The 51,068-nt window shown below is 46.6% G+C and carries 48 protein-coding genes, 2 tRNA genes and 1 pseudogene; 36 read left to right on the top strand and 15 right to left on the bottom strand.

Annotated features, from left to right (window positions below; all coding sequences use genetic code 11):
- The 5 genes and pseudogenes from ABDK92_04110 to ABDK92_04090 all read left to right on the top strand — a co-directional run.
- Window positions 1–784: sugar ABC transporter permease (locus tag ABDK92_04110; protein ID MEN3185806.1), on the top strand; the 784-nt coding region annotated here is incomplete at its 5' end.
- A gap of 5 nt (window positions 785–789) precedes the next feature.
- Entirely contained in the window at window positions 790–1,659 is an 870-nt protein-coding gene (locus ABDK92_04105; GenBank protein ID MEN3185805.1) for a carbohydrate ABC transporter permease, read from the top strand.
- Window positions 1,656–2,621, top strand: coding sequence for a phosphoglycerate dehydrogenase (locus ABDK92_04100; GenBank protein MEN3185804.1), 966 nt, complete (start codon window positions 1,656–1,658; stop codon window positions 2,619–2,621). The genes ABDK92_04105 and ABDK92_04100 overlap by 4 nt, the downstream gene beginning before the upstream one ends.
- Before the next feature lie 3 nt (window positions 2,622–2,624).
- Window positions 2,625–3,587: an NAD(P)-dependent oxidoreductase gene (locus tag ABDK92_04095; protein MEN3185803.1), complete on the top strand. Its 963-nt coding sequence runs from the start codon at window positions 2,625–2,627 to the stop codon at window positions 3,585–3,587.
- A 91-nt stretch (window positions 3,588–3,678) separates the two neighbouring features.
- A pseudogene (locus ABDK92_04090) lies at window positions 3,679–4,563 on the top strand (ribokinase).
- Window positions 4,564–4,566: 3 nt separating this feature from the next.
- Here ABDK92_04090 and ABDK92_04085 read toward each other — a convergent pair.
- The 6 genes from ABDK92_04085 to ABDK92_04060 form a co-directional block, all read right to left on the bottom strand.
- Window positions 4,567–4,929 (bottom strand): ABC transporter permease subunit, encoded by a 363-nt coding sequence (locus tag ABDK92_04085; protein MEN3185802.1) that lies wholly within the window; start codon window positions 4,927–4,929, stop codon window positions 4,567–4,569.
- A 270-nt stretch (window positions 4,930–5,199) separates the two neighbouring features.
- A complete protein-coding gene (locus ABDK92_04080) occupies window positions 5,200–5,376 on the bottom strand; it encodes a hypothetical protein (GenBank protein MEN3185801.1) in 177 nt (58 codons plus the stop codon).
- Window positions 5,373–5,837: a sugar ABC transporter permease gene (locus tag ABDK92_04075; GenBank protein MEN3185800.1), complete on the bottom strand. Its 465-nt coding sequence runs from the start codon at window positions 5,835–5,837 to the stop codon at window positions 5,373–5,375. The genes ABDK92_04080 and ABDK92_04075 overlap by 4 nt, the downstream gene beginning before the upstream one ends.
- Before the next feature lie 21 nt (window positions 5,838–5,858).
- Window positions 5,859–6,248: a hypothetical protein gene (locus tag ABDK92_04070; GenBank protein MEN3185799.1), complete on the bottom strand. Its 390-nt coding sequence runs from the start codon at window positions 6,246–6,248 to the stop codon at window positions 5,859–5,861.
- Window positions 6,249–6,672: 424 nt separating this feature from the next.
- Window positions 6,673–7,524 (bottom strand): extracellular solute-binding protein, encoded by an 852-nt coding sequence (locus tag ABDK92_04065; protein MEN3185798.1) that lies wholly within the window; start codon window positions 7,522–7,524, stop codon window positions 6,673–6,675.
- A 61-nt stretch (window positions 7,525–7,585) separates the two neighbouring features.
- Window positions 7,586–7,717, bottom strand: coding sequence for a hypothetical protein (locus ABDK92_04060; protein MEN3185797.1), 132 nt, complete (start codon window positions 7,715–7,717; stop codon window positions 7,586–7,588).
- A 144-nt stretch (window positions 7,718–7,861) separates the two neighbouring features.
- Between ABDK92_04060 and purC the strand changes: the two genes are divergently transcribed.
- The gene (purC, locus tag ABDK92_04055; protein MEN3185796.1) at window positions 7,862–8,884 is read left to right on the top strand and encodes a phosphoribosylaminoimidazolesuccinocarboxamide synthase; all 1,023 of its coding nucleotides are present in this window, start codon (window positions 7,862–7,864) and stop codon (window positions 8,882–8,884) included.
- 13 nt (window positions 8,885–8,897) lie between these two features.
- A tRNA-Arg gene (locus ABDK92_04050) sits at window positions 8,898–8,973 on the top strand.
- 84 nt (window positions 8,974–9,057) lie between these two features.
- On the opposite strand, the gene ABDK92_04045 is transcribed toward ABDK92_04050, so the two are convergent.
- From ABDK92_04045 to ABDK92_04030, 4 genes are all read right to left on the bottom strand, one after another.
- On the bottom strand, window positions 9,058–9,654 hold the full coding sequence (locus tag ABDK92_04045) for a hypothetical protein (GenBank protein MEN3185795.1): 597 nt from the start codon (window positions 9,652–9,654) through the stop codon (window positions 9,058–9,060).
- Between the two features lie 51 nt (window positions 9,655–9,705).
- Window positions 9,706–10,149, bottom strand: coding sequence for a hypothetical protein (locus ABDK92_04040; protein MEN3185794.1), 444 nt, complete (start codon window positions 10,147–10,149; stop codon window positions 9,706–9,708).
- Window positions 10,150–10,309: 160 nt separating this feature from the next.
- A tRNA-Lys gene (locus ABDK92_04035) sits at window positions 10,310–10,385 on the bottom strand.
- Between the two features lie 42 nt (window positions 10,386–10,427).
- On the bottom strand, window positions 10,428–11,225 hold the full coding sequence (locus tag ABDK92_04030; GenBank protein ID MEN3185793.1) for a dienelactone hydrolase family protein: 798 nt from the start codon (window positions 11,223–11,225) through the stop codon (window positions 10,428–10,430).
- A gap of 171 nt (window positions 11,226–11,396) precedes the next feature.
- On the opposite strand from ABDK92_04030, the gene ABDK92_04025 reads away from it, so the two are divergent.
- From ABDK92_04025 to pckA, 4 genes are read left to right on the top strand one after another with little or no spacing between them, the layout of a single operon-like run.
- A complete protein-coding gene (locus tag ABDK92_04025; GenBank protein ID MEN3185792.1) occupies window positions 11,397–12,359 on the top strand; it encodes a sugar ABC transporter substrate-binding protein in 963 nt (320 codons plus the stop codon).
- A gap of 56 nt (window positions 12,360–12,415) precedes the next feature.
- The gene (locus ABDK92_04020) at window positions 12,416–13,390 is read left to right on the top strand and encodes an ABC transporter permease (GenBank protein MEN3185791.1); all 975 of its coding nucleotides are present in this window, start codon (window positions 12,416–12,418) and stop codon (window positions 13,388–13,390) included.
- Window position 13,391: 1 nt separating this feature from the next.
- Window positions 13,392–14,132, top strand: coding sequence for an ATP-binding cassette domain-containing protein (locus ABDK92_04015; protein MEN3185790.1), 741 nt, complete (start codon window positions 13,392–13,394; stop codon window positions 14,130–14,132).
- 25 nt (window positions 14,133–14,157) lie between these two features.
- On the top strand, window positions 14,158–15,714 hold the full coding sequence (gene pckA, locus ABDK92_04010; GenBank protein MEN3185789.1) for a phosphoenolpyruvate carboxykinase (ATP): 1,557 nt from the start codon (window positions 14,158–14,160) through the stop codon (window positions 15,712–15,714).
- A 14-nt stretch (window positions 15,715–15,728) separates the two neighbouring features.
- Here the strand turns inward: pckA and ABDK92_04005 are convergent, their stop codons facing one another.
- Genes ABDK92_04005 through ABDK92_03995 form a run of 3 tightly spaced genes read right to left on the bottom strand, consistent with a single transcriptional unit; the run spans window position 15,729 to window position 17,938 of the window.
- Complete coding sequence (locus ABDK92_04005) at window positions 15,729–16,202, bottom strand: hypothetical protein (GenBank protein MEN3185788.1); 474 nt, start codon at window positions 16,200–16,202, stop codon at window positions 15,729–15,731.
- 23 nt (window positions 16,203–16,225) lie between these two features.
- Window positions 16,226–16,654: an ACT domain-containing protein gene (locus ABDK92_04000; protein ID MEN3185787.1), complete on the bottom strand. Its 429-nt coding sequence runs from the start codon at window positions 16,652–16,654 to the stop codon at window positions 16,226–16,228.
- 12 nt (window positions 16,655–16,666) lie between these two features.
- Window positions 16,667–17,938, bottom strand: a complete 1,272-nt coding sequence (locus ABDK92_03995; GenBank protein MEN3185786.1) for a phenylacetate--CoA ligase — start codon at window positions 17,936–17,938, stop codon at window positions 16,667–16,669.
- Between the two features lie 205 nt (window positions 17,939–18,143).
- Here ABDK92_03995 and ABDK92_03990 point away from each other — a divergent pair, with 205 nt between their 5' ends.
- From ABDK92_03990 to ABDK92_03895, 20 genes are all read left to right on the top strand, one after another.
- A complete protein-coding gene (locus tag ABDK92_03990) occupies window positions 18,144–19,355 on the top strand; it encodes a hypothetical protein (protein ID MEN3185785.1) in 1,212 nt (403 codons plus the stop codon).
- Window positions 19,352–21,028: a glycosyltransferase family 39 protein gene (locus ABDK92_03985; protein ID MEN3185784.1), complete on the top strand. Its 1,677-nt coding sequence runs from the start codon at window positions 19,352–19,354 to the stop codon at window positions 21,026–21,028. The genes ABDK92_03990 and ABDK92_03985 overlap by 4 nt, the downstream gene beginning before the upstream one ends.
- Before the next feature lie 4 nt (window positions 21,029–21,032).
- Window positions 21,033–21,989, top strand: a complete 957-nt coding sequence (locus ABDK92_03980; GenBank protein ID MEN3185783.1) for a glycosyltransferase family 2 protein — start codon at window positions 21,033–21,035, stop codon at window positions 21,987–21,989.
- Window positions 21,958–22,374: a GtrA family protein gene (locus tag ABDK92_03975; protein ID MEN3185782.1), complete on the top strand. Its 417-nt coding sequence runs from the start codon at window positions 21,958–21,960 to the stop codon at window positions 22,372–22,374. Before ABDK92_03980 ends, ABDK92_03975 begins: the two co-directional genes overlap by 32 nt.
- Window positions 22,375–22,650: 276 nt before the next feature.
- On the top strand, window positions 22,651–23,925 hold the full coding sequence (locus tag ABDK92_03970) for a DegT/DnrJ/EryC1/StrS family aminotransferase (GenBank protein MEN3185781.1): 1,275 nt from the start codon (window positions 22,651–22,653) through the stop codon (window positions 23,923–23,925).
- Window positions 23,926–24,106: 181 nt separating this feature from the next.
- Window positions 24,107–24,931 (top strand): Gfo/Idh/MocA family oxidoreductase, encoded by an 825-nt coding sequence (locus tag ABDK92_03965; protein ID MEN3185780.1) that lies wholly within the window; start codon window positions 24,107–24,109, stop codon window positions 24,929–24,931.
- Window positions 24,932–24,937: 6 nt separating this feature from the next.
- A complete protein-coding gene (pyk, locus tag ABDK92_03960) occupies window positions 24,938–26,368 on the top strand; it encodes a pyruvate kinase (GenBank protein MEN3185779.1) in 1,431 nt (476 codons plus the stop codon).
- Window positions 26,369–26,526: 158 nt separating this feature from the next.
- Window positions 26,527–27,852, top strand: a complete 1,326-nt coding sequence (gene lysA, locus ABDK92_03955) for a diaminopimelate decarboxylase (protein MEN3185778.1) — start codon at window positions 26,527–26,529, stop codon at window positions 27,850–27,852.
- 1 nt (window position 27,853) lies between these two features.
- Window positions 27,854–28,648, top strand: coding sequence for a 4-hydroxy-tetrahydrodipicolinate reductase (gene dapB, locus ABDK92_03950; GenBank protein MEN3185777.1), 795 nt, complete (start codon window positions 27,854–27,856; stop codon window positions 28,646–28,648).
- 12 nt (window positions 28,649–28,660) lie between these two features.
- Window positions 28,661–29,521: a diaminopimelate epimerase gene (gene dapF, locus ABDK92_03945; protein ID MEN3185776.1), complete on the top strand. Its 861-nt coding sequence runs from the start codon at window positions 28,661–28,663 to the stop codon at window positions 29,519–29,521.
- Window positions 29,500–30,663 (top strand): LL-diaminopimelate aminotransferase, encoded by a 1,164-nt coding sequence (locus ABDK92_03940; GenBank protein ID MEN3185775.1) that lies wholly within the window; start codon window positions 29,500–29,502, stop codon window positions 30,661–30,663. Before dapF ends, ABDK92_03940 begins: the two co-directional genes overlap by 22 nt.
- Window positions 30,664–30,668: 5 nt before the next feature.
- Window positions 30,669–31,892 carry an aspartate kinase gene (gene dapG / locus ABDK92_03935; protein ID MEN3185774.1) on the top strand — a complete coding sequence of 408 codons (1,224 nt, stop codon included), beginning with the start codon at window positions 30,669–30,671 and terminating at the stop codon, window positions 31,890–31,892.
- A 12-nt stretch (window positions 31,893–31,904) separates the two neighbouring features.
- Window positions 31,905–32,798, top strand: coding sequence for a 4-hydroxy-tetrahydrodipicolinate synthase (gene dapA / locus ABDK92_03930; protein MEN3185773.1), 894 nt, complete (start codon window positions 31,905–31,907; stop codon window positions 32,796–32,798).
- Window positions 32,799–33,155: 357 nt separating this feature from the next.
- Window positions 33,156–34,184, top strand: coding sequence for an N-acetyl-gamma-glutamyl-phosphate reductase (gene argC, locus ABDK92_03925; protein ID MEN3185772.1), 1,029 nt, complete (start codon window positions 33,156–33,158; stop codon window positions 34,182–34,184).
- A gap of 13 nt (window positions 34,185–34,197) precedes the next feature.
- Window positions 34,198–35,421, top strand: coding sequence for a bifunctional glutamate N-acetyltransferase/amino-acid acetyltransferase ArgJ (argJ, locus tag ABDK92_03920; GenBank protein ID MEN3185771.1), 1,224 nt, complete (start codon window positions 34,198–34,200; stop codon window positions 35,419–35,421).
- A gap of 11 nt (window positions 35,422–35,432) precedes the next feature.
- A complete protein-coding gene (gene argB / locus ABDK92_03915; protein MEN3185770.1) occupies window positions 35,433–36,215 on the top strand; it encodes an acetylglutamate kinase in 783 nt (260 codons plus the stop codon).
- Between the two features lie 15 nt (window positions 36,216–36,230).
- Entirely contained in the window at window positions 36,231–37,427 is a 1,197-nt protein-coding gene (locus ABDK92_03910) for an aspartate aminotransferase family protein (protein MEN3185769.1), read from the top strand.
- Window positions 37,428–37,444: 17 nt separating this feature from the next.
- Window positions 37,445–38,659, top strand: a complete 1,215-nt coding sequence (locus ABDK92_03905; GenBank protein MEN3185768.1) for an argininosuccinate synthase — start codon at window positions 37,445–37,447, stop codon at window positions 38,657–38,659.
- A gap of 5 nt (window positions 38,660–38,664) precedes the next feature.
- On the top strand, window positions 38,665–40,101 hold the full coding sequence (gene argH, locus ABDK92_03900; GenBank protein MEN3185767.1) for an argininosuccinate lyase: 1,437 nt from the start codon (window positions 38,665–38,667) through the stop codon (window positions 40,099–40,101).
- A gap of 16 nt (window positions 40,102–40,117) precedes the next feature.
- Window positions 40,118–41,431 carry a glutamine synthetase family protein gene (locus ABDK92_03895; protein MEN3185766.1) on the top strand — a complete coding sequence of 438 codons (1,314 nt, stop codon included), beginning with the start codon at window positions 40,118–40,120 and terminating at the stop codon, window positions 41,429–41,431.
- Between the two features lie 349 nt (window positions 41,432–41,780).
- On the opposite strand, the gene mnmG is transcribed toward ABDK92_03895, so the two are convergent.
- Both mnmG and malQ read right to left on the bottom strand, forming a co-directional pair.
- Entirely contained in the window at window positions 41,781–43,637 is a 1,857-nt protein-coding gene (gene mnmG / locus ABDK92_03890) for a tRNA uridine-5-carboxymethylaminomethyl(34) synthesis enzyme MnmG (protein MEN3185765.1), read from the bottom strand.
- 38 nt (window positions 43,638–43,675) lie between these two features.
- Window positions 43,676–45,619 (bottom strand): 4-alpha-glucanotransferase, encoded by a 1,944-nt coding sequence (gene malQ, locus ABDK92_03885; GenBank protein MEN3185764.1) that lies wholly within the window; start codon window positions 45,617–45,619, stop codon window positions 43,676–43,678.
- Window positions 45,620–45,803: 184 nt separating this feature from the next.
- Here malQ and ABDK92_03880 point away from each other — a divergent pair, with 184 nt between their 5' ends.
- The 5 genes from ABDK92_03880 (at window position 45,804) to ABDK92_03860 (ending at window position 50,955) form a co-directional block, all read left to right on the top strand.
- Window positions 45,804–46,829, top strand: coding sequence for a substrate-binding domain-containing protein (locus ABDK92_03880; protein ID MEN3185763.1), 1,026 nt, complete (start codon window positions 45,804–45,806; stop codon window positions 46,827–46,829).
- Window positions 46,830–46,939: 110 nt separating this feature from the next.
- Window positions 46,940–47,890, top strand: coding sequence for an ABC transporter substrate-binding protein (locus ABDK92_03875; protein ID MEN3185762.1), 951 nt, complete (start codon window positions 46,940–46,942; stop codon window positions 47,888–47,890).
- A gap of 62 nt (window positions 47,891–47,952) precedes the next feature.
- The gene (locus tag ABDK92_03870) at window positions 47,953–49,464 is read left to right on the top strand and encodes a sugar ABC transporter ATP-binding protein (GenBank protein MEN3185761.1); all 1,512 of its coding nucleotides are present in this window, start codon (window positions 47,953–47,955) and stop codon (window positions 49,462–49,464) included.
- A gap of 19 nt (window positions 49,465–49,483) precedes the next feature.
- Complete coding sequence (locus tag ABDK92_03865) at window positions 49,484–50,467, top strand: ABC transporter permease (protein MEN3185760.1); 984 nt, start codon at window positions 49,484–49,486, stop codon at window positions 50,465–50,467.
- A 23-nt stretch (window positions 50,468–50,490) separates the two neighbouring features.
- The gene (locus ABDK92_03860; GenBank protein ID MEN3185759.1) at window positions 50,491–50,955 is read left to right on the top strand and encodes a RidA family protein; all 465 of its coding nucleotides are present in this window, start codon (window positions 50,491–50,493) and stop codon (window positions 50,953–50,955) included.
- Window positions 50,956–51,068: the final 113 nt, after the last annotated feature.

Genomic DNA, 51,068 nt, shown 5'->3' with positions numbered 1-51,068 from the left:
GGTGCTCCTTGTTCCTCTTCTTTTTACTTTCTGGATGAGCTTTCAACATATGCCTATCGGCAGACCCCCGACTTTCGTGGGGGTGAAGAACTTTGCTCGTATTTTTCAGGATCCTCTTTTTTATCACAGTCTCCAGCGCACTATCCTTTATGCTTTTCCGGCCGTGGGCATCAAGGCAATAATCGGTCTTGCTGTGGCGCTTTTCCTCAATCAGAAGTTCTGGGGAAGAGGGATTTTGCGTGGGATTGCCATTATTCCCTATGCTCTACCGCTTTTTGTGGTCTGTGTGCTTTTCTGGTTTGTGTACGATTACCGAGGAGTTGGGAATTTTCTCCTGCGCCTTCTACGATTACAGCCAATTCACTGGTTGAGTTATCGGTATGCTATGCCCTCTATTATTCTCGTTAATGTCTGGCATGGTTGGCCCTTTTTCTATCTGGGATTTCTGGCTGGACTGCAATCTATCCCTCTGGAGCTCTATGAATCGGCTGAGATTGATGGGGCATCAGCATTGGATCAATTTATCACTATCACATTACCTCTTTTGGCTCCAGTATTCTGGATTGTATGTGGGTTATCCCTCATGTGGACTATGGGAGACTTCGTCACTCCCAAAATGATGACCGGAGGTGGCCCAGCTGATGTGACGCTCACCATTCCCATTGCCATTTATAAAATTGCCTTTCTTCTGGGTTTAAATTATCCCCTGGCCTCTGCGTATGCGGTGGCCATTCTTCCCATTTTTGTCGTTCTCATCTATCTTACGGTACGGAGGCTGGAGTGAAAACGATGAGAAAGAGAGGAAAGAAATTTTGGCGTATTGTTGCAGCTCTTCTTTTAATTTTTTGGGTGTTTTTCCCCGTATATTGGGTATTGAAAACGTCATTTGCTCCGGAGGGCGAAGTCTGGGGTATTGGAATACCTCGTAATCCCACGCTTCAGAACTTTCGTGATATTTTTACCATGAGGCGAGGCAGTATGGTGGAAGTCACTGGTACCATGCTGAGTATTTCGCCAACCATTGTGACACCCCTGCGGAATACCCTTTTTGTGGCCGTTCTGGCCGTATTCCTCACCATGGTGGTGAGTAGCGTTGCCGCTTTTAACCTTTCCCGTTTTGGGTACCGGGGCAAGCGTATTGTGTCCTCTTATATTCTTTTTGCCTACGTTTTTCCTCCCTTTATTCTCATGGTGCCTATTACCGTCGTGATGCGACGCCTGGGGTTGTACGATTCTTTGTGGGGTTTGACGCTCGCTCACCTTGCCTACACCATTCCCTTTGCCACCTATATGTTGCGAGGGTACTTCATGGGTATTCCCCAGGAACTCGAAGAAGCCGCGCAGGTGGATGGATGCTCCCGATTTCAATCCTTTGTACGCGTCACTTTGCCTCTCGCAGCCCCGGGGTTGGTGACGGTGGCCATTTTCTCATTTGTCCTTTCGTGGGGAGATGTGATCTTTGCCACTGTACTTTTGAATACCCAGGACCAGTATACGCTTCCCATCCACATTGGTTTCTTTCTTTGGGGAGGAGAAATCGTTGACCCGGGAAGACTTGCAGCCACAGCGCTTGTAGCTGGTCTTATTCCTGCTTTTCTTTATATCGCCATCCAGCGTTTCGTTCAGATGGGCCTTGTGGCGGGAGCGGTGAAGGGATGAAAGTGCTCATCACCCCTAGCCTTTTTGGTCAGTATTCGAGGGCGATAACAATACTTGAAGAGGCGGGCCTTAAACCCGTTTTTCCACCGTACCAGCATCCCTTAACCGAAGAACAGCTCATGGAGATTATTCCTGAGTTTTCCGGATTCATCGTGGGTCTTGACCCGGTCACTGAGCGGGTTCTTGAGCGAGCTTTGCATCTTCGGGTGGTGGCCAAGCACGGGGTTGGAGTGGATAATATCGATGTGCCTGCAGCAACAAGAAGAGGAGTCATGGTAGCCAACGCTCCAGGGAGTAACGACCAGGCAGTAGCAGAGTTCACCTGGGGGTTAATTTTGGCTTTGGCTCGTTCATTTCCTGTAGCTTTTAATATGATTCAAAAACGACAGTGGGGACGTGTCATAGGGATAGAACTTTTCGGAAAAACCCTGGGGATTCTTGGAACTGGGCGTATCGGAAAGAAAGTCGCTCGTTTTGGAGTGTGCTTTGGTATGCGAGTTCTCGCTTATGATGAAATGCAGAACCTGGAATTTGCGCAACAGTTTGGTATCACGTATACATCACTTGAAGTGGTTCTTCAAGAGAGCGATTTTCTCACCATCCATTTGCCGCTGACGGACAAAACCCGGGGTCTCTTGGGAATACGGGAACTGGCCCTGATGAAAGAGAACGCCTGTCTTGTGAACACCGCTCGTGGTGGAATCGTCGATGAAGAGGCTCTTTTCACCACCCTTAAAGAAGGGAAGATTAAAGGAGCTGCACTCGATGTGTATGCTGTGGAACCCCCATGGGGGAATCCGCTTTGTTCTTTGCCTAATGTTATCTGCACGCCTCATACGGCGTCAGACAGCGTCGAAGCTCTGTGTCGGATGGATGAGATTTCAGCGGAAAATGTTATTCGGGTTTTGCAGGGAAAAAAACCACTCTTTTCCGTGAATGCAAACTCTATGGAAGGGGGATAAACAGTGTCGATTCTTGTGACTGGTGGATATGGACTGCTTGGTTCCTGGGTGGGGTTTTATCTGGGGAAGGAAGGGGAGAAGGTTATTCTTTTTGACCTTCGAAAACGGGATCTTGACTATGTAGAGGAGGTCAAAGAAAACCTTATCTTTTTTCGAGGGGATGTGTTGAATTTTCCTCATCTTGTACAGGTTGTCCGGGACCATCCCGATGTGGAAGGAATTATCCATACTCCGGCAGCCATGGCTACTCCAGAGTACTGGGGTAATCCTTACCAGGGAACGATTTTGAATCTGGTGGGTACTCTGAATGTTCTGGAATTAGCCCGCTTGTATCGCATTCCTAAGGTACTCTATGTGAGCTCTGGAGCGGTATACGGGGAAACCAGGGATAATCCTCGGGAAGATACCCACCCAGTTTTCCCTTCCGACCTTTACGGAGCCAGCAAAGGTGGAGCAGAATTTCTCACCCTCCAGTATGGGAAACACTACGGACTCGATGCTAGGGTTGTGCGTCCCTATTTCTTTTTTGGTCCCGGGCTTTTACCCTCAGAGTCGACTTTTCTCTTTCGTAACCTGCTTGGGCCATTAGAAGGTCTGGAGGGTCTTTCCTTAGACAAGGGAAGTGATCAGAAATTAGGTTTCACCTACGTGAAAGATACCGCTTGGGGGACAGTGCTTGCGTATAAAAAGGAACATCCCCGCTTCCAGGTTTTCAACATTGCCAGTGAAGAGGCTACCAGTTTTGTGATTCTGGCCGAGTTGGCCCGTAAATATAGTGACCATCCCACCGAAGTTCGTATCGGTCCTGGGAAACTTTTCCCTCGAGGGGAAACCCTCGATATTTCCCGTGCCAAAGAAGAGCTCGGTTTTTCGCCCCGTTATCGGATCGAGGAAGCCGTGGTTGAGTACGCCCAGTGGGTTCGGGGAGAGTTGAATCGCCGAAAAGAGAAAATGGAGAAAGCGTAGTTCGACGTAACCTTCGAAAGGGGAAGCACCATGGAAACTCGACCCTGTATCGCCATGATAGGAAGCAACATGATGGACCTTGTCACGTATTATGGTGAACGATTTCTCCGGTTCGGTGAAACCGTCTTGGGAAGAGAATTTGAAAATCGGATTCGGTGGTAAAGGTGCCAACCAGGCAATGGCCGTAGCCCGCCTGGGTGGGGAGGTGATTCTTCTTACCGCAGTAGGCGATGATTTGTTTGGCCCCCTGGTGCGGAAAAATTTTGCCCGGCAGGGTATCGATACCCGTTATGTGAAGGTGTTGCCAGGAAAAACAAGTGGTGTTGCTCCCATTTTTGTGAATCTCAAAGGTGAAAACAGCATTTTTATTATTCCTGGGGCCAATTTCTTTCTTGAACCAGAAGATGTGGAAAGAGCAAAGCAAGACCTTGCTCGAGCTTCGTTTTTCCTCTTGCAACTTGAAATCAAGTTGGAAACAGTGTATCGTGCCATTACCTTGGCACGGGAGCTCAACTGCCGGGTGATTCTCAACCCTGCTCCGGCTCAAAAACTTGATTTCAGGCTTCTGGAGAGTATTTTTTTATTCCTTCCCAATGAAACTGAGCTTCAGAATCTTCTTGATTTACCTTCAACCGGGTACAACGAGGTGAAGAAAGGCATCAGAATTCTGCTTCAGAGGGACATTGAAAATGTTCTTTGAACCTTGAAGGAACGGGGATCGGTCTTGGGAAATTAGCAGGGTTTGTGGTGGTTTTCTCCCTATGAGGTCACTCCAGTAAATACGATTGGTGCAGGCGACGCCTTTTTGGGATCTTTAGCCTTCTTTCTTGCTAAGGATTATCCCTTGGAAGAAGCGATTGACCGTGTTTCAGCTTATGCTGCTCTGTCCGCTACCCGGCGGGGAACACAAAAATCTTTTCCCTCTCAGGAAGAGTTCGTAGAGTGGTTAAAAGGGGTGCGTAAGAGGAGGAATTAATTTTTACCCCTTCACGGCGCCCAGGGTTAACCCCCGCACCAGGTATCTCTGGAGGATGGTGGCAATGACGATGATGGGAACGCCCGCTACGATTGATACTGCTGAAATTGCTGCCCATAAAATTTCGCGCCCCCTGATAAGTCCGGCAATATTGATGGTGATGGGAACCGCTTTAGAGCACCCCAGAATCAAGGCAAAGAGGAACTCATTCCACGAAAACATGAAACAGAAAAGAGCTGTAACCACCAGTCCCGGTGTAACCAGGGGCATGGCAATCTGGATAAACGCTCCCAATCTCCTACAGCCATCCAACAGTGCGGTTTTTTCAAGTTCGGGAGTGAGCTCTTCAAAGAAACTCTTCATCATCCATACAGCTCAAGGGAGATTCATTAAAAGGTGTGTGAAGATGAGAGCCTGGTCGGTGTTGAGCCACCGCAAAGAACGAAAAAATGAAAAGGGGTAAGATTGAGGCAATGGAGGCATCATCGAACCGAAAGAATCTAAAAAGCGAGGTTTTCACCTCCGATATGGAATCGGGCTAAAGAGTAAGCCCCGAGAGCCCCAGGGTAATAGAAAGAAAAGTAGTGAAAGCAGCAATAATAAAGTTGTCTCGAATTCCTCTGGTTCCCCCTAATCTCATCCCTTGAAGATAGTGTTCAAGGTTAAAGAACTGAGGGATAAAGACGGGGGATAGGTAAAGTATTCTCCTTTATCTTTGAAAGAAGTCATCACATTCCAGACAAAAGGGCTGAGGACTATACCGAGGATAACAAAGATTCCTATGAAGATGGCATAACGAAGATTGTCTTTCATCCGGTTTCCCTCCCTTTCCAGGATTTGAGGAAAATATTGGCGATGATGACGATAATGGCTAGCTGAAAATACGCCATGGACGAAGCGTAACCCATGCTGAAGTATTTAAACCCTGTAAGGTAGTTGTAAAAGGTAATGGTTTCAGAACTCTGTCCGGGTCCGCCCATGGTGAGGAGGGCAACAAGGTCAAAGATTTTGAAAGCATCCATAACTCGGATAAGTATGGCAATAGTCATGACCTGACGTAGAAGAGGCAAAACTACCCATAAGAAGGTATTCCAGCGGGTAGCTCCATCGACTCTGGCTGCTTCATAGAGTTCGTCGGGAATGGCCTGCAATCCGGCAAGGAGGGTGATCATTACAAAAGGGGTCCACTCCCAGATATCAGCGAGAATAATGGAGTAAATCGATACCTGGTTACTACCTAACCAGTTAATCGTGCTCAGGTTCAGGCGTTCCAAAAGGAAATTTAACGGACCGTACTAGTAGTGATAGATGATTTTCCAGATACACCCGACCACCACTGGAGAAATCATCATGGGAAGGAGAAAAAGCGTCACCACCAGGTTTCTTACCCGGAAAGTGTGGTTGAGGAGGAGTGCCAGGATAAGCCCCAGAAGAAATTGTGAACCAACCTCAAGAAGAAGCTCAAGTCCAGTATTATTGAGAGCACTCCACAAACGAGCATCAGTAAAAAGGCGAAAGTAATTCCTCACCACGATAAAAGTACGAGGTGTGCCGCTACCAATATCCCACTGGCACAGACTGAGATAAAAAGAATAAATCAAGGGAAAAACGGAAATCGCCAGAAGAATTGCAATCACCGGAAGCGCAAAGAAAAGGGCAGTGAAATGTATCCTTCTTTTCTTCATCCTGGTCCCCTCCGAAAAAAACCAGGTGGGAGTATCCACCTGGTTTCAGGATCCATCTTATTCCCAGAGACCGGCAGCCCTCCATCCTTTGACTATCTCTTGATACATTTTTTGCTGGTTTTCCTTCCCTAAGCGATTGAGGATTTCAGTCCAGGCCTTGGCTGCATCATCCAGGGCTTGCTTTGGTGTTTTTTCACCAGCAAGAGCCTGCTGATTTCCACACCTAAGGTTTCTTCATATTCCACTGTTCTAGGAAGGACCATCTCAGGGTATCCTTTTTCCATATTCTGCTGTACGCCAACCAGGTAAATCTTGGAATCTTCTACATTGGTAAACATCTCGTAGGCTTCGGGATGCGCAAAGTGTAAGTAGCGATAAGGATCAAGACCCGTCTCAGCAGTGGAGACATCATCAAGACTTGTTTCTACCGAGAGTACTGGATAACCTGATAAGCTTTCCAGGGGTCCTTGCTTTCTACAGCTACAGCCAGGACTCTTCCACAGGGCATGAGAGGTCGGAAATAAATGGTTCCGTCGTCCTTTTTCATTCCGGGAAAGTAGGAAACACTGATTTTACCCACAATTTTTGATTGGGCTGGGTCGGCCTCTTTCTTCTCCACACAGGGCCACTGTACCACCATGAAACAATCGCCTTGGAGGAAGATATCTTTCAGTTCTTCGTATCCATACGCCAACACATCCGGTAGGTAGTACTGGTGCATGGTCTTCATAATTTCCAGGGCTTTGACTCCAAATTCAGAATTGATGCCTGGCTCCATGGTGTCTTGGTTAAAATACACCCCTCCTAAGCTGGAGAAAATGTTTCCCCACCAGGCAAAGATCTGGTCTTTTTGTCCATAGTAGGCTGTTCCGTAGAAATCTCTTTCCAAAACTTGTCCTGCCAACTTATGGTCCTTCTTACGAGTGAAGAATTCGGCCACGTTGCGGAATTTATCCCAGGTTTCGGGGACTTTCAAATCATACCCATATTTGGCTTTAAATTTGGCTTTTTCTTCCTCGTTCTTCAGAAGGTCTTTACGATAATAGAGATTTAAGATATCTCCGTCATAGGGCAGAACATATATTTTTCCGCCATATTTGCAGTAGAAGTCCCGGTATCCGGGTGTGACATCGTTCATCTTGGGATTAAGCTTGGTGATAAATTCATCCAGCGGATAGAGCCATCCATTGGCAGCAAATTCAGCCAGGAATTTGGGGAATACAATCATAATGTCGTAAGCTCCGTTCTGTCCGATGAGTTCCATTTTTTTTCTCATACACTTCTCCAAAGGGAAGACCAATTACCTCGAATTCTACGTCAAATTTTTTCTTAAGACTCTATGCGTACCACTCGAATGGTTTCAAATTGTGGCCTGCGTCTCCGATCACAACCAGTTTCACAGCCTGAGCACCAGAAACCGCGCCAAGAAGGAAAAAAGACACCAGAAACAGTACAAACCAGCGTTTCATTGTGAACCCTCCCTATAAAATTTGTAATCTGATCATGTTTTGTAGCAAAAATTGTGAAAATGAAAAATTTTTATAACCCTGGCAGGAATTCCTGTGCACAAATTTGTTTGTTCAACTACAATAGTGGAGAAGGGAGGTTGACAGATGGGCAGTGTAAAAGACCTTATCGTTCTTGCCTCACCCCTGGAGGACACAGCAGGAAAGGGTAAATTCCTCTTTTCAGACCGCTATTCTGTCTTTGACTGGGGGGAAATGCCTGATCACATTCCCCACAAAGGGGAATCGCTGTGCCTCATCGGGGCGCACTTTTTCGAAAAACTCGAAAAAATGGGTATCAGAACCCATTATCTGGGTCTCGAAGAAGAGGGGAAAATAAAAAGGCTCTCCGAGCTGGAATCACCATCTTCGATCATGGTGGTGCAGTTGTTTCGGGTTGTTGTCCCTTCTCAAATTCAAGGTCACTACGACTATGGCCTTTACCAGGATGTCCAGGGCAATTTTCTTCTTCCCTTTGAATTCATTTATCGTCACACGCTTCCGGAGGAATCGAGTTTTCTTCGGCGCCTGCGGGAAGGGAAGATCACTCTTGCTGAATATGGTCTGAAAGAGATACCCGAGTCTGGAAAACCCCTCCCCTTTCCGATTCTCGATGTTTCCACCAAACTCGAGGAACAGGACCGATACCTCACCTGGAACGAAGTTATTCAATTTGGTATCATTTCCCTGGAAGAGGTCACACAAATTAAGAACCTGCTCCGTGTGGTGGGTAATTTTATCGCTCGAGAAGTTCAGCGCATCGGTTTAACCAATGAAGATGGTAAAATTGAATTCGCTATGGATGGTAATCGGAACCTTGTTCTCGTGGATGTCCTCGGTACCCCCGATGAATGTCGCTTTACCTACCAGGGCTTCGAGGTCAGCAAAGAAATAGCCCGCTCATTTTATCGCAAAACTCCCTGGTACGAAGAAATCCAGAAAGCCAAGACAGAACGTCCTACCGGCTGGAAGGGCCTGGTTAAAAGTGTACCTCTACCTTTACCTTCTCCACTCCTTGATCTCATTAGTTTCCTCTATCAGCGCATTGCTATGGACCTTACTAACCGAGAATGGTTTCCTGGGGTTCCTTCTCTGGAGGAAATTGTTGATAAAATGAAACGGCTGATTTAAAATGAATACAGGTGCGCCCGTAGCTCAAAGGATAGAGCAGCGGTCTCCTAAACCGCAGGTTGAGGGTTCGACTCCCGCCGGGCGCACCAGGGGTTAGGGAGGTTTTTGCATCAGGCTTTGAGCCAATTTCCATTTCTATTTCCCTTCTTATAAGACTGTAAGACTCAAACGGGTTAGTAGCCTTCTTGTTTCTGCAAGCTTTCCTTCATGCTTTCAAGGCTTACTTGCAGTTCTTCTGTGGTGCGAATTGCTTCGAAAGAGACGGCGACGAATTCTTCACCTTTCCGTAGTCCATCCTGAATTGTTTGCCAGAGCCGGTACGCTAAGCGGTATTTACCTTCTTTGGTTGCTTCAGCATTGACAATGAGTTCTACCCGCGAGAACGGAGTAGTCCTGTAGAACCATTTGAGGTAATCTGGGTACAGGGATAGAAATGCATTGAGAATTTCTTCTGACGCTTCTACTTTATCTTTGACAGAAGATACGGCTGGAGTCGAACGAGAGGTGGTTGAAGTGGGAGCTGGCATTATCATTCTTAATAGGGCTTCCTGGCGGAGGCGCACAAGATCCTCTGCCGCGTCTTGCCAGAGGGCTGTAGCGATGACATCTTTATTCTGGATTAAAATTTCCTGCTGAAAACGGAATTCCAGGGTATCCGTCCAGAATTGATCAATTTGGGAACGCAGGTATTGTTCTGTTTTTGTCCCGATAGTTTGTGCGTCGTAACCTTTTTGGTGAAGTAGTTCTCGATACATAGCATCTCGAATCATATAGTATCCGCTGTTCCATCTTGCGGTAGCCATTTCAAGGGAAGCTGTTGTCTACCTGTTTCCAGTCATAAGGCGCGATGAACGATAATTCTGGTAAGTGGACTCATCAAGGGCAGGAATGAAGACATAGTCCCGAATGGCTTCCAGGCTTGTTTTGTATGCCTTGGCTGCGTTTATAAAAGTTTTGAATGGGCCAGATAAGAGTGCCGAGCGCGATGCATCGGCAGAACGGCTCAAGAGTTCCACAATTGCTTCCCCATCCCGGGCGCTAACGAAAAGGTGGAGCATCTTTACTGTAAATGCTGTGCGTTTTAGGTTCACAAAAAGGGAGGGAACCTCCTCATAAAGGAGCTCCAAGATATCCTTAGATAGGCCAGTCAAGCGGGCGGTTTCATCGATAACTTCATCCTGAGAAATTTCCGTGGTTAGAGGAAACGCAGGAAAACCACAGAAGAAGCCTAACAGAAACACAAGGAAAAAAGCGAATTTTTTCAAATGGCATTCCTCCTTAAAAGTCATTTTAGTTCGGGAGGATGAAAAAGTTAAAAAAATCTTAGACCACCTTGCGGTGAAAAGAGGTCTTGTGCCGTTGTGTACAAACTACAGGAGAAAAATGAATCTCCTTGAGGAGCAATCATACCAAGTTTGAAAAATCTGGTGAGCCGTGAAGGAGTCGAACCTTCGACACCCGGATTAAAAGTCCGGTGCTCTACCAGCTGAGCTAACGGCCCACCTATTCAGCTTTGAAAATATAGCTTAAAAACACAGTGCTGTCAATATTTTTCCAAAGTGAATTCAACAATCTTACGGGGGACGCGAAAAGCTGGAGTAAAGAGGAGACCATGACCTGCTGGAAACCAGCGAAGCTGTTTGGGGGACGAGGCGACATCGTAAAGGTCAAAGTTGCATTTTTGCGGTACGATGTCGTCAGGGGTGGCGTTAAGGAAAAGAAACGGTTCAAAGGGGGCGAAATTACGCAGGGCTTCGTGCAGGGGGATTCGTTCTTTCAAGAGGTGATAACGGATTTCAACAATGGAATCGAGCATGCTTTCTTGGACCAGGGTTTCGAAGTTTCCTCCACCAACGATAAAGATAGCCTTTTGAAAGCGCTGGTATGTGCTACAAACGGTTACCCCCAAGATGGCACCGAGGCTTACTCCTACAAAAGAGAGCTTACTTCCATCGATTTCATCATACGTTTCAAGGAATTGGAGGGCGTAGAGCGAGTTTTCGAGAGTCCTCTTAAATGCCTGAAAGTCGTCTTCAAAGTCACAGGACAAGATGTCTTTTCCTTTTTGTTGTCGTTTACCGTGGTATTCCATATCGATGGCCAAAGCTGCAAAACCATTTCGGGCCAGTTCTTGGGCCAGAGGGAGGAGATTTTCTTTGCTACCCCGATAAGAGTGGAGGAAGAAAAAGGTAGGATAAGGAGGCGGAAACCTTCGAGGTTTTAAAAACAGGGCAGGAAGACGGGGTACGAGTTCCAGGCGAAAGATGGTGTAGTGATTGTGTTCTTTATATACGGTAGCGTTGAGGGAAAGGTGGATATCCCCATTTCTTGTTATGGTCACCTCGTATAGACTTTTGCTATAATTTTTCTGTAGCGACGATGACGATATTATACCAGATTTATTCCGAATGGCATTTTGATAAAATAAGTACTGGGAAAGGAGGTGAGAGAGGACTACAAAAGGTGTTCCTTCGAAAGAGATTTATCAAAAGATGAGAAGGAGGCGAACAGCATGAAAAGGGTTATTGGGTTAACGTTAATTTTTGTGTTTTTGGCAATGATTTCTCTTAGTGGAGTTGCTTGGGCGGCAAAGTATCGTTTTACTTTTATTTCGCATGCTGGAGAAGAAAATCCTTTCTGGGCGGCAGTATATCGAGGAGCACAGGATGCTGCCAAACTTCTCAACGTTGATTTTATGTTTGTGCGGCCCAAAGAAGAGGGGGATCTTCCCGCGCAACTTGCTCAGTTTGAAGCGGCACTGGCACAAAAACCGGATGGAATTATCGCTACCATCCCACATCCTGAAATGTTTGATGCAGTGATTAAAAAGGCTCTCGAGGCGGGTATTCCGGTAATCTGTTCGAACACTGATGACCCAGAAGGAGCTCAAGGAAACGCGAGGTTGTCCTACGTTGGACAAGATCTTGTTCAAGCGGGATACTTCTTAGCTAAGAAAGTAACTGAGGGTCTTCCGACGGGAGAAAAATATCACTTTTTGATCAGTGTTGGTGGACCGGGTTTAGTATGGGCAGAGCAACGGGCTAAAGGGATTACCCAGTATCTGGACGAAGTGGGGTACACATACGAGCGCTTGGATACGACCATGAAAATGGATGTGGCTCAGTCTCGAATCCAGGCATATCTCCAGGCCAACCCAAAAACCAAGGGAGTCATTGCTGTGGAGTACAACCATGCTTCGGCAGCAAAAGCGGCAAAGAATTTAGGATATAAGCCTGGAGAGCTCGCGATAGGAGGATTTGATCTTGTACCAGAAGTTCTGGCAGAAATTAAGAGTGGGTATATCAAATTGACGATTGACCAGCAACCATATCTTCAGGGATTTTTACCTGTTGTCCAGCTGTATCTCATGAAGGAATATGGCCTGAGTGCCTGGGATGTAAACACGGGTAACGCTGTGGTTGATGCATCCAATGTGGATCTCGTTTTGGAACTTTCGCAAAAACGAGTTCGTTAAAAGGCCAGTAGAGGGAGGAATCATTCCTCCCTCTTTCTTTTTAAAGGAGTGTTGAGATGAGGAAATCTTCCTTGGTTTTGAGCTTGAAGAAAGCGTTGCTTCTTCGGGAAACCAGTAGTCTCATTATGTTGTTTGTGGTAATTATCGTCTTTTTTTCCATTGCGCCGCTTTTTTTGAGTAAAGAAAATGTCGGTGTGGTGCTTGAAATCATCCCAGAGCTCGGTATTGTTGCACTGGGTGTGACCATGCTCATGATTACGGGGGAATTTGACCTTTCGGTAGGGTCTATTTTTGCCTTTTGCCCCATTATGATGGCGCTTTTTATGGACTGGGGTATGAACCCAGTTCTAGCGGTCCTTTGTGCCCTGATCATTGGTGCCAGCCTTGGGGCGTTGAATGGTTTTGTTACCTTAACCTTTGGTATTCCTTCTTTCATCACCACGCTTGGAGCTATGCTTATCTGGCGAGGGGGAGTATTGCTTCTCACTGGTGGCTGGCCTCCACCTTTTCCGGTGGGGATGTTTACCGGGGTACTGGTAGGAAAAATGGGAATTCTCCGAGTCTCACTTTTCTGGTTTGGGATTATTACCCTTATTCTCTGGTTTATCCTGGAACGGACTGATTTCGGAAACTGGATGTTTGCCAGTGGAGGAAACCAGACTGCTGCAAGAGCCATGGGCATCGATGTGAAACGGGTAAAACTGGTTAACTTTATGCTTTGTTCGCTTTTGGCTGGTTTCGCAGGCATTATTCAATCATTCCGTCTGGAGACCACCCTCCCTTCCATGGGAAGCGGTCTGGAAATGGAGGCTATTGCCGCCACCGTGATTGGTGGAACGGCATTGAGTGGGGGAGTGGGAACTCTAATTGGAACAGTTGTGGGATCGTTTCTCATTCGGATGATTGATAATGGCTTAATCATGGCCAGGGCTCCGAGTTACTGGTTTCGAGTTTTCATTGGGATCGCCACGATTCTGGCGGTGATTCTCAATATTTTTGTTCGAGAACGAGCGAAGAAACTGAGGTGCTAAGATGGAAGGTAGCGAATATTTGGTAGAAATGGTGAACATCCATAAATGGTTTGCAGGAGTTTGTGCTCTAAAGGGTGTAAACTTTGGGGTGCGATATGGTGAAATTGTGGGTTTGGTGGGAGACAACGGAGCCGGCAAGTCAACCTTAATCAAAATTCTTTCTGGCTTTTACCCCCCGGACATGGGGAAAATTATTTTTGAAGGAGAAGAACGGCATTTTACCTCCCCTCGAGAAGCCCGAGCACTTGGTATCGAAACCATTTATCAGGAAGCAGCAATGGTTCCTAAAATGAGTATTATGAGAAATATCTTTATGGGACGAGAACTCTCTCGGGTGAAGGTCGCTTCTTTGGGATATCTCGACATTGTTAAGATGGAGGTAGAATCCATGAGAGCACTCGAGGGTGTGGGCTTGCGATTGCGTTCACCGCATGCCTTGGTGGACGAACTTTCTGGTGGCCAAAGGCAAGGAGTCGCGATTGCTCGGGCAATGTATTTTAAATCAAAATTGGTCATTCTGGATGAACCGACCAATAACCTCTCGGTGAAGGAGTCGGAAAAGGTTCTAGAATTTATCCGGGAGTTGAAAAAACAGGGGATTTCGAGTATCTTTATCTCACATAATCTCTACCATGTGTATCCGGTAGCTGACCGAATTGTGGTACTGAGCCATGGCGAAAAAATTGGTGATTACCTTAAGGAGGAAACCTCGGTCGAGGAAATTACCAAGTTGATGATTTGACCTTAAAAAGAAAGGGATTAGATAGATGGTTGATACGCAGTTTCCCTCGTATAGTCTTGAAAATTCTGGTATTTTTTATCCTGGTAGGGTCTTTTACAACCTCTCTATCTCGGAATTATTGGAACACGCCATTCGAAAAGGAGAGGGTATTTTTTCCTCTACCGGGGCTCTGAATGTCTTGACCGGAAAATACACCGGTCGTTCACCCCAGGATCGGTATATTGTCGATGATTCCGAGGTGCATGACCGCATTGACTGGGGTAAGGTGAATATACCAGTATCTGAAGAAATATTTGAACGATTATATGCGAACCTCTGTGCTTATCTTCAGGGAAGGGATGTGTACGTTTATGATGGGTTTGTTGGAGTTGACCCCAGATACCGGGTGCCGGTTCGTTTTATTAACGAATACGCCTACCAGAATGTGTTTGTACAGAATATGTTTTTACGGGCTACGAGGGAAGAGTTGAGTACTTTCCAGCCAGGATTTACTGTCATCTGTGCCCCTTCGTATAAGGCTAATCCAGCCAAAGACAGAATTCGTTCTGAAGCATTTGTAGTCATCAATTTTAGCCGGAAGATGGTCATCATTGGGGGAACGTCCTACGGAGGAGAGATAAAGAAAGCTATTTTTACGGTTATGAATTTTTTGCTCCCTTTTCAAGGGGTTTTCCCCATGCACTGTTCGGCAAACGTGGGCGAAAAAGGGGATGTGGCAATTTTCTTTGGACTTTCCGGAACCGGCAAGACATCACTTTCTGCAGATTTAACTCGTCGTCTGATTGGTGACGACGAACATGGATGGTCGGAACATGGGATTTTCAACTTTGAGGGGGGATGTTATGCCAAGTGCATCAATCTCTCCCGGGAAAAAGAACCCCAGATCTGGGATTCCATCCGTTATGGGGCCATCATGGAAAACGTGGTCGTGGATCCGGAAACTCGCCGTCCTGATTACAGTGATGCCCGGTATACGGAAAATACCCGGGTGAGTTACCCCGTAGAATTCATCCCCAATGCGCTGATTCCGGGGATGGCTGGACATCCTCAGGTGGTCATTTTCCTGACCGCGGATGCCTTTGGAGTGATGCCACCGGTTGCCAAGCTCGATAAGGAGCAGGCGGTATCCTATTTTCTTCTGGGATATACCAGCAAATTGGCTGGAACTGAACGGGGTATCATTGAGCCACAGACGACGTTCTCGGTGTGTTTTGGAGCACCGTTTGTGCCACTTCGGCCACAGGTCTATGCCCAAATGCTTGGGAAACGTATTGAAAAATATTCACCTCGGGTGTATCTGGTCAATACTGGCTGGATTGGAGGGCCGTACGGCATTGGAAAACGAATTGATATCGACCATACCAGAACCATTGTGCGTTCTATTATCGATGGGAGCATCGAGCATGTACCGTTTGAAAGGGAACCAATTTTCCACCTTTTAATTCCCGGAGAATTACCTGGAATTCCTGCTTCTATCCTGAATCCCGCCTTAAGCTGGAAGAACCATGCTGAGTATCATGAGAAGGCTCTGGAATTAGCACATCAGTTCGAGCACCAGTGGGAGGTGCTGACCAAGAAATAGCGGGAAGTTTCCCGCTATTTCTTGGTACTTCGGACCCACTTTTTTCCCTGTTCTTTGAGACGCTGTGGTGACTTAAAAGGAGAAGTGAAAATTTTGCCTGCTACAACCCGAGCACCCTTTTTTTCAAGAAGAGTGCGGAGTGTCCGGAGAGCTCTTCTGCCAGCCATGCCGAATTCAGTGACAAAAAGTGTCACCTTTTTCCCTTTCCAGGATGAGGCCTGGTTTATGAAACTCACTACGGGCGGGCTGACGTTGAAAGCCCATACCGGTCCACCCAGAAAAATTTCTTGAAACGGGGTTAAATCTTTGACTGGGCATGAAATTTCTGGAAGGTCCTGGTCAGTCCATTTTATCCCTAAGGGACGGATTGCCTTTCCTTTCGAGGTCAGCGTAATTTCAGAGATGGTCGCCTGCAATGCTTCGGCGATACCTTCGGCTACTGCCCTGGTTTTGCCAGTTTGCGAAAAAAAGCAGATGAGTGTACTCATTTTCTTTCCCTCCTTGGAATCAATTAAGACTGGTAAATCGCTTCATCACTTAAGAGTTCGAAACCATTTCTTTCCAGCACGCTCTGGGCACGGGGCTGATTTTCCACCTGAATGACGAGAACCGCCTTTTCGCCGCTTTTGACCACAAACCCATACGCATCTTCGATATTGACCCCGTTTTCGGTGAGAATCTGAGCGATTTGGTGGAGGCTTCCGGGTTTGTCTTCTATTACTACAGCGATTACTTCCTGAAGATAGGTGGGAATTCCTTGAGCTCGCAATGCGTCGTACGCTTTCTGAGGTTTGTCGACCAGGATTTTGATGACGCCAAACCCATTGGCGCTGGAAATGGTTATGGCCCGAATGTTGATCTCTTCCTGGGCCAGTACTCGGGTGATTTTCTCGAGTCGACCCGGTTTATTTTCGGCAAAAACCGAGACCTGATGTCCCATTCTCTCCTCCTTTTACATTTTCCGCTGGTCAAAGACTCTCTGAGCTTTGCCTTCCTGGGTGGGAAGGGAACCAGGTTCAACCAAAATCACCTCTGGGGTTACCAGAATTTCAGAACGGAGTTCAGTCTGAATCCGTTCCCGGAGCCGTTCTAACTTTTGCAAATCACCAAAGAATAGTTCTGATTTAATTTCCACTTCAATGTGCATGACATCCCGGTAATCCTCCCGTTCCAGGATAATACGGTAATTGTTGCCTACTTCGGGAATGTTCATGAGGACTTTCTCAATCTGGATGGGGAAGATGTTTACACCCCGGAAGATGAACATATCGTCACTTCGTCCCTGAATACGGGTAATTCTTCGGTGTAACCGTCCACACGGACACGGTTCATCAATCAGTGCAGTGAGGTCCCTGGTGCGATACCGCAAAATGGGTGTGGCATCGCGATAGATGGTGGTGAGAACCAACTCTCCAACTTCTCCTTCCCGGCAGGGCTCTCCGGTTTCCGGATTGACTACTTCCATGATGTAGTAATCTTCCCACAGATGCATGCCGTTTTGATACGGACATTCGAAAGCTACTCCCGGACCATTCATTTCTGAGAGACCATACGAGTTATAAGCCTTTGCTCCATACAATTCTTCGATTCGATGGCGAGTTTCTTCGCTATGGGGCTCGGCACCGATGAGCATAATACGGAGGTTAAGGTCCTTTTTGGGGTCAAGCCCTTCGCTTTTGATGAGCTGTGCTAAAAGGAGAGCATAGCTTGGGAGAATGTGCACAGCAGTAGTTTTGAAAAACTGTAGAAACCAGATCTGCCGTTTACTGTTACCAGCCCCGATGGGAATAGTCATTGCTCCCAGTTTTTCTGCTCCGTAATGCATTCCCAGACCCCCGGTGAAAAGACCATAGCTCATCATGTTTTGAAAGATGTCTGTTTTTCGCATCCCTACCATATAGAGGCATCGAGCTACTTGGTTCGCCCAGCGTTCGAGGTCTTGGGTGGTGTGGTAGATCACCGTAGGTGTACCGGTCGTTCCTGAGGAAGAATGCAGGCGAACTACCTCTTCTAAGGGAACCGCCAGAAAGTCAAAAGGGAATCCCTGGCGCAAGTCTTCCTTGGTGGTAAAGGGGATACGCTGCAAATCTTTCGCGGTTCTAATTTTTTCAGGGTCTATTTTGAGCTGGGCAAAACGCTTGCGGTAAAAAGGTGTTTGCGTTGCTCGCGAGACAGTCTGCCGAAGGCGCTCTTCCTGGAGTTTTTGTAGTTCCTCCCGGGACATGGTTTCAATAGCCTTTTCCCAGTACAATTTTTCTTCCCCCTTCGATGGAATATTTTTTTTATTTTCTCATATTCTGATGCCATTGTGCAACGAAAAACGATTGCTTAAAAAGGGCGAATAAGTATCCTGGGAGTGCATTACATGAAGCACTTTTTGGTGAACGACTGTGATACAATACCATGGGAAGGAGTGACAGAGAAAAGAAGTGGAGCAAGAATCCCGGTATTCCTGGACGATTCTCATGTTTCTCGGGGTTGCCCTCGGAGTGCGTTTCATTCTGGGGGCTTCCGTGTACGGATATCCTACCGATATGGGCTGTTTTTCAGGATGGTCGGAACATCTGGCTCGGTTCGGTTTTTCTGGTTTCTATTCTGGTGGGATTTTTGCCGATTATCCCCCGGGGTACATGTACCCTCTTTTCCTCATTGGGGTACTGCGAAACGCGTTACGTATTCCCCTTAATTCCGGAGTATACCCTATCTTAGTGAAACTTCCGGCACTCCTTGCCGATATTGTACTGGCTTATTTCCTCTACAAAGCGGGGGGAAACCGTGTTGGTCGTCGAGATAGTTTTTACGTGGCGCTGGCGTTTGTCTTTAATCCTGCAGTGGTCCTTAATTCTGCACTGTGGGGCCAAATTGATTCTTTCTTCATGGTTCCACTTGTAGCGGGCGTTTTTCTTCTCGCCGAAGGAAAAATCGAGTGGTCTACCTTAGGGTGGGTACTCGCTTTTCTCGTGAAGCCTCAGGCCTTATTCTTTGCGCCACTTTGGATTTTTGCCCTGCTCGAACAGAAAGACTTGTGGGTCTTTTTACGCAGCGCTTTGACTGGTTTTTTGTCGTTTGTTCTTCTTTCTCTTCCTTTTTCTGGTCCGATGACGGTCTTTCGAATCTATCAAGGAACCGTCGGTTCCTACCCATATGCTACTCTTAATGCCTTTAACTTTATGGCACTTTTAGGTGGGAACTGGATGCCCGATAAAACAAAATTCCTTTTCCTCTCGTATCGATACTGGGGATACTTGGGAATACTTGTTACCACTCTTTTGTCAGCTTTTTTCTTTTTCCGGATAAAAAAAAGAGAAAAAGTATTTGGTGTGGCGTCATTTCTGGCTGTTTCGGTTTTCTTTCTTGCGCCGCGCATGCACGAAAGATATCTCTTTCCGGTGCTCTTCTTTCTGCTTCTCTGGTACCTTTTTGAGCCCGAAAGGAAACTTCTGTTGCTCTATGTTGGTCTCAGCGCAACCTTTTTCATCAATGTGGGTCTTGTGCTCCTGCTGGCATTACTTTATGAGTTGTATCACGTTGCCCGGTTTAATGGTTGGTTACTCTCCATTTCAACGATAAATGGTATATTGTGGGGGTTCCTTTTCTGGTATCTCCTGAGAAAAGTGAAAAGCGAGGGAACTACGGGATGAAAAAGTGGTTACCGGTTTTATTGCTTACTTTTTTTTCTTTCGGGATTTCTCTCTACAATCTCGGTTCACGAAAGGTGCCAGAAACGTTCTGGGAACCACAAAGAAAGGGAGAAACAATCACCGTGGATCTTGGGGAAGTGGTCACAGTCGGGCGGATTGCCTTCTTTGGTGGTATCGTTCGCCAGGGTACCTATCGGGCGGAATATTCCGAAGATGGCAGTACTTGGAGTGATGGTCCTATCATAAAACCGGAGTGGGTTTTCCGCTGGGAACACTGTGATGGTACCTGGCGTGGTCGGTACTTTAAGATTATTGTGGATATACCAAGGGGCATGCTTGGCGAAATTGGTTTTTTCGAAGTCGGGCAAAGGAATCCCCTTTCAGTCCATGCTGTTTTGCCGGTATCAGCATTTCCGGAGGTGTCAGAGGGATTTGAAAATCTTTTTGATGAACAAGATATGGTACAGTACTTCCATTCTTATCTCACTGGAACGTATTTTGACGAAATTTACCATGCCCGAACAGCATATGAGCATCTCCACCGGCTGGAACCATACGAGTGGACTCATCCACCTTTGGGAAAGCTCGTCATTGCTCTGGGAATAGCCCTTTTTGGAATGAACCCCCTTGGTTTCCGGATTATGGGCGTTATCTTTGGGACACTCCTTATTCCGCTTTTTTATCTTCTGGCGCGACGTCTCTTGCAAGGAGAAAAACATGCCCTCTTTGCTACCTTCCTTTTTACCTTTGAGTTTATGCGCTTTGTTCAGGCTCGAATTGCTACCATCGATACGTATGTGGTCTTCTTCATTCTGGGCGCGTACTATTTCCTCCTGCGGTATCTCCAAAGAAGGGACAGAATTGATTACCAGGCTCTTCTTTTTTCGGGAATCTTTTTCGGCTGTGGTGCGGCCACCAAATGGACGGTACTCTATGCTGGGTTGGGGATGATGGTGCTTTTTTTCCTTGATTTCTTCAGGCGTTTTCGAGAGAAAGCCTGGTTTAAAGAGGTGGTGTGGCGCAAGCTCCTGCCTTTTTGCCTGTTATCCTTCGTGCTTATTCCGGTTTCCATTTATGCTCTTTCCTATATTCCGTATACCCTCGTTCCCGGTCACAGTATCGCAGACATCTGGCGATACCAGAAGCAGATGTACCATTATCACAAAGACCTTAAGGCCACTCACCCTTTTGCTAGTCCCTGGTGGCAGTGGCCGATCATCGTTCGGCCCATATGGCTTTATCAGGGAGAAGGGCTTTCCAAGGGTATGATTTCCAGCATTGTTTCCATGGGGAATCCAGCCATCTGGTGGCTGGGAGTATTGGTACTCCTCGCTCTTCTCTTTTTTACGGAACTCAGACAGGGCTCTCTTTTACCTTTTATTCTTCTTGGTTTCTTTTCCCAGTATATGCCTTGGGTTTTTGTGCCTCGCATTACCTTTATTTACCATTATTATGGGTGTGTGCCGTTTCTCATTCTTCTGATTGGTGTTTTCTTCCAAAGACTGGAAGAACGTTCTTCAGCATATGCTTGCTTGATTTGGGTGTACAGCCTAATTGTGGTGGTGTTGTTTATCATGTTCTATCCGATTCTTTCTGGAGCAGTGGTGAGCCAAAACTATGTTGGGCAATTTGTGCAATGGCTCCCAAGTTGGGTATTCTACGTAGGGGGGTAAAACGATGGAATCTATCGCGGTGTCAATTGTTATCCCGGTTTTTGATGAGGAGGACGTTCTTTCTGAGACCTATCGTCGGCTCACGACCGTTATGGAAAAAATAGGGCAATCCTATGAGCTCATCTTTGTCAACGATGGGAGTCAGGATGGAAGTCGCGTGATTCTTGAGGAACTCGCTCGAAAGGATCAGCGAGTCCGGGTAATCCATTTTTCTCGAAACTTTGGTCATCAGGCAGCGATTACCGCTGGCATGGATTACGCTAGAGGGAGGGCGGTGATCGTCATCGATGCTGACCTTCAGGACCCCCCGGAGGTAATTCCAGAGATGCTGACCAAATGGCGAGAAGGGTATGAAGTTGTCTATGGAAAACGCATCAAAAGAGAAGGGGAAACCTTTTTCAAACGCTTCACAGCCCTGCTTTTCTACCGCCTCTTGCAGAAAATGACAAACGTTGACATTCCACTTGACACTGGGGACTTTCGACTTTTGGATCGGAAAGTGGTGGAAGTCATGCGCCTTCTGCGGGAGAAAAATCGTTTTGTAAGAGGCCTTGTAAGCTGGATTGGGTTCCGCCAGGTTGCTCTCCCCTATGTGCGAGAAAAGCGCTTCGCCGGTGAAACTAAATACCCTTTGCGGAAAATGTTGAAGCTGGCCTGGGATGGTATGACCTCCTTTTCGGATAAACCATTGAAAATTGCTTCTTATGTTGGGTTTTTGCTTTCCTTGGTGAGTTTTGTTTATCTTCTGGTGATCATCATCAGTAAACTCTTGGGGAAAAGCACTGTCCCTGGCTGGGCCTCGCTGGCCGTCATTAACCTTTTTTTCAGCGGAATTATCCTCGTTATCCTGGGGGTAATGGGAGAGTATATCGGACGTATTTACGATGAGGCAAAGGGTCGCCCTCTCTACATTGTGGAGAAAATAACCGGTGAGTCCTCTACAAAAGATGAACGTTCGTAACGATTTCATCCAGTTTGTCAAATTTGGTTTGGTAGGAATAGCCAATACGCTCATCGATTTTGGAATTTTTGTCCTCCTTCACGGATACCTGCAAGTATTTTATGCTCTTGCTCAGGTGGTTTCTTACTCCTGTGGCATGGTCAATAGTTACCTTATCAATAAGTTCTGGACCTTTCAAAATCGAAAAGGAATTCAATTGAACGAGGTGGTCAAATTTGGAGTGGTTAACCTTCTTTCTTTGGGGGTTTCCCTTACGCTCCTTTACTTTGTCCGTGGGCGGGTAAACTGGGGGGTGGTGGAAAGCAAAATTCTTGCCACTTCAGGGTCGCTTTTTGTGAACTTTGTGGGAAGTAAGTTCTGGGTGTTTGCCGAAAACAAGAGGTGATGTTTCTTTGTTTTTTCGCTTTTTTCGTCTTTGGGTGTTCTGAGGCCACATTGTTCATTTGCCTGTTCCAGTATTAAAAATACAAAGTTCGGGCGTCGAGGTAGTTATCGAAAAGATTTGATGGATTCGTCTTTCTGGACCAAATGGTCAACACGGTAACAACGATTCCTTGCTTATTGTTATGTGAACCTTTTTCTGGAGTACTTTGTGCTTGTTTTCTTTCTTCGCTGCGGAGTATACTAAATTGAGGAAAAATCTGGGTAAAGGAGGGAAAACATGGAAAAATTAGCGATTCTGGGAGGGGCACCACTGAATAAAAACCCGTTTCCCGTATGGCCAGCCTTTTCAGAAAAAACCAAAAAAGAAGCGCTGAGGCCTTTGGAAACGGGTCTGGTGAATTATTGGACTGGGACAAAGGGTATGGAGTTTGAGAGGAAGTGGGCTGAATACTGTGGATGTCAATTTGGAATTTCCACCACCAATGGAACCTCGGCTTTACACACTGCACTGGCTGCCTGTGAGATTGGCCCGGGCGATGAGGTCATCGTGACATCCTATTCTTTTATTGCTTCGGCTTTTTGTGTACTCCAGGCTGGGGCTATTCCCGTCTTTGCTGATGTACGGCGAGAAACGCACACCCTTGACCCGGAGGACGTGGAGAAGAAAATCACACCTCGAACGAAGGCCATCCTTCCGGTACACCTCTATGGGATCCCTTGCGATATGGATGCTCTCATGGATATCGCCCAAAAACACGGTCTTTATGTCATTGAAGATTGTGCTCAGGCCCATGGAAGTGAGTACCGAGGAAAAAAAGTGGGAAGTATTGGCCATGCCGGATGTTTTAGTTTCTGCCAGTCCAAACACTTCACGACCGGGGGAGAGGGTGGGTGTGTCACCACCGATAGCGAAGAAATTGCTTGGAGAGCCCGTTCTTTTCGAGATCACGGATATGATGTGAAAGAAAGATTACGACTTCTTGAGCTGGAAAAAAAGCTCTTCTATATCCACGAGCGGGTGGGATTCAACTACCGGATGACGGAAATCCAGTCGATTATTGGACTGTGTGAGCTGGAACGGTTCGATTCCTGGAACCGGTCCCGAAGGGTGGCTATTGGAGAAAAACTCTTGGAAGCATTCTCAGGGCATGAGGCAGTTCTCTGTCTCCCACCACATAAACAAGAAGGAAAGTTTATCTCCTTTTGGCTTTTTCCCATTGTCCTTGACATAAACAAAATTTCCTGTAGCATCAAGGAATTTTGGCAAGCAGTCGAGGCTGAGGGTGTACCGGTGGTGCCAGTTCTCTGGCCGCAGATGTACCGCGAAAAAGCGTTTCTCGAACATAATGGTTTTGGACGAACCAAATTTCCTTTCCGGTCGATCGAGTACACCAATCCGCACTCGGTAGCCTACGACAGGGTATTCTGTTCCAATGCTGCGTTTTTGGAGGAACGAACCTTTTGTTTCCCCTGTCACCCTGTTTATGAAGACGAACATGTTGAACTCATGGTGCGGGCTTTTGAAAAAGTGTATGCGTACTATAAAAAGTAAAAGTAATAAAAGTCCGTTTCGTCGTGATTGGAGCTGGGGGTATTGCTCGTTGACGAACCATAAGAGAGGTTCAAAAGTATGCGCAATATAGAGAAATCGTGGCCCTTATGGATGTGGATCAGAGGGTCCTTGAAGAAACGGTACAAGTTTATCTTGCCTTTTATAGGAGGATATTGAAGCCGTGTATGTGGCATCGCTGGTGTACGCTCACTATGAACAAGTGGTGGCTGTGCTCCGGGAGGGCAAGGACGTTCTCTGCGAAAAACCACTGGCTTTGAATCGTGCCCGGAGAGAAGAAATGGCAAAATTTGCTGAAAAAATGGGGCTTCTGCTCAGCGTAGGTTATATGATGCGTTATAATGTATACCATCGTGAGATCAAAAGAGTGGTTGCAGAAGGAATCCTGGGACAGCTTGTAGTCGGAAGGGCTCAGTTAACTTGCCGTTACCCACCTATTCCTTCTACCTGGAGACAGGTCAAGGCGCTCGGTGGAGGAGTGCTTATGGATATGGTAGGAGACTGTGTTGGCCTTCTGGAGTGGTTTTTGGGAAAGGCGAAAGCGGTTTTTGGATTCCTTGACGCTATCGTCCACGCCCATGAGGTTGGGGATATTACCGCAGTCCTTCTCAAATTTGGGAAGGGAGCACAAGGGATAATTGACAACTACTTCAACATTCCAGAACGAGCAGTCCGAGATGTCCTTGAAATTTATGAAACGCGAGGTGCAATTTTAGTTGAAAATACAATTGGCCAGGATGGTGGAGGAAACCTCTTTTTGTGTGAGGAGGACTCCACAGAGTATGATGCAGCTCAAAAGCGTGAAGAATTAGGATATCGGAAGATTCAATTGAACTTTCAGTCTCGTTGTCCCGTTATCCTCGAGAGGTTGATGCGTTCAGTCGCTGGATCCGAGGAGGAACGGTACCGGAAATCAGTGCAGAAATTGGAGTCCGAAACTCGACAGTTATTGGGATCATATACCGATCTGGTCAAGAAAGAAGGATGATATCACTTGCCTAAGCTACGCCGAACCAAAATCATCTGCACCATTGGTCCATCTTCGGAGGGAAGAACGGTTATTCGAGAAATGATCCGTGCTGGGATGGATGTGGCTCGGCTCAACTTTTCCCATGGAGAACCATCCTGGCACCGTGAGGTGGCAGTTATGGTCCGGGAAGAATCTCGTTCTTGTTCCAAAGCTGTAGCCCTTCTTCAGGATCTTCAGGGAGTGAAAATTCGGATTGGGGAGGTTGAAAATGGGGCCGTAGAGCTTTGTGCAGGGATGAAGGTCGAGGTCCTTCCGGGTAATGGTATAACCACGGCTTCCCAGGTTTATGTGCGTTACGAAAAGCTCCTTGAAGATTTACAGGATGGAGACGATATTCTCCTTGATGACGGCAGTCTCCGGTTAAAAGTTGTTGAAAAATCATCAACAAAGCTTATGGCTCAGGTTCTCGAAGGGGGATGGTTACGTTCCCGTAAGGGGGTAAGTTTTCCTGGGGTCCGAACTTCAGTCCGAACCTTTACCGAAAAGGACAAAATTGACCTCCGTACGGGGACTGAAATTGGAGTTGATTATGTAGCTGTTTCTTTTATCAAAGATGCCGAAGATATTGTGCGCATCAAAGAGTGGATGAAAAGGGAAAATCTTCCGCCTGTGCCGCTGATAGCCAAAATAGAAAAATACGAGGCGATCTGTTCGATTCAAGAGATCTGTGAAGTTGCTGAGGGTATTATGGTGGCTCGAGGAGATCTCGGAGTCGAGACTCCCCTGGAAATGGTTCCGGTATATCAGAAGAAGCTCATGGATACAGCCAATAAAAAAGGAAAAATCGTCATTGTGGCAACCCAGATGCTCGAGTCGATGCGAGAATCACCCCGCCCCACCCGAGCTGAAGTAACAGATGTGGCCAATGCGGTTTTAGATGGAGCCGATGCTTTAATGCTCTCGGCAGAGACTGCTACTGGTCGATATCCTGTAGAGGCTACCCAATTCATGCACATGCTTATTGCCAATGCTGAGGAACATTTTCTGTTCCGCATACCGGTGGTGTATGAACCAAGGGGTATTTTCCCTGAAGCCATTGTCGCTGGTGCTGTCCGTGCGGCCTGTGATATCCAGGCCCGGGCTATGGTGGTTTTCACCCAGTCAGGTTTTACGGCTTTTCTTCTCTCTCAACTTCGTCCGGCTATCCCGATTGTGGCCTTTACCCCCAACCCAAGGACCCTTCAACAACTGGCTCTGATCTGGGGTATCTTTCCTCGGATGCTTCCTCAGGAGACGAATGCCGATGATTTTTATCGTTTAAGGAGGGCAGAGGAAATGCTTCTTCAAGAGGATTTTGTCCGCGCTGGGGATCCGGTCGTTTTTGTGACCAGTTCCCCTTTTCTCGGGAGTGGGAACCTTATTCGCTTGCACCGTATTGGGGATCCATTTAAATAGGAATAATTTTAAGCCATATAAACGTGTTTCCTCTGTTATTTTTTAATTGGAGATGAATATAAGCGATTAAAATCCTCTCTACGGAAGACAACATTTTATTGACAAAGCCGCCTTCTTATGTTAAGAAAACCAAAAATCAAAAGAAAGAGGCAGAGGTTATGTTGGGAAACAAAAAGGTCAATTCTCAAAACCACCTCGAAATAGCTGGTGTAGATGTGGTCGACTTGGCAGACAAAATGGGTACTCCTTTGTACGTCTTTGATGAGGAAATGGTTCGTTCCGCTATGAAAGCGTATCAGGTGGCTTTTTCTCGTCATTACCATGACTTTCAGGTAGCCTACGCGGGGAAAGCTTTTCTGTGCTCTTATATGTGCCAGGTGGTTCAAGAAGAGAACCTCTGGCTCGATGTGGTCTCAGGAGGAGAATATTACCTGGCCTATACAGTTGGTTTTCCTCCTGAGAGGATTATCTTTCATGGTAATAATAAAACTGAAGAGGAAAGAAAGTTAGTCCTCAAAGAGGGCGTTGGTCGATGGGTCATCGATAGTGAAGAAGAATTGAGCTATCTCTTGGAAGAGGCCAAAGGAGCTGGCATCAGAGTACCGGTTCTTTTTCGCCTCACCCCAGGGATTGACCCACATACTCATGCCTACATTACCACCGGAAAAGTGGATAGCAAGTTTGGTCTTCCTCTCCTTGAGGGGATTGCTGAGAGAACCATCAAGCGAGCCATTGAGTCTCCATATCTCGAGGGTCGGGGAGTACATTGCCACATTGGGTCCCAGATCGATACCTTGGAACCGTTTTTGAAAGCTACCCAGGTGATGCTCCGGTTCATGGATGATTTTCGAAAGAAATATCATTACATCCTTTTGGAACTTGACCTTGGCGGTGGGTTGGGAGTTCCATATCTTGATGCAGACAAAGACCGGTTTCCGTCGATTTCCTCTTACGTGGAAGCACTATGCAACGAGGTTAAAGACTTATGTACTGAGCTTTCTTATCCTCTACCAAGAATCATCGTAGAACCAGGACGATCGATAGTGAACCTGGCTGGAAGCACTATTTATCGGGTAGGGATGGTCAAGGAAGTACCTGGAGTACGGAAATATGTGGCAGTGGATGGAGGAATGACCGATAACCCTCGTCATATCCTCTATGGGGCAAAGTATCAGGCAGTGATGGGAAATCGGGTCCACGGTTCTACTTTAGAAAAAGTTGCCGTGGTGGGAAAGTGTTGTGAGTCGGGAGATGTTCTCATTCCGGAGATTGAACTTCCTGGGCCTCGACCAGGTGATATCTTGGTCGTCGAAGGCACTGGAGCTTATAACCATTCTATGGCTTCAAATTATAATTTAATTCCCCGGCCAGGAGTCGTTTTTCTGAAGGATGGAAAAGCAGAACTCGTGGTGCGACCAGAAAGTTTTGGTGACCTGGTGCGGAGAGATATTGTTCCGGAACCCACCGGTGAAGGAGGGAAGTAAGATGGAAGCGATTCGAGTACTTGTATCCGGGGCGGCAGGGAAAATGGGGAAAGAGGTTGTGAAGGCCTTATCAAAAGAAAATGACATACAGCTTGTTGGTGCATACGATCAGAGGGATTGCGGAGAGGATGTTGGGGTGCTGGCTGGTGTTGGCCAGATAGGGGTGATGGTCGATAACGACCTGGAAAAAATTGTAGAGGAGAAAAAACCTCAGTTGGTGTGTGATTTTACCCACGCAGAAGCTCTGCGACAGAATTTGCCTCGTTTCCTCTCGTGGAACCTCCATCTTGTCGTTGGGACCACCGGTCTATCCCTCGCAGAACTTGAACAGTTAAAAAAGGATTGTGAAGAAAAAAAGATTGGGTGTATGGTTGCTCCCAATTTCGCTTTGGGAGCAGTGCTCATGATGCAATTCGCCCGGTTGGCTGCCAGATATTTTAAGCATGCCGAAATTATTGAATACCATCACCCCCAAAAAAAAGATGCTCCTTCGGGTACCGCGTTGAAAACTGCTGAAGGGATGGAAAAAGAAGGAATTCTCCTTCAAGACAAAGGACAGGAACTGGTGTCCGGTGCTCGGGGTGGTCAGTATCACGGTTTGTGTATTCACAGTGTGCGTCTTCCAGGATTTGTCGCCCACCAGGAAGTCATTTTTGGAGGAGAAGGGCAGATTCTCACTATCCGACACGATTCCTTCGATCGTTCGTCATTTATGCCCGGGGTAATGATAGCCATACGTCACGTTTTTCGAGAGCCCCGCTTTTACTATGGTCTTGAATCGATACTGGGGTTTTGAGGAGGAAGACCCGTGCACTTTGTAAAAATGGAAGGGCTGGGAAACGATTTTATTGTTGTAAGGTACAGTGAAATTGAGCAATGGTTTTCTGTGGTTTCGGTTTTATCGCAGAAACTCTGTGACCGCCATTTTGGCATTGGTGCTGATGGGGTCATTATTGCTGGTCCATCCCAAAAGGGGGATCTCTCCATGCGCATTTTTAATGCCGATGGTAGTGAAGCCGAGATGTGTGGGAACGGCATTCGATGTCTAGCCAAGTTTGCTTTTGAGCGAGGTATGGTAAAAAATTCTTCTTTTACCGTGGAAACGAGAGCAGGCCTCATTCTTCCCAAAGTTCTGGTGTGCGATGGAAAAGTGGAATACGTCAGAGTTGATATGGGAAAACCACGTCTTACCCCGGCGGAAATCCCGGTTAATATGGAGGGAAAACGTGTCATTGGAGCAACTCTTACCCTCCAAAATCGAGTTTTTCGCTTTACGGCCGTTTCCATGGGAAATCCCCATGCGGTGATTTTTGAGACGCCTTCTGATTGGGAGGAATGGGGGAAAAAGATTGAGCATCATTCTCTTTTTCCGCAGCGAACTAACGTGGAGTTTGTACAGGTGATCAATTCCACCGAAGCGGAGGTAAAGGTTTGGGAACGAGGGGTCGGAGCAACCCTTGCCTGTGGGACTGGCGCCTGTGCGGTACTGGTTGCCGGAGTGCTAAACGGGGTGCTCGAACGAAGCGCTCAGATTCGCCTTCCTGGAGGAGCACTTTTCATATCTTGGGAAGACGATGAACACGTTTATATGGAAGGTCCAGCACGCGAAGTTTTTGAAGGAAAAATTTCAGAAGAGGTGATTGAAACGTGGACGTCGCTGAACGGATAAAGAATCTTCCGCCATATCTTTTTGCAGAAATCGAAAAAAAAATTGAACAAGCGAGGCTTGCAGGAAAGGATATCATCGATCTGGGGATTGGGGATCCGGATCTCCCAACGCCAGCAAGTATTGTGGAGAGGATGTGCCGGGAAATTCAAAATTCCGAAAACCACCGTTATCCTTCATATCGGGGTTTGCAGGCTTTTCGTGAAGCTGTTTCTTCCTGGTATAAAAGGCGCTTCGGGGTTTCCCTGGATCCTGAAAAAGAAGTAGTGGCCCTGATTGGTTCGAAAGAGGGCATCGCTCATTTTCCCTGGTGCATCCTGAACCCCGGGGATATCGTTCTGGCCAGTGACCCGGGTTATCCGGTCTATAAAATTGGGAGCATGCTCGCCGGGGGTATTCCTTTGCCTCTGCCACTTTTACCGGCAAACGACTTCCTTCCTGATTTTCATTCTTTTCCCGAAAGCATTTTGGAGAAGACCAAGCTCGTTTTCATCAATTACCCAAATAACCCCACGGCGCAGATTGCCTCTCTTGGGTTTTTCCGGAATGTTGTGGAGCTGGCTCATCGTTATGGTTTTGTGATTGCTCATGACTTAGCGTATTCCGAGGTCAGTTTCGATGGGTATCGGGCGCCCTCCATTTTTGAGGTTGAAGGGGCGAAGGAGGTGGCGATCGAGTTCCATTCGCTTTCTAAGACCTGTAACATGACTGGCTGGCGAATTGGTTTCGCGGTGGGAAATGCCAAGTGGGTTGAGGCGCTGGGACGGGTCAAAACCAATATCGATTCAGGCATTTTCAACGCCATTCAATGGGCAGGTGTGGAGGCACTTGAGCGAGTGGACGAGATTTTAGGTACAATCCTTCCTATATACGTTGAACGGCGAAACATGGTGGTGGAAACTTTCCAGAATCTCGGATTTCAAGTTCGGGCTCCTCTGGCAACATTCTATGTTTGGATTCCGGTTCCTTCTGGTTTCACCTCTATGGGTTTTGCAGAGCTCATTCTGGAAAAGGCTCAGGTGGTGGTAACGCCGGGAATTGGTTTTGGAAAATTTGGTGAGGGCTTTGTCCGAATTTCCATTACCACGGCTTCTTCGCGACTTCAGGAAGCAATGGAACGAATTCGAATCGCTTTGGGTAGGTGAGAAAAATGCGTATTGTGGTTCAAAAATTTGGTGGTACCTCGGTTCATACCAGGGATTTACGGGAAAAGGCAGCGCAAAAGATTAAAGAAACCTTAGAGGAGGGATTTTCGCCGGTAGTAGTGGTATCGGCAATGGGTCGGAGTGGTGCACCGTATGCTACGGATACTTTAATTGCCCTTGCTAGGGAAGAGTATGCTGAATTTGATCCCCGCGACCTTGATTTGCTTATGTCCTGTGGAGAAATCATTTCTTCGGTGGTGATGAGTCAGACCCTGCGTCGGCTTGGGATGAAAAGTGTGGCCTTAACTGGAGGACAGGCAGGTATCATCACCGACTCCTGTTTTGGAGATGCTTCGATTCTTCGAGTCGAGGGAGAGAAAATTAAAGAATATCTCGAGCAGGGTTACGTGGTGGTGGTAGCGGGGTTCCAAGGGGTTACAGAAAATGGTGAGATTACTACACTTGGCCGGGGTGGAAGTGATACCACAGCGGTGGTCTTGGGGGTTGCTCTGGAGGCTGACTATGTGGATATCTTTACTGATGTAGAAGGAGTGATGACTGCAGACCCTCGCATCGTTCCTGAAGCCCAGATTTTAAAGGGGTTAACCTATACCGAAGCAGCTGAAATTATTCAACAGGGAGCCAAGGTGCTCCATCATAAGGCTATGAATTTAGCTCGAGAATACCGGGTCCCACTCCGAGTACGGAGCCTGAGCGACGAAGGGAAGGGTACCCTCATCTGTGATATTAGAACCTTGGCTCAGGAGGGTTTACGAGCGCTGGCAACGGAAAAACCTGTATACAGTATCGCTTACAAAAAGGGTCTGTCGCAGGTGCGGATTCATTTCGGTGCAGACTTGGAAAAGAAACTCTCTATCTTTCAAGCTCTGGCCCAGCGGGAAATCAGTATTGACCTCATCAATCTTTTTCCTGAAGAAGCAGCGTTTGTGGTTGATGAAAGAGTGACCAAAAAAGTAGAAACCATCCTCACCCAGGAAGGTTTTACGGCAAGGATTTTGTCGCCCTGCGCCAAAATCTCTTTAGTGGGATCAGGGATGGCCGATCGCCCAGGGGTAATGGCTCAGGTGGTAGAAGCCTTAAAAGGAGTGAATATCGAAATTTTACAGACCAGCGATTCGCATGTCACTATTACCTGTCTTGTTAGGGAGGAGGTGATGGAGGAAGCGATACGGGTTCTCCATCGGAAATTTGAATTACAGGCCTGTTAGAGGAGGAGAGGCATGTACGGAAATTTTGGCGCGGTTCTGACAGCGGTAGTAACACCGTTTAATCGTGATCTCGAGATTGATTACCAGGTTTTTCGAGATTTGTTGCGGATGCTCTGTGAGAATGGTTCCGAGGGAGTGGTGGTGGCTGGAACCACGGGTGAATCACCAACGCTCTCTGAGAAAGAAAAACTCCGACTCTTTGACGTAGCCCTTGAAGAAGTTGGTGACCGAATAAAGGTGATCGCGGGTACCTGTGGTTACGATACCCGGTCATCGATTCGTCTTTCTCAAGAAGCTGAAAAACTTGGTGTGCATGGAATCCTTGGAGTCGCACCGTACTATAACCGTCCGCCTCAGGATGGACTTTATGCCCATTTTAAAGCCATTGCCGAAGCGGTATCCATACCCATTATGCTCTATAACATTCCTTCGCGGACTGGAGTGAATATCGAACCGGAGACGGTAGCGCGTCTTTCGGAGATTTCCAATGTTGTAGCTTTGAAGGAAGCTTCAGGAAGTCCCGACCAAATCTCCCGGGTCAAGTCGCTTGTTTCTGATGCCTTCCATATTTACAGTGGTGATGATAATATGACGCTCGTGGTTCTGGCTCTCGGAGGAAGTGGTGTGGTGAGCGTGGCTTCACACCTCGTTGGTAAGGAAATTCAGAAAATGATTCATGCCTTTTTTGTAGGACAAATTCAGGAGGCATTACAAATTCATCTTAAGCTTTATCCACTATTTAAAGCGATTTTTCTTTCCACAAACCCTATCCCCATTAAATCAGCTCTGAACATACTTGGATGGCGGGTAGGATTACCCCGTCCACCGCTTTGTCCACTGGAAAAGGAAAAGGAGGAAAAATTAAAGAGAGTTCTGGAGGGATTATCTGTTGTTTCAAGATGTTGAGTGACGAGTCGCGATAAAATATCCCTCAGGCTCTTGTCAGTTTTTCCATTTTGCGATATAAAGTAATAGGATAGTTGAATAGAGGAAAGGGCGATGAGGGAGAAGCTTTTTTGAGTTTTGCTCAAGCGAGGAAGAAACAGGTGGGAGCCTTCTGCAAAACCAAAAAAGCGAGAGCTCTGGAGCTTGCTCTGAAGAAAAGAGGATTTTCCTCTAAGTAGGAGTATCGGTAGGACCGTTATCCAAAAGAGTAAAGCAGGGTGGCACCGTGTAAACTGTGTTTACACCCCTGTGGGCTGTGTAGAAACCTCGTCTTGCGGCGAGGTTTTTTTATTTCGTGAAACGAAGGAGTGGATGCTCATGATCCGAGCTGGCATCATTGGTGCGACTGGTTATACAGGTCTTGAGCTTTTACGCATTTTGGAAAATCATCCCGGAGTTCGCCTTGAGTGGGTAACGAGTGAGAGTTATGCTGGAGTGGAACTTGAAGAGTACTGTCCCGCTTTGCGTAGAAGGATACATTGCACTCTTCGTAAACAGGAACTTGCCGAGTGGGCACGGGAAGTTGACGTCGTGTTTCTTGCGCTTCCTCATGGTTTAGCCATGGATTACGTACCTTTTCTTCTCGAAGCAACCCGAGTGATTGACCTGGGGGCTGATTTCAGGATTCAAAATATCGACATCTATGAAAAACACTACCATCTGGAACACCGGGCAAAGTCTCTGGTGAATGAGGCTGTATATGGTATTCCAGAAATTTACCGTTCAACCATCCGCACGGCTATGCTCATAGCCAATCCAGGTTGCTATCCGACTTCGGTCATCATTCCTTTGTACCCCTTCCTGCGTGAAGGTATCCGGTTTCGGTCGGTGGTGATCGACAGCAAATCAGGCGTTTCTGGGGCCGGAAAAAAGGCTACAGAGGATGTCCATTTCTGTGAAGTGGATGAAAATTTTAAGGCCTATAAGGTTGGTGAACACCGCCATCAACCGGAAATAGAGGAGAAGTTAGGTCAGTGGGGTGAGATAGAGAGCTTGACCTTTGTACCTCATCTTTTACCTCTGAAAAGGGGAATCCTGAGCACAATTTACCTTGATCTTATAGACGACGTCGGGGAAGAAACCCTGTGGATAACATGGCAAAAATACTTTGCCGAAGAACCATGGGTACGGATTCTTCCTCGGGGAAAATTTCCAGAGCTGAAATGGGTTCTGGGGTCAAACTTTATTGACATGAGCTTAAAAAAGCTTGGTAAAGGAAAAGTCGTGGTTATTTCTGCCATTGATAACCTTACCAAAGGAGCTTCGGGACAAGCGGTACAGAATATGAACGTAATGTTTGGGCTTAACGAAAAAACGGGACTTCCAGTGACGGTTCTCTATCCATAGGGAGGAACGGAATATGAAAGAAAGGCGTTTCGAGATTCTTGAAGGAGGATTGGATGCCGTTCAGGGATTCAGTTCTTTGGGGATATGTTGTGGAATTAAAAAGGAGAAAAATGATTTGGCAGTGATCCTTTCCGAAGTTCCAGCTGTTGCTGCAGGGGTTTTTACACAGAATCTGGTGAAAGCTGCACCAGTTCTTGTGACCGGCACTCACCTTCGAGAAATGGGGAAAATACAGCTTGTTATCGTAAATAGTGGAGTGGCCAACGCTTGTACGGGTGAAAAAGGACAACAGGATGCTTTAGAAGTGGTTCGGATTGGAGCCTCATACTTTGGAATTGGCGACCCGCGTCTTGTTGCAGTGGCTTCGACCGGGGTGATTGGGGAGTTCTTACCCATAGGAAAAATAGAAAAAGGACTTCTCACCTTACGGGGATTGCTTCCCCACCATAAATCTGGAAAGGAAGCTGCCCGAGCGATCATGACTACCGATACATTCCCCAAGGAACGGACTGTGGCTTTTTCCTGGAAAGGGAAAACGGCGTGCCTTGCTGGTATCGCCAAAGGGTCAGGGATGATTCGGCCCAGATTAGCTACCATGCTTGCTTTTCTCGTTACCGATGCCGCGCTGGAAAAGGAAGATTTGCAGTGCCTTCTTAAGGAAGCGGTGGATGTGAGCTTCAATCGTGTTACTGTGGACGGTGATACCAGCACCAATGATACAGTTTTACTCTTGGCGAATGGGAAAAGTGGGATGCCTCTTTTACAAAGAGGAAGCGAGGGCTTTGAGCTTTTTCAGGAAGCACTCTTTTTTGTCTGTCAAGAACTGGCTAAGGACCTTGCCCGGGATGGTGAGGGCGCAACCAAATTTGTTGAAATTGTGGTAAAAGGAGCAAGAAACCAGAGGGAAGCCGAGCAGTGCGCTTTTACTGTGGCTGAATCACCACTGGTTAAAACGGCTTTCTTCGGTGAGGACCCAAATTGGGGTAGGATAATGGCTGCACTTGGGCGCAGTGGTGTAGAAATCCAACCAGAGCGGATTGAAGTTGCCATTAATGGAGTCAAGTTTGTCGAGAAAGGGATGAGGGCCGATCTTTTTACCCGCCAGATGCTTCAGGATACCATGAAATCAAAGGAGCTTCAGGTGGTGATCGACCTTCACTTAGGAGGAGCCATGTTCAATGTCTGGACTTGTGATCTCTCTTTTGACTATGTAAAAATAAATAGCCATTATAGTTGAGGTGGAAAACTATGCGGGTGGTTATCAAAGTGAGTGGAAAAGTGCTCCATCCCGGAGAAGAGGTCTTTCCTCGAGTCATATCACAGCTTTTCTCGCAAGGAGTGAAACTGGTCATTGTCCATGGCGGTGGTCCCCAGATTACTTTGATGATGGAGAAGCTGGGTCGAAAGCCCCAGTTTGTGAACGGTTTACGGGTAACGACTCCTGAAGACATGGAAATCACCGAAATGGTCTTAAGTGGACTTCTCAACAAGATGATGGTAGGTATGTTCCTGCGGGAGGGAGTCCCCGCTTGTGGAATTAGTGGAAAAGATGGTTTTCTCGTCACAGCTGAAAAATACTGCGCAGATGTGGATCTCGGATGTGTAGGAGAAGTGAAAAGTATTCACCCTAAACTAGTAGAACTCCTCTGGGAAGGGGGTTTTTTGCCGGTGATTTCACCGGTCTCGGTCAATACCCGGGGGGAAAGCCTCAATGTGAATGCAGATTGGGTTGCAGCAAAACTGGCTCAAACCCTCTCGGTGGATAAATTTATTTTCTTTTCGGATGTTCCCGGAGTGCTGAGCGATCCAGATGACCGGCATTCACTTGTTGAAGTACTTACCCTGAAAGAGATGGATGCTCTTTTAGCAGAGGGACGAATTAGGGGGGGCATGATTCCTAAATTGACCATGTTGAAAGAGGTTCTTCAAGGTGGTGTGAAAGAGGTTTTTATTGGTGAAGGGAAAGAAATAAAGAACCTCGTTTCTTTTCTTTCTGGAGGACCGATGCGTGGGACACGAATTATCCCGTAAGGAGGTTCTGTTCTTATGAACTCTCAGGAAATTATCGAAAAGGAACAGCGATATTTTCTTAACACCTATAACCGTTTCCCAGCGGTTTTTGTACGTGGTGAGGGAGTTCGTCTTTTCGATATCGAGGGAAATGAATACCTTGACCTAATGGCCGGTATCGCTGTGAATATCTTGGGATATGGTTATCATCCTCTCGTTGAAGCAATTAAGGGAGAGGTTGACCGCCTTCTACATACTTCTAATCTTTATTATAACGTACCCCAGGTGGAACTGGCCGAGCGGTTGGCGAAGTACTCTGGATTCTCCCAGGTATTCTTGGTCAACAGTGGAGCCGAAGCCAATGAAGTGGCGTGCAAAATGGCTCGTTTCTACGGGCGGAAAAAACATGGAAACCGCTATAAATTTGTTTCCTTTCATCGTTCCTTTCACGGAAGGACCCTGCTCACTTTGGGGCTCACTGGTCAGGAGAAATTTCACCACCATCTGGAACCATTCCCCGAGGGGATACACCATGCGTTTCTGAACGACCTGGAAAGTGTAAAAAGCGTGCTTGATGACGAAGTGTGTGGAATCATCGTTGAACCTGTTCAGGGTGAAGGAGGTATCTATCCTTGTGATAGTGCTTTTTTGCATGCTCTTAGAGTTCTGTGTGATGAACGGGATTTCATTTTGATTTTTGATGAAGTACAATGTGGAATGGGGAGAACGGGGAAGTTCTTTGCCTTTGAACATTTTGGAGTACGGCCGGATATTGTGACGCTGGCTAAGGGGCTGGGTGGAGGATTACCCATTGGGGCAGTTCTGGTGAACGAAAAAATTGTGGGTCTCACCGAGCGGGGAGAGCATGGCAGTACTTTTGGAGGAAACCCCGTCTGTGCCCGCTCAGCCTGCGTGGTGGTTGATACGGTGAGTGACGAGGGTTTCCTTGAGGAGGTGCGAAGTAAAGGTGAGTTTTTTGCCAAACACCTGAAGGACCTCCAGCAGGAGTTCCCCAAATGGGTGAGTGATATACGGGTTGTTGGTCTTATGACCGGACTTGAAATTCCCGGGCAGGCAAAAGCACTTGCCCAAAAAATGTTTGAGAGAAAAGTCTTGGTCAATGCCTGTAACGATGACACGGTGAGATTTCTCCCTCCTCTGGTCATTGGCGAGGAAGACCTGAAAATGGGAATTCATATTTTGCGGGAAGTGCTCCGAGAAATGGAAAAATAGGGAATGGAGGCGTAGAGATGGGAAAAAATCGGATTGTTTTAGCGTATTCAGGCGGACTGGATACTTCAGTGGCAATTCGGTGGCTCCAGGAGCAATACGATGCTGATGTGTACACGGTGACGCTCGATTTAGGACAGGGTAAAGATGTGGAGGAAGTCCAAAAAAAAGCGTTGAGTATCGGAGCTAAGGAAGCATTTGTTTTTGATGTCCAGGAAGAATTTCTGAAGGAGTACGTGCTTCCTGCCCTCTGGGCACAGGCTATATATGAAAAAAGGTACCCTCTGGCTACAGCGCTCTCCCGACCTCTTATTGCCAGATACCTGGTTAAAGTGGCGGAAGAAAAAGGTGCCATGGCTGTAGCGCACGGATGTACCGGTAAAGGGAACGACCAGGTTCGTATCGAAGTCTCGGTTGTGGCTCTCAACCCTGATCTTAAGGTGATTGCTCCGGCAAGGATTTGGGGTTTAACCAGGGAACAGGAAATTGAGTACGCCAATGCCAATGGCATTCCGGTTCCAGCTACCCTGGAACGTCCTTACAGTATTGACCAGAATATCTGGGGGCGGAGTATTGAATGTGGAGTTTTGGAAGATCCCTGGGTTGAGCCACCGGAAGAGGTTTTTGAGTGGACCAGAAATCCCAAAGAAGCCCCTGATGAACCGGCATATCTTGAAATTGGTTTTGAAAATGGGGTTCCAACCCTTCTTCGGGGACAGTACTATTCATTTTTTAATCTTGTGGCGGAACTCAACCGTATCGGTGGAGAACATGGCTTTGGTAGGATTGATCACGTGGAAAACCGGCTGGTGGGTATTAAATCCAGAGAAGTTTATGAATGCCCTGGAGCTTTGATTCTGCTTGCAGCTTATAAAGATTTGGAGAATTTGGTCATGCCCAGAGATGTAACCCATTTCAAGCCATACCTGGAAGAAAGGTACGCCCAGCTTGTCTACGAGGGTCTTTGGTACTCTCCCCTCAAAGAAGCACTTGATGCCTTTATGGAGAAAATAGCAGAACAGGTTACTGGAGTGGTACGGGTGAAACTCTTTAAAGGTAATATGACCATTGTAGGAAGGAAATCAGATTATTCACTCTATGACTTTGGACTGGCAACCTATGATCGGGGAGATCTTTTCGATCATAGAGCTAGCGAAGGTTTTATCAAGCTCTGGGGGCTCCCTATTCGTACTCAATCCATCGTGCATAAGAAGGCAAAAAAAGGAGACAGGTGAAGAGGATGAAACTGTGGGGAAGTCGAATGGAAAAGGAGCTTGACCGAGAGGTGGCTTCCTTTTCCACCTCTATCGGTGAAGATCTAATCCTGTATCGGTACGACATCTGGGGGAGTATTGCCCATTGCCTGGGTCTGGAAAGAGCTGGTCTCCTCTCCTCTTTGGAGGCACAACAAATTGTTGCAGGACTGCGTGAGGTTTATAGACTCCTTCAGGAAGGGAAGATTGATCCATCTCCCTTTGAAGATGTCCATAGCCTGGTTGAGATAACCTTACGAGAAAACATTGGAGAAGTGGCTGGCAAACTCCATACCGCTCGGAGCCGGAATGACCAGATTGTGCTTGATGAGCGGCTTTTTCTGCGAGAAGTGGTTGCTGCAACCATAACCCAAATTCTCTCCCTCATTCAGGTGCTCCTCGGAAAGGCTGAAACATATCGCTTTCTCGTCATGCCTGGATATACACACCTTCAGCCAGCTCAACCAGTACCCTTTGCACACCACCTTCTGGCGTACTGTTTTATGTTCCTGAGAGATATAGAGAGGTTAGAGGATAGTTTAAAAAGAATTGACCTTTTGCCTTTAGGAGCTGGAGCGCTGGCTGGAACCTCTCTTCCCATTGACCGTTTTTATGTGGCCTCTCTTCTTGCCTTTCCAACGGTACAAGAAAACAGCATGGATATTGTGGCTGATAGGGATTTTATCCTGGAATTTCTGGGGAACCTTGCCATTCTCGCTTTACATCTCTCCCGTCTGGGGGAGGAAATCGTGCTCTGGAGCACTCCTCATTTTGGTTTTATCACTATTGATGACGCGTTTACCACTGGTTCAAGCATCATGCCCCAGAAAAAGAATCCGGATGTTGCTGAGCTCATTCGAGGGAAAAGCGGCGAAATTATTGCTTCGTTTTTCAGTTTGAGTGTCGCCATGAAAGCGCTTCCTCTAACCTATAACCGAGACCTCCAGCAAGATAAACCTCCGCTGTTTCGAGCTATTCGGGAGGTTTCTTCAGTCCTTTCCATTGCAGGAAAACTGTTGATTCATATCTTTCCTCGGGAAGATCGGATGAAAGAAGCCCTCCGGGAGGGCTTCCTCACCGCAACTGATTTTTGCGAATACCTGGTAGAGCACGGTATGCCTTTTCGGAAGGCCCATGCTCTGGTTGGTGAGATTGTCAGAAAGCTCGCTTCAGAGGGAAGAACACTTCACGAACTCAGAGAAGAGGATTTGGGAGAGTATCGTAACCTTTTTAGTGAAGAACTGCAACAACGATTGGATGAAGAGACTTCGGTAGAACGCAAAATCTCTTTTGGCGGTGCTTCAAAGAAAGAGGTGGAAAGAGAAATTGAAAGGTGTAGAACCTTCTTGATGCAGGAAACGGATAAGGTTAAACTCTGGCAAGACAAATGGTGGAAAAGCTTCAAAGAGTTGGTTGGTGAATAGAGGAGGTTGTTCAATTTTGGATTCGATGGAGAAAATTCTTCAAGAGGTGAAAGAAAAGGGAATCCGGTTTATCCGTCTCCAGTTTGTGGATGTTCTGGGAATTCCCAAAAATGTGGAGATTCCAGCGAAAAAACTTCGGGTTGCCATCGAAGAGGGTGTGAACTTTGATGGGTCTTCCATCCAGGGTTTTGTCCGGATTGAGGAATCAGATATGAAACTTGTACCGGATATCAACACTTTTGTCACCTGTCCCTGGGAAGAAGAAGGCGTTGCCAGTGTCATCTGCGATGTCTATAAGTCGGATGGCAGTTTCTTTGAGGGTTGTCCCAGAAGTAATTTGAAACGAGTCATTCAGGAAGTGGAAAACAAAGGCTTCGAATTTAAGGTTGGGACTGAAGCAGAATTTTTCATTCTCAAACATGAGAACGGGAGAATTCATGCCAGTGACCATGGAAGCTATTTCGACCTTTTGCCCCTTGATCTTGAAGAGAGCTTGCGTCGGGATATGGTTATTGCCTTAGAAGAACTGGGACTGAACATCGAAGCTTCTCATCATGAGGTTGCTCCCTCGCAACATGAGATCGATTTTGAGTATGGTAACGCACTGAGGATTGCCGACAGTATTATTAATTTGAAGCTGGTCGTAAAAACTCTGGCAACCCGAAAAGGGTATGTGGCCACTTTCATGCCCAAACCAATTTATGGGGTGCCAGGTTCGGGTATGCATACTCATCTTTCGCTCTTCAGGAATGGCGAAAATGCGTTTTATGATCCTCACAGACCTGATGGTCTGAGTGGCGTAGCACGTGGTTTCATTGCTGGACTCCTGCAACATGCTCCAGCCCTCACTGCGATTACTAATCCTTTGGTCAATTCTTATAAAAGGTTAGTTCCTGGATACGAAGCGCCGGTGTATATTGCCTGGGCTGAAAAGAATCGCAGTCCTTTGGTTCGGGTTCCACCGCAACGAGGTAAGGGAACTCGGGCTGAACTTCGTAACCCTGACCCCTCATGTAATCCATATCTTGCTTTTGCTTGTATTTTAAAAGCGGGTATGGACGGTGTGGAACGAGAACTGGACCCAGGAAAACCATGTAATAGTCTCAACCTTTACCACATGAGCTGCGAAGAAAGAGAGGAATGGGGAATTCGTAACCTTCCCAAAACTCTGGAGGAGGCTCTGCGGGAACTGGAAAAAGACTCTGTGGTGAAAGAGGCTCTCACTCCTCATATCCTGAACTACTTTTTGGAGGCAAAGCAGCGGGAGTGGCAGGAATTCCAAGAGCGGGTACACCCCTGGGAAATTGAAAGGTATCTCGAACTCTATTAATCTCTCTACCAGGTGCAATATTTCTTGCACCTGGTAGAGAGATTCGCATTATTATGCTTTGATTTTTTTCGTTTGATCGGAAACCGGAACTAAAAGTGTTTCTTGGCATTTGATGGTTGTTCTAAAAGAGACGTTCCTGTCGAGGTGGTCACCTTCGTTGGGTATGAATTCCCAGCTTCGAACCGGTGGTATTCGATACTTCTACTGTCCAGAGTCCCAGTTTCATATTGTCAGAAACGATGAGATCCACTCCATTCCTCCTCTGACTACATTTACGGTTACCATTCTTTCAGAAGAACAATTTCCCTCGGCTTTCATGGTATATTGAGTGGTTAGTAGAGGACTCACGTCAGTCTAAGACAATACTCAAAACTACGATATCGGCAGGGGTTACACCTGCAACGCGGGAAGCCTGACCGAGGGTAGTGGGTTTCACCTTCTGGAGTTTTTCCCGAGCTTCCGAAGAAAGACCCTTAATCCTGGAAAAATCGAAGTCGGGTGGAATTTGCTTTTCTTCCATTTTGCGAAATTCCCCAATTTGCCGAATCTGTCTCTCAATGTATCCACGGTATTTGATTTCGATCTCAACTTCCTCGATCGCTTGAGGTGGGAGAAAAGGTCTTCCTGGATCGAAAGGAGCCAGATCATGGTAAGTAATTTGAGGTCGCATGAGAAGTACGGACGCTCGAACCGGTTCTCTGATTGGGGTGGTTCCTTTTTGTGCAAGAAGTGCGTTGAGTTTACTTTGAGGAGGAAGCACCACATTTTCTAAGCGTTTTACTTCTTGCTCAATCAGATTTTGTTCGTGCTGTACCTTTTTGTATCGTTCCCAGGTGAGGGTTCCTACTTCGTACCCATATCGAGAAAGACGTAGGTGAGCATTGCTGTGGCGGATAACGAGGCGATATTCCACCTTTCCGGTGCGGAGTCGGTACGGCTCTTCCACTCCTTTGGTAACCAGATCATCGATCATAACCCCGATGTAACTCTCGTCACGGCGTAAAATAAGCGGCGGCTTTCCTTGGACGTAAAGACCGGCGTTGATGCCGGCGATAATCCCCTGGCCAGCTGCTTCTTCGTAACCAGAAGTGCCGTTGATTTGTCCGGCAAAAAAAAGACCAGCGATTGATTTACACTCCAAGGACGCCTTGAGCTGGGTGGGCAAAAGATAATCATACTCGATGCCGTATCCAGGTCGCATAATGTGGGCATTCTCTAATCCCGGAATAGAACGAACAATCTCCCACTGGACTTCTTCGGGAAGCGAAGTAAAAATGCCTTGAGCATAAATTTCATTGGTTGTGTTCCCTTCAGGCTCTAGAAAAACGAGATGATGTTCTCGTTCTGGGAATCGATATACTTTGTCTTCTAACGATGGGCATTCCCGAACTGGTGAGCTTTCAGCGATGGAATAAAGGAGAGGTGAACGATGGAAATTCTGTTTGATGATTTCGCAGGTTTTTGCGGTAGTACGGGTAATATAGACCGAAGCCCCCTGGTATATGTGTGGTTCACCATCAAAAGAAAAGCAGAGTGGTTCGGTATCACTTTTCTGTTCTTCGAGATGAGTAAAATCGACGGTCCGACGGTCAATGCGCGGTGGGGTGCAAGTGTTGAGACGGCCGAGTTCTAAGCCCAGATTTTTTAAACACCGGTTTAATGCCTGAGTGGGAAATTCTCCCTGTCTTCCAGCGGGGAAATGCAGCTCTCCAATATGAACAACACCGTTGAGGAATGTCCCGGTGCAAACGACTACAGCCTGAGCAAAAAACTTTGTTCCTTGCCGAACTTGGATACCGCACACTTTCCCTTCGTGGTTAACGAAGATTTCTTCGACCTCTCCCTGGAAGAAATAAAGATTAGAACTTGCTTCGAGGAACTCCCGCATGATAAGGCTATAACGGTCTCTTTGTGTCTGGGCTCGAAGAGTTTGCACTGCTGGGCCCTTACCCGTGTTTACTTTTTTAATGTGAATGGTGCATTGATCAGTGACCCTCCCCATAAGACCTCCTAAAGCATCGATTTCCCTGACCACATGGCCTTTTCCTGGACCACCAATAGCAGGATTACATGGCATGAGGGCAATATGGTGGATTGAAGTAGTTACAAGAAGAGTAGAAAGACCCATCTGTGAAGCGGCATATGCCGCTTCACAGCCAGCATGACCACCACCGATTACAATAACTTCGTAGTGTTGTTCCCTCACTTTGAAACCTCCTTTTTCCGGATAGAAAGTATACCATTCTAATGGTAGGTATGGAAAACCTGGGCGAGTTTTTCAATCCTCTGCGGAAGGTCTTCGGGGATAATGAGGCGATGACGCCAATTGGGAAACTCAGTTGTCGTTCCGGGAAGATTGGGTTGTACGGCACTTTCCAGAATATCATCAAGGCTCATAGCTACCAGTAAAGAGGGAGTAAGCGCAAGGAATCGAGCGAGGTGTTCCCACAAAGGACATTTTTCATTCCATCCCCATTCCTGCCACAGTCGAAAGAGGTTTTTGATGAATATTTCTCGTGCGTGTTTCTGCTTTTCCCTTTCTTTGTTAGTGAAAATGCCGAGTTTTTCTCGAATATCGATATCGTTTCCTTTCAGGAAACCCAAAAAAGGAGGCATGTCATGGGTATTTATGGTGGTAAAACTCAAGAAGGGATACGAAGAAGGTTGGCGAGGCCAATCACCCTCCCTTTCGAAATAGAAAACCTTGGTTGATAAGATGCCTACTTTTTCCATGGCCCGGCGAACAGCATTAGGAACCGTACCAAGGTCTTCTCCGATAATGGTAACCTTGTGCCGGTAACTTTCTAGGGTTAATATAGCTAAGGTTTCCGAAAAAAAAGAACGTACATATGTTCCTTCTTTTGGGCTTGCTCCCTGAGGAATGAGAAAGAGGCGATGCAAACCCATAACATGGTCGATACGCAAAAACTTTGCCAAACGAAAATTGAAGCGGAGAAGCTCGATAAAATGACGGTACCCATCACGACGTTCCTTCCATGGATTAAAAGGCGAAACTCCCCAGTTCTGCCCCTGAGGAGAAAAATCGTCAGGTGGTGCTCCGATGGAGCATTCAAAAAGCATCTTTTGTTGATCAATCCAGCTTTCGATTCCCTGAGGAGATGAACCGATGGGTAGGTCAAAACCGATGATGGGAAAGCGCTTCCCAATTTCCTCAAGCTTTTGTTCCATGAGCCATTGGAGAAATGCATAGTAAAGTGTGGTCTTTTCATTTCTTAAGATTTCCCTTTTCACAGCTTCTTTTTGAACAGTACGGATTTCCTCTGGCCATTTTTTCCAATCTGGCCCTTCTTTTTCGGCAAAGGCTTGGAAAAAAGCAGCAAATAGGAGGCGCTCTCCTCGGATTTCCAGAAATTTCTGGAAATCACCCCACAGTTGGGTGGCAATAGTTTTTTTATCAAAAAACACATCAAAAAGCCTTTTGAGAAATCGATCTTTTTCTTGCCATATCTCCCAGTAGTGGATTTCTGGCATGCTCTTCATTTGCTGAAAAACATGCTCATCGTAGGAAACGCCTAGTTCGGTGAATTGCTGAGCTATTTTCTCCATGGGAAGGTACAGAGGCTCAAGAGACAAACGGTCCAAAGGAAAATAAGGGCTGAACGTAGCTTCTTGACTTTTGTCCAGAAGATAAATGGGAAGAAGTCCCAGGAACCGCCCACCTTTTTCCTGGATTAGCTGGGCAAGCATTTCCAGATCGCAGGTGTCACCAATTCCCTGGTTTCTTTCGGTAGAGAACGAGTAGAGAGCTCCATTGATTCCCCAGAGTTTTTTAGAGGGAAGATAGCAGTGAAACGGTGAAAATATCCACAAGATTGTACAGGAGGTCTTTGGTAAAGCAAGAAAAACTCGATAGTATCCCCATGGAGCGTCGTCGGGGAGGCGTAATGGAATATGTGGCCCGGTAAAACGATAAGAAGCAACCTCTTCGTGGTGTTCGTTTTGGATGGTAAGCTCGCCTTCTTCTATTGGGCTAAAGAGGAAAAGTTGTCGCCCTTTGCTGACCACTACTGGAGGTAAAATTCCTTCTTCTTCCTGGAGGTGCTCCACGATAAAGGCCAGGGTTTCAAAAGGAGTCCGAATGAGTTCTCCCCGAATATTCCAGTAATATTCAGCAATTCCATATTGACGAGCCAAACGTCGGATTTCTTTTTCGTCATGTTTTTTCACGTTATGATACCTACTCCCTGTAAAGGTGGTTTCTTATTGTATCATAGCCTTGAGTCTGGAAACCATTGGACGTAGTATGGAATTTTTTGTCTTAGACAGGTAGACATCTTCGTTATCCTGTTCCATCTAGGGATTTTGTGGTATAATTGTTACCGATAACATAAAAATTTTTTAAGGTGGAGATATGTCCACGATATACGATGTGGCAAAACGAGCAGGGGTTTCAGCAATGACGGTGTCCAGGGTTCTTAATGAAAAAAAGGGGGTCAGTCCTGACACCAGGAAGAGGGTTCTGAAGGCTATTGAGGAAACCGATTATATTCCGAATTCCCTGGCTCGGAGTTTTACCTTGCAGAAAACCAAAACCATTGGTCTTGTGATCGTTGATATCGCAAATCCCTTTTTTACCACTCTAGCCCGGGGAGTAGAGAACATTGCGGCAAAAAACCGGTTCAGTGTAATTTTCTGTAGTACCGATGAAAACCAAGAAAAAGAAGCATTGTACCTTGAAATCCTGGCCAGAAAAAGGGTTGACGGAGTTATTCTTGCTCCTGCAAGCAAAAAGGGAGCTTCGTTGAAATCGATTCTTATAAAACGCATCCCAATTGTTCTTGTAGATCGTGAATTAGAAAGTTCAGAAGATTTTAATTTAGACATTGTTAAAGAGGATAGTGTGCATGGGGCTTATATTCTGACAAAACACCTGATAAATCTCGGTCACAGGCGCATTGCCATAGTGGTGGGAGGTCGAGAAATTTCCACCGCAGAAGAACGAGTAAAAGGGTATAAAAAAGCTCTTATAGAGGCGGGGATACCCATTGAAGATTCGCTGATTCGTTTTTCCAATTATTCGGAAGAAGGAGGGTATACTACAACAAAAGAGCTTCTACGAATGCTTGAGAGGCCAACCGCCATTTTCGGTGGTAATAATTTCATTGCAGTTGGTGCGGTCGCGGCGATTAAAGAAGCGGGATTGCGGATTCCTCATGATGTAGCGCTTGTATCGTTCGGGGACATCGATTTTCTTTCCCGAATATACCCGTTTTTTACCGTTGTGACTCAATCAGCCTATTCAATGGGAGCCATTGCTGCGGAACTTTTGATTAGAAGAATAGAAGGAAAAGAAAAGGTTCAAGAAAAAAGGGAGGTGGTGTTGAAACCGGAATTGGTGATTCGGGAGTCAGCGGGAGAACTACTCATAAGGGGGTGAGAACCAAAGGTTTCTGCAGTATACGAGCTTCTGTGGGTTTTGACGATTCAGAAAAAGAATCACGAGAACAGTTTTAGACCAAAAATACCAAAAGGGAGGTATCGATAAACATGAAATATTTACAAGGCGTGTTACTTTTGGTTATTTTGGTGCTGGTTTTTTCTTTTGGTATCGCAGGTGCAGAGGAAAAAGTTCTCTACATTCCTATGATTTCTAAAGGTTTTCAGCACCAGTTCTGGCAGGCAGTGAAAAAGGGTGCCGAACAGGCAGCGAAAGACTATGGTGTTACCATCACCTTTGAAGGGCCAGAGTCTGAAGCGATGGTCGATAAGCAAATTGATATGCTTCAGGCGGCTTTGGCGAAAAAACCCGATGCTCTTTGTTTAGCGGCCCTTGACTCCAAGGCAGTGATTCCATACGTAGAAAAGGCGAAGGAAATGGGCATTCCTATGGTTGGCTTTGACTCAGGGGTGGAGAGCGATATCCCCGTAACCACAGTTGCAACCGATAACATTAATGCAGCGGGATATGCAGCGGATAAAATGGCCGAGTTCATTGGTGGCGAAGGAGAAGTTGCGCTGGTTGTCCATGATCAAACCAGTCGGACCGGTATCGATCGACGTGACGGCTTTGTGAACCGAATTAAGGAAAAATATCCTAACATTAAAATTGTGGATATCCAGTATGGTGGTGGAGACCACCTCAAATCTACGGATTTAGCGAAAGCCATCATTCAGGCTCACCCAAATCTAAAGGGAATCTTTGGTGCCAACGAAGGTTCTGCCATTGGTGTCATCAATGCCGTTAGAGAACTCAATAAAGTTGGTCAGATCGTGGTCATTGGATATGACTCTGGAAAACAGCAAATGGATGCTATTCGAGAGGGTCTCATGGCTGGAGCTATTACCCAAAACCCAGTTGGAATGGGTTATATGGCTGTTGAAGCAGCCATTAAAGCTGTTAAAGGAGAAGAACTGCCCAAACACATTGATAGCGGTTTCTACTGGTATGATAAGAGTAACATCGATTCTCCAGAGATTCAGCAGTGTCTGTATGAGTAGAGTTTAAAGGTTCAAAAGAAGGTCGCGCTGCGACCTTCTTTTGAACTGCGAGGGATAAAATCATGAGCACACCACTTGTGTTAATGGAAGGAATTGACAAAAGTTTCCCTGGGGTTCGGGCGTTGGAAAATTGCCGGTTTGAGCTGATGCCTGGAGAGATCCATGCCCTAGTTGGTGAAAATGGTGCTGGTAAATCCACGCTCATGAAAATTCTGACCGGAGTATTCCAAAAGGATGCGGGACGCATCATATATAAAGGTAAAGAGGTTAAAATTCCCAGTCCCAGGGTAGCTCAAGAATTAGGGATCAGCATTGTTCATCAGGAACTCAATCTCATGCCTCATTTGACTGTTGCTCAAAATATCTTTATTGGACGAGAAGCAAGGAGGAAAGGATTTTCCCTTTTTCTCGACGAAGAAGAAATGAATCGCAAAGCTCAGGAGTTGCTGGAAATGTTCCACATGCGTATCGATCTCCGAACAAAAGTTCAAGAGTTAACTGTAGCGAAACAGCAAATGGTGGAAATTGCTAAAGCTCTCTCGTTCAATGCTGAAGTCTTGATCATGGATGAACCCACAGCAACCTTGAGCGAGGCTGAGGTTGGAGAGTTATTTCAGATTCTCAAAAAACTTAGAGAAAATGGCATGGGGATTATTTACATCTCCCATCGATTGGAAGAATTGAGGGAGATTGCCGATCGAATTACCGTAATGCGTGATGGACACTATATTGGGACGTTAAACATTCAAGAAGCGACTATTGAGCGAATCATCAGTATGATGGTGGGTAGGAATATTTATGAAGCGTCCAGTAAAGGACACATCAATTCGAACACCGAAGTAGTCCTGGAAGTCAAGAACTTAAGCCGTGGTAGAGAAATAAAAGGTGTGGGATTCAGGCTCAGGAAAGGGGAAATCTTGGGTCTGGCGGGACTGGTGGGGTCAGGCAGAACCGAGGTAGCCAGAGCCATATTTGGTGCTGATCCTGTGGAATCAGGTGAAATCTACGTGAAAGGTCAGAAAGTACATATCAAAAGCCCTTCTGATGCTATTCGCCATGGCATTGCGTATCTCTCTGAAGACCGCAGGCGATATGGACTTATGCTCGGGCTGAGCGTGGAAGATAACGTAATTTTACCTTCTATGAAAAATTTCTTAAATTTTCGTTGCTTTGTCAATCGGAAAAAATCGAGAGAAAAATGTGAAGAATATGTTGGGAAGCTGCGTATTAAAACGCCAACTCTAACCCAGAGAGTTAAAAATCTTTCTGGTGGGAACCAGCAGAAAGTTATTGTTGCTAAATGGCTTATGAAAAATTGCGATATCCTGATTTTTGACGAACCCACCCGTGGAATTGACGTTGGAGCAAAGAGTGAAATATATAAGTTACTCAACGAGCTTACAGAAGAAGGAAAATCCATCATCATGATTTCTTCTGAACTGCCGGAAGTCCTGCGTATGAGTCATAGAATTCTGGTGATGTGTGAAGGAAGGGTTACTGGTGAAATCAACGCCCAGGAGGCCACTGAAGAGCTGGTTATGAAATATGCCACCATGAGAAATAAGAACGAGTGAGTAATGGAGGATCAATGGAATGGAAACGACGACCTATAGCTTGAGGCGCTTTCGAAAAGAGATTCTACGCCAGTTTTTAATGTTTGGCAGTTTACTATTGTTATTCATTTTCTTTTCTTTATCCTCGCCCAACTTTTTTACTTTCGGCAATATTGTTTCCATCATGCTGGCTACTTGTGTGAATGGAATGTTAGCTCTGGGAGTTACCTTTGTCATAATCACTGGGGGTATTGACCTCTCTATAGGTACAGTGATGACACTCTCGGCGGTCATGAGTGGTGTTTTCATTACCTATTGGCGTTTACCAGTATTCCTTGGAGTCCTGGGTGGAGTGGGAACAGGAATGCTTTGCGGCTTTGCTAATGGTATCGTGATTTCCAAAATGAAGTTACCCCCTTTCATTGCCACACTCGGTATGATGATGGTTGCTAAGGGTCTGGCTCTTGTCATCTCCAAAGCTGCACCGATATACTTTACCCACGCCCCGAGTTTCTCAAAAATCGCCATGGGGTCATTGGTGGGTCAGCTTTTTCCAGGATTTGATGTTCCCAACGCTGTACTCATTTTCGTCATCTCCATTATTCTTGCCAGTATTGTTCTCACCAAAACGGTGGTTGGTCGCTACGATTTTGCCATCGGAAGTAACGAAGAGGCAGCAAGACTCTCTGGTTTAAATGTCGACAAATGGAAGATAATTATTTACTCTCTGTGTGGTGTTTTCGTGGGGATGGGTGGGGTGATGATGGCTTCGCGGCTCAACTCTGCCCAACCAGCGTTGGGACAGGGTTACGAGCTCGACGCTATCGCCGCTGTGGTAATCGGAGGAACTTCGCTGAGTGGTGGCGAAGGCTCAACCGTTGGTACGGTGGTGGGTGCGTTCATCATGAGTACCTTAATTAACGGATTACGGATTTTATCTGTCCCTCAGGAGTGGCAGATTGTGGTCAGCGGTGTCATTGTCATTGGAGCCGTCTATCTTGATATCATAAGACGACAAGGGTAGGTGGTTATAAAGGAGGAACGTCAATGGGTACCCCATACCAGATCTTGCAGGAGTTAGGGTTGAGGCTCCCTACTCCACCAAAGCCAGTGGGTTCGTATGTGCTAGCTCTGCAGGTGGCTGACCTTGTTTTTACTTCGGGACAACTTCCCTTTTGGAATGGAGAACTTAAATATCAAGGGAAGCTGGGTAAAGAAATTTCCCTTGAAGAGGGTAAAAAGGCTGCAGAACTCTGTGTTTTGAATGCGTTGAGTGTGATTGAAGCACTGACGGGAAATCTAGATCATGTTAAGCAGGTTGTTCGACTGGTTGGGTATGTTGCCTCCAACGAGGGATTCACGGCACAACCCCAAGTGGTGAATGGCGCATCAGATTTACTCGTCCGTGTTTTTGGCGAACGTGGCAAACACGTTCGGGTAGCGATAGGAGTGGCCGAGCTCCCGCTTGGGGCACCGGTTGAGCTGGAATTGCTGGTCAGGCTGGGTGCCTAAACTGCTTTGAATGCGTTACACTTCGACCGCACCCATGATAGAGAACGAGTACACCCTTTTCATGGAGGAAATCACAAATTTTTTTGAGGCAGGGAAAGAAGATTTCTCGCCAC

Source organism: Atribacterota bacterium (genome assembly GCA_039638595.1).
In the GTDB taxonomy this organism is placed as follows: domain Bacteria; phylum Atribacterota; class Atribacteria; order Atribacterales; family Caldatribacteriaceae; genus Profundicultor; species Profundicultor thermophilus.
Note: the sequence above shows the minus strand (reverse complement) of the source record. Positions and strands in the feature narration are given on the sequence as shown.

Coding starts and splice junctions, on each gene's coding strand:
- pckA (MEN3185789.1), top strand. CDS start 14,158: ATGGTTGATACGCAGTTTCCCTCGTATAGTCTTGAAAATTCTGGTATT.
- ABDK92_03880 (MEN3185763.1), top strand. CDS start 45,804: ATGTCCACGATATACGATGTGGCAAAACGAGCAGGGGTTTCAGCAATG.
- ABDK92_04015 (MEN3185790.1), top strand. CDS start 13,392: ATGGAAGGTAGCGAATATTTGGTAGAAATGGTGAACATCCATAAATGG.
- ABDK92_03995 (MEN3185786.1), bottom strand. CDS start 17,938: ATGTCCCGGGAGGAACTACAAAAACTCCAGGAAGAGCGCCTTCGGCAG.
- ABDK92_03910 (MEN3185769.1), top strand. CDS start 36,231: ATGAACTCTCAGGAAATTATCGAAAAGGAACAGCGATATTTTCTTAAC.
- dapG (MEN3185774.1), top strand. CDS start 30,669: ATGCGTATTGTGGTTCAAAAATTTGGTGGTACCTCGGTTCATACCAGG.
- ABDK92_03985 (MEN3185784.1), top strand. CDS start 19,352: ATGAAAAAGTGGTTACCGGTTTTATTGCTTACTTTTTTTTCTTTCGGG.
- ABDK92_04070 (MEN3185799.1), bottom strand. CDS start 6,248: ATGAAGAAAAGAAGGATACATTTCACTGCCCTTTTCTTTGCGCTTCCG.
- ABDK92_03980 (MEN3185783.1), top strand. CDS start 21,033: ATGGAATCTATCGCGGTGTCAATTGTTATCCCGGTTTTTGATGAGGAG.
- ABDK92_04060 (MEN3185797.1), bottom strand. CDS start 7,717: ATGAAACGCTGGTTTGTACTGTTTCTGGTGTCTTTTTTCCTTCTTGGC.
- ABDK92_03870 (MEN3185761.1), top strand. CDS start 47,953: ATGAGCACACCACTTGTGTTAATGGAAGGAATTGACAAAAGTTTCCCT.
- ABDK92_04005 (MEN3185788.1), bottom strand. CDS start 16,202: ATGAGTACACTCATCTGCTTTTTTTCGCAAACTGGCAAAACCAGGGCA.
- dapA (MEN3185773.1), top strand. CDS start 31,905: ATGTACGGAAATTTTGGCGCGGTTCTGACAGCGGTAGTAACACCGTTT.
- ABDK92_04080 (MEN3185801.1), bottom strand. CDS start 5,376: ATGAAAGACAATCTTCGTTATGCCATCTTCATAGGAATCTTTGTTATC.
- ABDK92_03875 (MEN3185762.1), top strand. CDS start 46,940: ATGAAATATTTACAAGGCGTGTTACTTTTGGTTATTTTGGTGCTGGTT.
- dapB (MEN3185777.1), top strand. CDS start 27,854: ATGGAAGCGATTCGAGTACTTGTATCCGGGGCGGCAGGGAAAATGGGG.
- lysA (MEN3185778.1), top strand. CDS start 26,527: ATGTTGGGAAACAAAAAGGTCAATTCTCAAAACCACCTCGAAATAGCT.
- argH (MEN3185767.1), top strand. CDS start 38,665: ATGAAACTGTGGGGAAGTCGAATGGAAAAGGAGCTTGACCGAGAGGTG.
- ABDK92_04000 (MEN3185787.1), bottom strand. CDS start 16,654: ATGGGACATCAGGTCTCGGTTTTTGCCGAAAATAAACCGGGTCGACTC.
- ABDK92_04045 (MEN3185795.1), bottom strand. CDS start 9,654: ATGATTCGAGATGCTATGTATCGAGAACTACTTCACCAAAAAGGTTAC.
- purC (MEN3185796.1), top strand. CDS start 7,862: ATGGGCAGTGTAAAAGACCTTATCGTTCTTGCCTCACCCCTGGAGGAC.
- argC (MEN3185772.1), top strand. CDS start 33,156: ATGATCCGAGCTGGCATCATTGGTGCGACTGGTTATACAGGTCTTGAG.
- argJ (MEN3185771.1), top strand. CDS start 34,198: ATGAAAGAAAGGCGTTTCGAGATTCTTGAAGGAGGATTGGATGCCGTT.
- ABDK92_03865 (MEN3185760.1), top strand. CDS start 49,484: ATGGAAACGACGACCTATAGCTTGAGGCGCTTTCGAAAAGAGATTCTA.
- ABDK92_03905 (MEN3185768.1), top strand. CDS start 37,445: ATGGGAAAAAATCGGATTGTTTTAGCGTATTCAGGCGGACTGGATACT.
- ABDK92_04065 (MEN3185798.1), bottom strand. CDS start 7,524: ATGAGAAAAAAAATGGAACTCATCGGACAGAACGGAGCTTACGACATT.
- ABDK92_03970 (MEN3185781.1), top strand. CDS start 22,651: ATGGAAAAATTAGCGATTCTGGGAGGGGCACCACTGAATAAAAACCCG.
- ABDK92_04020 (MEN3185791.1), top strand. CDS start 12,416: ATGAGGAAATCTTCCTTGGTTTTGAGCTTGAAGAAAGCGTTGCTTCTT.
- ABDK92_04105 (MEN3185805.1), top strand. CDS start 790: ATGAGAAAGAGAGGAAAGAAATTTTGGCGTATTGTTGCAGCTCTTCTT.
- ABDK92_03860 (MEN3185759.1), top strand. CDS start 50,491: ATGGGTACCCCATACCAGATCTTGCAGGAGTTAGGGTTGAGGCTCCCT.
- argB (MEN3185770.1), top strand. CDS start 35,433: ATGCGGGTGGTTATCAAAGTGAGTGGAAAAGTGCTCCATCCCGGAGAA.
- ABDK92_04085 (MEN3185802.1), bottom strand. CDS start 4,929: ATGATGAAGAGTTTCTTTGAAGAGCTCACTCCCGAACTTGAAAAAACC.
- ABDK92_04025 (MEN3185792.1), top strand. CDS start 11,397: ATGAAAAGGGTTATTGGGTTAACGTTAATTTTTGTGTTTTTGGCAATG.
- ABDK92_04100 (MEN3185804.1), top strand. CDS start 1,656: ATGAAAGTGCTCATCACCCCTAGCCTTTTTGGTCAGTATTCGAGGGCG.